This is a genomic window from Microbacterium sp. NPDC056569 (genome assembly GCF_042793475.1).
In the GTDB taxonomy this organism is placed as follows: Bacteria; Actinomycetota; Actinomycetes; order Actinomycetales; family Microbacteriaceae; genus Microbacterium.
On sequence record NZ_JBHTUV010000022.1, the window covers coordinates 1 to 54,810 of the forward strand.

Annotated in this window: 53 protein-coding genes (1 of these 53 only partly in view); 24 read left to right on the top strand and 29 right to left on the bottom strand. The window is 71.7% G+C overall.

The genetic code is table 11. The annotated features are described in order from the left end of the window. Positions 1 to 145 precede the first annotated feature (145 nt). The 3 genes from ACFQ7C_RS19105 to ACFQ7C_RS19115 are packed head-to-tail and all read left to right on the top strand — an operon-like array spanning position 146 to position 2,474. Entirely contained in the window at positions 146 to 1,273 is a 1,128-nt protein-coding gene (locus tag ACFQ7C_RS19105) for an alcohol dehydrogenase catalytic domain-containing protein (RefSeq protein WP_378905093.1), read from the top strand. Further along, positions 1,270 to 2,019 carry an SDR family oxidoreductase gene (locus ACFQ7C_RS19110; RefSeq protein ID WP_378905096.1) on the top strand — a complete coding sequence of 250 codons (750 nt, stop codon included), beginning with the start codon at positions 1,270 to 1,272 and terminating at the stop codon, positions 2,017 to 2,019. Before ACFQ7C_RS19105 ends, ACFQ7C_RS19110 begins: the two co-directional genes overlap by 4 nt. After that, the gene (locus ACFQ7C_RS19115; protein ID WP_378905099.1) at positions 2,016 to 2,474 is read left to right on the top strand and encodes a MaoC family dehydratase; all 459 of its coding nucleotides are present in this window, start codon (positions 2,016 to 2,018) and stop codon (positions 2,472 to 2,474) included. Before ACFQ7C_RS19110 ends, ACFQ7C_RS19115 begins: the two co-directional genes overlap by 4 nt. A 64-nt stretch (positions 2,475 to 2,538) precedes the next feature. On the opposite strand, the gene ACFQ7C_RS19120 is transcribed toward ACFQ7C_RS19115, so the two are convergent. The 4 genes from ACFQ7C_RS19120 to ACFQ7C_RS19135 are packed head-to-tail and all read right to left on the bottom strand — an operon-like array spanning position 2,539 to position 5,931. Next, positions 2,539 to 2,925 carry an MmcQ/YjbR family DNA-binding protein gene (locus ACFQ7C_RS19120; RefSeq protein ID WP_378905102.1) on the bottom strand — a complete coding sequence of 129 codons (387 nt, stop codon included), beginning with the start codon at positions 2,923 to 2,925 and terminating at the stop codon, positions 2,539 to 2,541. A gap of 40 nt (positions 2,926 to 2,965) precedes the next feature. Then, positions 2,966 to 3,388, bottom strand: a complete 423-nt coding sequence (locus ACFQ7C_RS19125; RefSeq protein WP_378905105.1) for a DUF1801 domain-containing protein — start codon at positions 3,386 to 3,388, stop codon at positions 2,966 to 2,968. Between the two features lie 49 nt (positions 3,389 to 3,437). Beyond that, the gene (locus ACFQ7C_RS19130; RefSeq protein WP_378905108.1) at positions 3,438 to 4,652 is read right to left on the bottom strand and encodes an acetyl-CoA C-acetyltransferase; all 1,215 of its coding nucleotides are present in this window, start codon (positions 4,650 to 4,652) and stop codon (positions 3,438 to 3,440) included. A gap of 10 nt (positions 4,653 to 4,662) precedes the next feature. Continuing rightward, a complete protein-coding gene (locus ACFQ7C_RS19135) occupies positions 4,663 to 5,931 on the bottom strand; it encodes an acyl-CoA dehydrogenase family protein (RefSeq protein WP_378905111.1) in 1,269 nt (422 codons plus the stop codon). 108 nt (positions 5,932 to 6,039) lie between these two features. Between ACFQ7C_RS19135 and ACFQ7C_RS19140 the strand changes: the two genes are divergently transcribed. After that, complete coding sequence (locus ACFQ7C_RS19140; protein ID WP_378905114.1) at positions 6,040 to 6,684, top strand: QsdR family transcriptional regulator; 645 nt, start codon at positions 6,040 to 6,042, stop codon at positions 6,682 to 6,684. After that, positions 6,681 to 7,100, top strand: a complete 420-nt coding sequence (locus ACFQ7C_RS19145; protein ID WP_378905117.1) for an acyl-CoA thioesterase — start codon at positions 6,681 to 6,683, stop codon at positions 7,098 to 7,100. The genes ACFQ7C_RS19140 and ACFQ7C_RS19145 overlap by 4 nt, the downstream gene beginning before the upstream one ends. Positions 7,101 to 7,106: 6 nt before the next feature. On the opposite strand, the gene ACFQ7C_RS19150 is transcribed toward ACFQ7C_RS19145, so the two are convergent. Both ACFQ7C_RS19150 and ACFQ7C_RS19155 read right to left on the bottom strand, forming a co-directional pair. Continuing rightward, positions 7,107 to 8,822: a Dyp-type peroxidase gene (locus tag ACFQ7C_RS19150; protein ID WP_378905120.1), complete on the bottom strand. Its 1,716-nt coding sequence runs from the start codon at positions 8,820 to 8,822 to the stop codon at positions 7,107 to 7,109. Beyond that, on the bottom strand, positions 8,819 to 9,757 hold the full coding sequence (locus tag ACFQ7C_RS19155) for a hypothetical protein (RefSeq protein WP_378905123.1): 939 nt from the start codon (positions 9,755 to 9,757) through the stop codon (positions 8,819 to 8,821). The genes ACFQ7C_RS19150 and ACFQ7C_RS19155 overlap by 4 nt, the downstream gene beginning before the upstream one ends. A gap of 110 nt (positions 9,758 to 9,867) precedes the next feature. Here ACFQ7C_RS19155 and ACFQ7C_RS19160 point away from each other — a divergent pair, with 110 nt between their 5' ends. The 3 genes from ACFQ7C_RS19160 (at position 9,868) to ACFQ7C_RS19170 (ending at position 13,831) form a co-directional block, all read left to right on the top strand. Then, a complete protein-coding gene (locus tag ACFQ7C_RS19160; RefSeq protein WP_378905126.1) occupies positions 9,868 to 10,926 on the top strand; it encodes a phosphotransferase family protein in 1,059 nt (352 codons plus the stop codon). Further along, entirely contained in the window at positions 10,926 to 12,131 is a 1,206-nt protein-coding gene (locus ACFQ7C_RS19165; protein ID WP_378905129.1) for an acyl-CoA dehydrogenase family protein, read from the top strand. The genes ACFQ7C_RS19160 and ACFQ7C_RS19165 overlap by 1 nt, the downstream gene beginning before the upstream one ends. A 119-nt stretch (positions 12,132 to 12,250) precedes the next feature. Then, entirely contained in the window at positions 12,251 to 13,831 is a 1,581-nt protein-coding gene (locus ACFQ7C_RS19170) for an AMP-binding protein (protein ID WP_378905132.1), read from the top strand. Positions 13,832 to 14,051: 220 nt separating this feature from the next. Here ACFQ7C_RS19170 and ACFQ7C_RS19175 read toward each other — a convergent pair whose 3' ends face one another. The 5 genes from ACFQ7C_RS19175 to ACFQ7C_RS19195 are packed head-to-tail and all read right to left on the bottom strand — an operon-like array spanning position 14,052 to position 18,957. Beyond that, positions 14,052 to 15,338 carry an ABC transporter substrate-binding protein gene (locus tag ACFQ7C_RS19175; RefSeq protein ID WP_378905135.1) on the bottom strand — a complete coding sequence of 429 codons (1,287 nt, stop codon included), beginning with the start codon at positions 15,336 to 15,338 and terminating at the stop codon, positions 14,052 to 14,054. Positions 15,339 to 15,375: 37 nt separating this feature from the next. Beyond that, positions 15,376 to 16,551 (bottom strand): branched-chain amino acid ABC transporter permease, encoded by a 1,176-nt coding sequence (locus ACFQ7C_RS19180; RefSeq protein WP_378905138.1) that lies wholly within the window; start codon positions 16,549 to 16,551, stop codon positions 15,376 to 15,378. Next, positions 16,548 to 17,426 carry a branched-chain amino acid ABC transporter permease gene (locus ACFQ7C_RS19185; RefSeq protein WP_378905141.1) on the bottom strand — a complete coding sequence of 293 codons (879 nt, stop codon included), beginning with the start codon at positions 17,424 to 17,426 and terminating at the stop codon, positions 16,548 to 16,550. Before ACFQ7C_RS19185 ends, ACFQ7C_RS19180 begins: the two co-directional genes overlap by 4 nt. After that, entirely contained in the window at positions 17,426 to 18,169 is a 744-nt protein-coding gene (locus ACFQ7C_RS19190) for an ABC transporter ATP-binding protein (protein ID WP_378905144.1), read from the bottom strand. Before ACFQ7C_RS19190 ends, ACFQ7C_RS19185 begins: the two co-directional genes overlap by 1 nt. Further along, positions 18,166 to 18,957, bottom strand: coding sequence for an ABC transporter ATP-binding protein (locus ACFQ7C_RS19195; protein WP_378905147.1), 792 nt, complete (start codon positions 18,955 to 18,957; stop codon positions 18,166 to 18,168). The genes ACFQ7C_RS19190 and ACFQ7C_RS19195 overlap by 4 nt, the downstream gene beginning before the upstream one ends. A gap of 190 nt (positions 18,958 to 19,147) precedes the next feature. Between ACFQ7C_RS19195 and ACFQ7C_RS19200 the strand changes: the two genes are divergently transcribed. Continuing rightward, positions 19,148 to 19,501, top strand: a complete 354-nt coding sequence (locus ACFQ7C_RS19200) for a hypothetical protein (RefSeq protein WP_378905150.1) — start codon at positions 19,148 to 19,150, stop codon at positions 19,499 to 19,501. A gap of 44 nt (positions 19,502 to 19,545) precedes the next feature. On the opposite strand, the gene ACFQ7C_RS19205 is transcribed toward ACFQ7C_RS19200, so the two are convergent. From ACFQ7C_RS19205 to ACFQ7C_RS19220, 4 genes are read right to left on the bottom strand one after another with little or no spacing between them, the layout of a single operon-like run. After that, on the bottom strand, positions 19,546 to 20,286 hold the full coding sequence (locus tag ACFQ7C_RS19205; protein WP_378905153.1) for a glucose 1-dehydrogenase: 741 nt from the start codon (positions 20,284 to 20,286) through the stop codon (positions 19,546 to 19,548). Beyond that, positions 20,283 to 21,335 (bottom strand): NADPH:quinone oxidoreductase family protein, encoded by a 1,053-nt coding sequence (locus tag ACFQ7C_RS19210; RefSeq protein ID WP_378905156.1) that lies wholly within the window; start codon positions 21,333 to 21,335, stop codon positions 20,283 to 20,285. The genes ACFQ7C_RS19205 and ACFQ7C_RS19210 overlap by 4 nt, the downstream gene beginning before the upstream one ends. Continuing rightward, positions 21,322 to 21,912, bottom strand: a complete 591-nt coding sequence (locus tag ACFQ7C_RS19215; RefSeq protein ID WP_378905159.1) for a TetR/AcrR family transcriptional regulator — start codon at positions 21,910 to 21,912, stop codon at positions 21,322 to 21,324. The genes ACFQ7C_RS19210 and ACFQ7C_RS19215 overlap by 14 nt, the downstream gene beginning before the upstream one ends. Positions 21,913 to 21,948: 36 nt before the next feature. Then, positions 21,949 to 22,701, bottom strand: a complete 753-nt coding sequence (locus tag ACFQ7C_RS19220) for an SDR family oxidoreductase (protein ID WP_378905162.1) — start codon at positions 22,699 to 22,701, stop codon at positions 21,949 to 21,951. A gap of 188 nt (positions 22,702 to 22,889) precedes the next feature. Here ACFQ7C_RS19220 and ACFQ7C_RS19225 point away from each other — a divergent pair, with 188 nt between their 5' ends. From ACFQ7C_RS19225 to ACFQ7C_RS19265, 9 genes are all read left to right on the top strand, one after another. Beyond that, entirely contained in the window at positions 22,890 to 24,128 is a 1,239-nt protein-coding gene (locus tag ACFQ7C_RS19225) for an acyl-CoA dehydrogenase family protein (protein ID WP_378905165.1), read from the top strand. Between the two features lie 64 nt (positions 24,129 to 24,192). Next, positions 24,193 to 25,344 carry an AI-2E family transporter gene (locus ACFQ7C_RS19230; protein WP_378905168.1) on the top strand — a complete coding sequence of 384 codons (1,152 nt, stop codon included), beginning with the start codon at positions 24,193 to 24,195 and terminating at the stop codon, positions 25,342 to 25,344. Positions 25,345 to 25,520: 176 nt separating this feature from the next. Next, positions 25,521 to 25,718, top strand: coding sequence for a hypothetical protein (locus tag ACFQ7C_RS19235; protein ID WP_378905171.1), 198 nt, complete (start codon positions 25,521 to 25,523; stop codon positions 25,716 to 25,718). Between the two features lie 159 nt (positions 25,719 to 25,877). Beyond that, on the top strand, positions 25,878 to 28,907 hold the full coding sequence (locus ACFQ7C_RS19240) for an AAA family ATPase (RefSeq protein ID WP_378905174.1): 3,030 nt from the start codon (positions 25,878 to 25,880) through the stop codon (positions 28,905 to 28,907). A 113-nt stretch (positions 28,908 to 29,020) separates the two neighbouring features. After that, on the top strand, positions 29,021 to 29,239 hold the full coding sequence (locus ACFQ7C_RS19245; RefSeq protein WP_378905177.1) for a hypothetical protein: 219 nt from the start codon (positions 29,021 to 29,023) through the stop codon (positions 29,237 to 29,239). Positions 29,240 to 29,276: 37 nt separating this feature from the next. Beyond that, the gene (locus tag ACFQ7C_RS19250; RefSeq protein WP_378905179.1) at positions 29,277 to 32,210 is read left to right on the top strand and encodes an AAA family ATPase; all 2,934 of its coding nucleotides are present in this window, start codon (positions 29,277 to 29,279) and stop codon (positions 32,208 to 32,210) included. 86 nt (positions 32,211 to 32,296) lie between these two features. Then, positions 32,297 to 33,343 carry an ATP-dependent DNA ligase gene (locus tag ACFQ7C_RS19255; RefSeq protein ID WP_378905182.1) on the top strand — a complete coding sequence of 349 codons (1,047 nt, stop codon included), beginning with the start codon at positions 32,297 to 32,299 and terminating at the stop codon, positions 33,341 to 33,343. 96 nt (positions 33,344 to 33,439) lie between these two features. Then, positions 33,440 to 34,612, top strand: a complete 1,173-nt coding sequence (locus ACFQ7C_RS19260) for a serine hydrolase domain-containing protein (RefSeq protein WP_378905185.1) — start codon at positions 33,440 to 33,442, stop codon at positions 34,610 to 34,612. A 9-nt stretch (positions 34,613 to 34,621) separates the two neighbouring features. Further along, positions 34,622 to 35,761, top strand: a complete 1,140-nt coding sequence (locus ACFQ7C_RS19265; RefSeq protein ID WP_378905188.1) for a serine hydrolase domain-containing protein — start codon at positions 34,622 to 34,624, stop codon at positions 35,759 to 35,761. Positions 35,762 to 35,770: 9 nt separating this feature from the next. Here ACFQ7C_RS19265 and ligD read toward each other — a convergent pair whose 3' ends face one another. From ligD to ACFQ7C_RS19295, 6 genes are all read right to left on the bottom strand, one after another. Continuing rightward, entirely contained in the window at positions 35,771 to 36,814 is a 1,044-nt protein-coding gene (ligD, locus tag ACFQ7C_RS19270) for a non-homologous end-joining DNA ligase (protein WP_378905191.1), read from the bottom strand. Between the two features lie 41 nt (positions 36,815 to 36,855). Beyond that, a complete protein-coding gene (locus ACFQ7C_RS19275) occupies positions 36,856 to 37,452 on the bottom strand; it encodes a dihydrofolate reductase family protein (protein WP_378905194.1) in 597 nt (198 codons plus the stop codon). A gap of 3 nt (positions 37,453 to 37,455) precedes the next feature. Continuing rightward, complete coding sequence (locus tag ACFQ7C_RS19280; RefSeq protein WP_378905197.1) at positions 37,456 to 37,932, bottom strand: SRPBCC family protein; 477 nt, start codon at positions 37,930 to 37,932, stop codon at positions 37,456 to 37,458. Further along, entirely contained in the window at positions 37,929 to 38,297 is a 369-nt protein-coding gene (locus tag ACFQ7C_RS19285; RefSeq protein ID WP_378905199.1) for an ArsR/SmtB family transcription factor, read from the bottom strand. The genes ACFQ7C_RS19280 and ACFQ7C_RS19285 overlap by 4 nt, the downstream gene beginning before the upstream one ends. 230 nt (positions 38,298 to 38,527) lie before the next feature. Continuing rightward, a complete protein-coding gene (locus tag ACFQ7C_RS19290; RefSeq protein ID WP_378905202.1) occupies positions 38,528 to 39,640 on the bottom strand; it encodes an SseB family protein in 1,113 nt (370 codons plus the stop codon). A 23-nt stretch (positions 39,641 to 39,663) separates the two neighbouring features. Further along, the gene (locus ACFQ7C_RS19295; protein WP_378905205.1) at positions 39,664 to 40,080 is read right to left on the bottom strand and encodes a hypothetical protein; all 417 of its coding nucleotides are present in this window, start codon (positions 40,078 to 40,080) and stop codon (positions 39,664 to 39,666) included. Between the two features lie 76 nt (positions 40,081 to 40,156). On the opposite strand from ACFQ7C_RS19295, the gene ACFQ7C_RS19300 reads away from it, so the two are divergent. Beyond that, positions 40,157 to 40,783, top strand: a complete 627-nt coding sequence (locus tag ACFQ7C_RS19300; RefSeq protein WP_378905208.1) for a MerR family transcriptional regulator — start codon at positions 40,157 to 40,159, stop codon at positions 40,781 to 40,783. Positions 40,784 to 40,845: 62 nt separating this feature from the next. Here ACFQ7C_RS19300 and ACFQ7C_RS19305 read toward each other — a convergent pair whose 3' ends face one another. Both ACFQ7C_RS19305 and ACFQ7C_RS19310 read right to left on the bottom strand, forming a co-directional pair. Then, entirely contained in the window at positions 40,846 to 43,308 is a 2,463-nt protein-coding gene (locus tag ACFQ7C_RS19305; protein WP_378905211.1) for an ATP-dependent helicase, read from the bottom strand. Positions 43,309 to 43,396: 88 nt separating this feature from the next. Then, the gene (locus tag ACFQ7C_RS19310) at positions 43,397 to 44,278 is read right to left on the bottom strand and encodes a CHAD domain-containing protein (RefSeq protein WP_378905214.1); all 882 of its coding nucleotides are present in this window, start codon (positions 44,276 to 44,278) and stop codon (positions 43,397 to 43,399) included. Between the two features lie 135 nt (positions 44,279 to 44,413). On the opposite strand from ACFQ7C_RS19310, the gene ACFQ7C_RS19315 reads away from it, so the two are divergent. Continuing rightward, on the top strand, positions 44,414 to 44,803 hold the full coding sequence (locus ACFQ7C_RS19315; RefSeq protein WP_378905217.1) for a YccF domain-containing protein: 390 nt from the start codon (positions 44,414 to 44,416) through the stop codon (positions 44,801 to 44,803). Positions 44,804 to 44,842: 39 nt separating this feature from the next. Here the strand turns inward: ACFQ7C_RS19315 and ACFQ7C_RS19320 are convergent, their stop codons facing one another. Both ACFQ7C_RS19320 and ACFQ7C_RS19325 read right to left on the bottom strand, forming a co-directional pair. Continuing rightward, positions 44,843 to 45,523, bottom strand: coding sequence for a LuxR C-terminal-related transcriptional regulator (locus ACFQ7C_RS19320; protein ID WP_378905220.1), 681 nt, complete (start codon positions 45,521 to 45,523; stop codon positions 44,843 to 44,845). Further along, on the bottom strand, positions 45,516 to 46,898 hold the full coding sequence (locus ACFQ7C_RS19325; RefSeq protein WP_378905223.1) for a PspC domain-containing protein: 1,383 nt from the start codon (positions 46,896 to 46,898) through the stop codon (positions 45,516 to 45,518). The genes ACFQ7C_RS19320 and ACFQ7C_RS19325 overlap by 8 nt, the downstream gene beginning before the upstream one ends. Before the next feature lie 116 nt (positions 46,899 to 47,014). On the opposite strand from ACFQ7C_RS19325, the gene ACFQ7C_RS19330 reads away from it, so the two are divergent. Both ACFQ7C_RS19330 and ACFQ7C_RS19335 read left to right on the top strand, forming a co-directional pair. Beyond that, positions 47,015 to 48,649, top strand: a complete 1,635-nt coding sequence (locus ACFQ7C_RS19330) for a PspC domain-containing protein (protein WP_378905226.1) — start codon at positions 47,015 to 47,017, stop codon at positions 48,647 to 48,649. Then, complete coding sequence (locus ACFQ7C_RS19335) at positions 48,646 to 49,008, top strand: hypothetical protein (protein ID WP_378905229.1); 363 nt, start codon at positions 48,646 to 48,648, stop codon at positions 49,006 to 49,008. Before ACFQ7C_RS19330 ends, ACFQ7C_RS19335 begins: the two co-directional genes overlap by 4 nt. 83 nt (positions 49,009 to 49,091) lie before the next feature. Here the strand turns inward: ACFQ7C_RS19335 and ACFQ7C_RS19340 are convergent, their stop codons facing one another. From ACFQ7C_RS19340 to ACFQ7C_RS19350, 3 genes are all read right to left on the bottom strand, one after another. After that, positions 49,092 to 49,610 carry a hypothetical protein gene (locus ACFQ7C_RS19340; RefSeq protein WP_378905232.1) on the bottom strand — a complete coding sequence of 173 codons (519 nt, stop codon included), beginning with the start codon at positions 49,608 to 49,610 and terminating at the stop codon, positions 49,092 to 49,094. A 91-nt stretch (positions 49,611 to 49,701) separates the two neighbouring features. Next, the gene (locus ACFQ7C_RS19345) at positions 49,702 to 52,734 is read right to left on the bottom strand and encodes a hypothetical protein (protein WP_378905235.1); all 3,033 of its coding nucleotides are present in this window, start codon (positions 52,732 to 52,734) and stop codon (positions 49,702 to 49,704) included. A gap of 15 nt (positions 52,735 to 52,749) precedes the next feature. Further along, positions 52,750 to 53,496, bottom strand: coding sequence for an EAL domain-containing protein (locus tag ACFQ7C_RS19350; RefSeq protein ID WP_378905238.1), 747 nt, complete (start codon positions 53,494 to 53,496; stop codon positions 52,750 to 52,752). A gap of 158 nt (positions 53,497 to 53,654) precedes the next feature. Between ACFQ7C_RS19350 and ACFQ7C_RS19355 the strand changes: the two genes are divergently transcribed. Further along, positions 53,655 to 53,999 carry a hypothetical protein gene (locus tag ACFQ7C_RS19355; RefSeq protein ID WP_378905241.1) on the top strand — a complete coding sequence of 115 codons (345 nt, stop codon included), beginning with the start codon at positions 53,655 to 53,657 and terminating at the stop codon, positions 53,997 to 53,999. Positions 54,000 to 54,007: 8 nt separating this feature from the next. Here the strand turns inward: ACFQ7C_RS19355 and ACFQ7C_RS19360 are convergent, their stop codons facing one another. Then, the gene (locus ACFQ7C_RS19360; RefSeq protein ID WP_378905243.1) at positions 54,008 to 54,448 is read right to left on the bottom strand and encodes a MarR family winged helix-turn-helix transcriptional regulator; all 441 of its coding nucleotides are present in this window, start codon (positions 54,446 to 54,448) and stop codon (positions 54,008 to 54,010) included. A 234-nt stretch (positions 54,449 to 54,682) separates the two neighbouring features. On the opposite strand from ACFQ7C_RS19360, the gene ACFQ7C_RS19365 reads away from it, so the two are divergent. Further along, on the top strand, positions 54,683 to 54,810 hold the beginning of the coding sequence (locus ACFQ7C_RS19365; RefSeq protein ID WP_378905246.1) for a diguanylate cyclase. 1,213 nt of this gene lie beyond the right edge of the window; only the first 128 of its 1,341 coding nucleotides appear in the window; the start codon lies at positions 54,683 to 54,685; its stop codon lies off the right edge, out of view.

Consider the following 54,810-nt stretch of genomic DNA (forward strand, 5'->3'; position numbering starts at 1 on the left):
CCGCCCGCTCACGGGCGGCGCGCGTTCTTCGTTCTCGCACATACCGCGCAGTCGGTATGATGTCCTTCACGGACGACAGCACGGAATCGCGAGAGGGTGGATGTCCGCACGCGGCGCAGCGCCGCCGTCACGACGAGGAGGTCGGATGAAGATCACCGGAGCAGTGCTCGAGGTCTCGGGCGCCCAGCCGCCGTTCGCGCAGACACACCCGTTCACGGTGGGCGAGCTCGAGCTCGACCCGCCCGGGGCCGGCGAGCTTCTCGTGCGGATCGAAGCCGCGGGCGTGTGCCACTCCGACCTCAGCGCCGTCGACGGCAACCGGGTGCGCCCGGTCCCCATGCTGCTGGGCCACGAGGCCGCAGGCATCGTCGAGCAGCTGGGGGACGGCGTCGACGACCTCGCGGTGGGCGACCGGGTGGTCATGACGTTCCTGCCGCGATGCGGCGAGTGCGACGGATGCCGCACCGACGGGCGGCTGCCGTGCGCACCGGGTTCGGCGGCCAATGGAGCGGGTACGCTGCTCGGCGGTGGCATCCGTCTCCATCGCGATCACGACGCCGCGACGCAGGACGTGCACCACCACCTCGGCGTCTCGGCGTTCGCCACGCACGCCGTGGTGAGCCGCGCCTCCGTCGTGCCGGTCGACGCCGACGTGCCGCCCGAGATCGCCGCGCTGCTCGGATGCGCGGTGCTCACCGGCGGCGGCGCGATCGTCAACGCCGGGCGTCCTGCGGCGGGCGACCGCGTCGTCGTGGTCGGACTCGGGGGCGTCGGCATGGCGGCGCTCCTCGTGGCCGTCGCGCTCGGGCATGAGGTGGTCGGGGTCGACACCGTGCCCGCCAAGCTCGCCGCCGCCCGCGAGTGCGGCGCGAGCGAGGCGCTGACTCCCGCGCAGGCCGTGGACCGCGGCATCCGTGCGCCCGTCGTCGTGGAGGCGGCCGGCGCCGCGCGTGCGTTCGAGACCGCGCTCGCCCTCACCGCGCCCGGCGGCACCACCGTCACGGTCGGGCTGCCGGCGCCCGACGCGCGCGCGAGCGTGTCTCCCCTGCTGCTCACCGCCGAGGCGCGGACCATCGTCGGCAGCTACCTCGGCTCGGCCGTGCCGAGCCGAGACATCCCCCGCTACGTCGAGCTGTGGCGCGCGGGACGCCTGCCGCTCGAGCGACTCGTCTCCTCCCGCATCGGCCTCGACGACCTCGACGCCGCCATGGACCGGCTCGCCGCGGGCGGCGAGCTGCGCCAGCTGATCACCTTCGAAAGGAACGACGCATGACCAGGACCGCCATCGTCACCGGGGCCGCGCGCGGCATCGGCGCCGCGACCGCCCGGCGCCTCGCCGCCGACGGGCTCGCGGTCGCCGTGCTCGACCTCGATGAGGACCAGTGCGCCGACACCGTGTCGGCGATCACGGATGCCGGGGGTCGTTCCCTCGCCGTCGGCGCCGATGTCGCCGACGCGGCCTCGGTGGAGCGGGCCGTCGCGCGCGTCGCCGACGAGCTCGGCGCGCCGACGGTGCTGGTGAACAACGCCGGGATCATCCGCGACAACCTGCTGTTCAAGATGACGGAGGACGACTGGGACGCCGTGCTCGCCGTCCATCTGCGCGGGGCGTTCCTGATGTCGCGCGCGGTGCAGGAGCACCAGGTGACGGCGGGCTGGGGGCGCGTGGTGAACCTGTCGAGCACCTCCGCGCTCGGCAACCGCGGGCAGGCCAACTACGCCGCGGCCAAGGCCGGCATGCAGGGCTTCACCAAGACGCTCGCGATCGAGCTGGGCCGCTTCGGCGTCACCGCCAACGCCGTCGCGCCCGGTTTCATCGTGACCGACATGACGCGCGCCACCGCCGAGCGCATCGGCGTCTCGTTCGAGGACTTCATCGCGCACAACGCCGCCGAGCTCCCGGTCGGCCGCGCCGGCACCCCCGACGACATCGCCGCCGCGGTGTCGTACTTCTGCTCCGAGGGCGCCGGCTTCGTGTCGGGTCAGGTGCTGTACGTCGCCGGGGGTCCGCGGGCATGAGCATCGTCGTCGACTCCCCCGCGGCGCTGGCCGACGCGATCGGCACCACGGCCGCCGGCGACTGGTTCGAGGTCGACCAGCAGCGCATCCAGGCGTTCGCGGACGCCACCGAGGACTGGCAGTGGATCCACCTCGACGCCGAGCGCGCGGCATCCGGGCCGTTCGGCACCACCATCGCGCACGGCTACCTCACGCTGTCGCTCCTCCCCCGCCTCACGCAGGGGCTGCTCGCGGTCGACGGTGCAGCCATGGTCGTGAACTACGGCCTCGACAAGGTGCGGTTCCTCCAGCCCGTGGCGGTGGACTCGCGCGTCCGCGCCGTGACCGAGGTGACGTCCGCCGAGCCCACGCCCCAGGGCTATCGGGTCGGGCTGCGCACGACGGTCGAGCTCGAGGGCTCGGCCCGCCCCGCCCTCGTCGCCGACACCGTGGCGCTGTTCGTCCCGGAGGAGTGAACGGCGACGGATGCTGCGACCCCCGGCCGCAGCATCCGTTCGGCGTCGTCGCGGAGCGTGACGCTCACGCGCGGGCGTCGAACTCGGCCCGCAGGTACTTGGGCGCCTGCACGCGCCAGGCCTCGGTGATCAGCTCGGCGAGGTGATCGCCGTCGATTCCTGCCATGCGGAACGCGACCTTCGGCTCGCCCCACGGCGTGGTGGTGCGCAGGAACACGTCGGGCTCCATCTCGACGAGGGCGAGCGCGTCGATCGGGTCCGAGACCTTCACGCCGACGACGAGCTCGGAGGCGATGATCGCGCGCACGTCGTCGGGGATGCTCGGCCAGGGGTGGCACTCCCACGCGTAGAGCTTCGACCGGACGAACCAGGCAGCGCCGCCGGTCGTCGCCCGCTCCTCGCTCCCGGGCAGTGCCGCAGCGGTGCGGCGCAGATCGTCGAGGGTGGCCACGCCGCGAGCCTAGGGCGTGTCTCCGACACCGGCCCGGGGGTCAGGGCACCGGGTCGTCGCCGCGCCCCCACGCGATCGCGATCAGCCGGCGCAGCACGTCGAGGTCGATGTCGTCGAGCTTCTTCACGTACACGCACCCGGCCCCCTCGGTGTAGGTGCCGAGCTCCGGCAGGAGCGCCGCACCGGCGGGGAGGTCCTTCAGGCCGTACAGGGAGAGCTGCGCCTTGCGCGGCGAGAACGCCGTCTTCGGCCATTGCCCCTGCCGCTTCGGGTCGGACGGCGACACGTACCGGTAGCTCCCGTAGCCGACCATCGACGCACCCCACATCACGGGGTCGGCCCCGGTCACCTCGTGGAAGATCGCCGCGAGCTCGATGCCGTCTTCCCGTCGCCGCTGCGGCGTCGCCGCCTCGAGGAAGGCGGACACGTCCGCGTCCGTCGCCTGAGTCTTGATCTCGGTCACGCGGCCATTATGGCCGCGGACGCCGACACCGGCCAGGGGTCGTCAGCGGTCAGACCCGCTCGAGCACCATCGCCATGCCCTGACCGCCGCCGACGCACATCGTCTCGAGCCCGTAGCGGCCGCCGGTCTCGGCCAGCCCGTTGATGAGGGTGGACGTGATGCGGGCGCCGGTCATGCCGAACGGATGCCCCACCGCGATGGCTCCGCCGTGCACGTTGAGCCTTTCGGGGTCGACGCCGAGCTCGCGCGCCGACGGGATCACCTGGGCGGCGAACGCCTCGTTGATCTCGACGAGGTCCATGTCTTCGATCGACAGTCCGGCGAGCGCGAGAGCGCGACGGGATGCCTCGACCGGGCCGAGCCCCATGACCTCGGGCGACAGGCCTGAGACACCGGTCGACACGATCCTCGCCAAGGGCTCGAGCCCGAGCTCGTCGACGACGCGGTCCGACACGACCACGACCGCCGCCGCACCGTCGTTCAGCGGGCAGCAGTTGCCCGCGGTGACGGTGCCGTCCGGCCGGAACACCGGGTCGAGACCGGCCAGCGCCTCGACCGTGACGCCCGCGCGAGGACCGTCGTCGGCGGCGACCACCGTCCCGTCGGCGAGGGCCACCGGCGTGATGTCGCGCCGCCAGAAGCCGGAGGCGATCGCGGCCTCCGCCCTCTGCTGCGAGCGGGCCGCGAAGGCATCCTGCTCCTCACGGCTCACCCCGCGCAGCCGCGCCACGTTCTCGGCCGTCTGCCCCATCGCGATGTACGGGTCGGGCAGCGCTCCGTCCTCGCGCGGATCCGTCCACGCCGCGGAATCCGCTCCCGCCCGGGCCGCCGTTCGCGCGAACGCCGCCGCGAACGCGGGGTTCGCAGCATCCGGGATGTCCGACGCCCCCGCGCCGTAACGTGAGACCGCCTCGACGCCCGCCGAGACGAACACGTCGCCCTCGCCGGCTCTGATCGCGTGGAACGCCATGCGCGTCGTCTGCAGCGACGACGAGCAGTAGCGGTTGACGGTCGCGCCCGGAACGGCGTCCCAGCCGAGCAGCACCGCGACGATCCGGGCGAGGTTGAAGCCCTGTTCGCCCGCGGGCTGACCCGTTCCCAGCAGCAGATCCTCGACCCTCGCCGGATCCAGGCCGGGCACCTTGTCGAGCGCGGCGCGCACCATGCGCGCGGCGAGGTCGTCGGGTCGGATGCCGGTGAGCGACCCCTTGCGCGCGCGCCCGATCGGCGAACGCGCCGTGGCCACGATGTAGGCCTCAGTCATTTCTTCTCCTTCAGACGAACGCGGGGATGCCGGTGATGGCGCGGCCGACGATGAGGGAGTTCATGTCATAGGTGCCCTCGAACGTGTAGACGGCCTCGGCGTCGGCGAAGTAGCGTGCGATGCCGTACCCGGCGGGGATGCCGAGCTGCTCCTGCCCGCCGAGCTGCACGCCGTTGCCGCCGCAGATCTCACGGCACAGGGCCACCGTCTCGCGCACCCGCGCACTGACGAAGGCCTTGGCCATCGCGGAGTGGTGGTCCTTCTGCCGGCCCTCGTCCTGCAGCTGCGACACCCGCACGCACATGCCGATGCACGCGGTGATGTTGGCGAGCGCGTCGGCGAGCTTCTGCTGCACGAGCTGGAACGACGCGATCGGCTTGCCGAACTGCACCCGGGCCTTCGCGTAGGCTACCGCGCACTCGTAGGCGCCGACGGCGACGCCGAGCGCCTGCCAGGCCACCTGCGCGCGGGTGATCCGCAGCACGGCCGCGAGGTCGCGGAACCCGTCGATCCGCTGCAGGCGGTCGCGCTCGGGCACCACGACGTCGGTCAGGACGATGTCGGCGTTCTCGACCGTGCGCAGCGACTGCTTGCGCTCGATCTTCGTCGCGGTGAAGCCGACCGAGGGCGTGCGCACGAGGAAGCCCTTCACCTGATCGTCCGCCACGTCGCGCGCCCAGATCACGACCAGGTCGGCGAAGGCGCCGTTGCCGATCCACCGCTTCGCGCCGTTGAGCACCCACTCGTCGGCGCCATCCGGACGGGTCCGTCGTTCGGCGGTGGTCTCGAGGCCCTTCGCCGTGTCCGAGCCGTGCCCCGGTTCGGTGAGGCCGAAGCATGCGATCTGCTCGCCGCGCGCCAGCACCGGCAGCCACTCGGCGCGCTGCTCCTCGGATCCGCCGACGGCGATCGAGGTCATCGCGAGTCCGCTGTGCACGCCGATGAACGTCGCGGTCGACGGGTCGGCGCGCGCGATCTCCATCGCCACCCAGCCTCGGAAGACGTTGCTGTTCTCGAACTGCCGGGTCTCGGGGAACGCGTTGCCGTAGAGGCCGAGCTCGGCGATCCGCGGCACCAGGTGGCGGGGGCTCTCGGCGCGATCCCAGTGGTCGTCGGCGAACGGCCGCACCTCGGTCTCGAGGAAGCCGCGGATCTCGCGCAGCGCGCGCTGCTCGGCATCCGTCAGCAGTTCCTGGAACGCGTAGAGGTCGGCGTCGAGCACATCCGCCGCTTGCGCCACGGCGTCGGCAGTGGCCTGCTCGGTCAAGGTGAACGTCATCGTGTCTCCTTCGGGGTCGTGCGTCGAGTATGCATCACTTCTCAGAATGTTGCACAACACTCTCAGAAACGTTGCACGCTCCCACCCCGAGACCGGTAGAGTTCCCGCATGACCTCGACGACGGCGACGACCACCATCGCGGCGGTGGGAACGGATGCTGCACCCTCGTGGCTGTCGGAGCGCCTGGCGAGCGGCGCGCACCCCGACGCGCAGCGCGCGTTCGACGCGGCCCGCTCGACCCTGATCGGCGGCCGCCGCATCGACATGACGGCGCTCGCCGGCACGCTGGGCGTGGACCGCACGTCGCTGTTCCGGTGGGTCGGCAACCGCGACGCCCTGCTCAGCGAAGTGCTGTGGTCGCTCGCCATTCCGACCCTCGTGCAGGCCGAGCACGCGAGCGAGACGCTGACCGGCGGCGAGCGGGTCGCGGGCATCCTCACGCACTTCGTCGACGACCTCATCACGGCCGAGTACTTCCGGTCGTTCCTGCGCCGCGAGCCGGCACGCGCCCTGCGGCTGCTCACCACGAAGGAGAGCCCGATCCAGCGGCGCTACGTCGCGACGGCGGAGTGGCTCGTCCGCCGGGATCTCGGCGAGGCGCCGCTGGGCGGCGCGATCGCGCCCGCCGACCTCGCGTACATCCTGGTGCGCCTGTCGGAGTCGTTCACGTACGCCGACCTCATCTCGGGCGACACCCCGAGCGCCGATCGCGCCCGCGTCGCGTTCCGCCTGACGCTGCGGGTCGACGGATGAGCGCGGTCTACCCGGTGCGGGAGCCGTTCGCGACCCGCTGGAACGACAACGACCAGTACGGGCACCTCAACAACACCGTCTACTACGCGGCGATGGACACGGCGGTGAACGCCTTCATGATCCGCGAGGGCGGCCTCGAGCCCGTCGGCGGCGCCGCGATCGCGCTGTGCGCGGCGTCGTCGTGCGAGTTCCTCGCGTCGGCCGGCTTCCCCGAGCCGCTCGAGGTCGGCATCGGCGTCGAACGGCTCGGCACCACGAGCATCACCTGGGCGCTCGGCATCCTCCGTTCCGGAGAGGACGACCCGATCGCGACGGGGCGATTCGTGCACGTGTTCGTGGATGCTGCGACCCGGCGCCCGACGCCGGTGCCGGCATCCGTCCGCACGGCGATCGAGACCTGCATCCTCGCGGGCTGAACCGCCTCAGTCGGCTGCGACGCCCGCCAGGTACCCGCCCACGGCGGAGATGGCGGGGGCGAAGAAGTAGCCACCGCCCGTCGTCGTGACCCACTCGCGGTCGAGGACGAAGGTCTTCGACGCGCCCGACGGCGTGCGCACGTCGAACGAGCGGTCGCGGTCGCCGTGCACGTCGGCCTGCCCGATCACCGGGTCCTGGCCGCCGGCGTTGGGCTGGAGCGCGGAGTTCGCCCATCGCCGGGTCACGAACTCGAACTGGTCCTCGATCGACGCCATGTGCGCGACGAACATGAGCCCCCGCTCGGCCGAGACGAGCTCGGGCGAAGGGTCGGCGACGCCGGCGAGCACGGGTCCGTACGGGATGCCGCGCCGCAGCATGAGCCGCAGCATCGTGTCGGCGGGGGCGCCGAAGTCGGTGCCGCTGTCGCGCGGGTTGACCTTGCGGATGTGGCCCGCCATCGGGCACGTGTCGCCGAACACGTCGGCGCGCGCCTTGGGGTGATCATCGCCGCGATAGCCGCCCTCGGCAAGGCTCCGCACCGGGGTCCACGCGCGGGTGTCGTCGTCGAACTGGAAGTGGTTGTTCGCGAACTCGTCGCCGGCGAGATCGAGGTCGTCTCTGTCGGGGGTCCGCGAGACGGGCGCGCCGCTGGGCCAGCGTCCGACCATCAGCGCGGCGAAGTGCACCGGATCGGTGCCGTACTCGGCGCCCGCGGCGGCGGCGAAGTCCCAGAACGCGGGGACGTCCTGGGCCAGGCGTCGGCACACGAGGTACGAGCCGTTGCGCGCCCAGTCGGGGAACGCGCCGTCGTCGGACGCGGGCACGCGCGGATCGGCGGGATCCTGCCGAGGCATCCCGAGCACGAACTGCCCGGGCCACACGAGCGGCTGGCCCGCCTTGCCGAACAGGCCCGCGTGCGGGTTGCGCGGATCGAGATAGCGCGGGGCGAGCAGCTCGCCGTCGGCGGTCGCACCCCGCACGCCGGGCTGCGAGACCCCGTCCTTGAACCCGAAGTGCTCGTGGCCGCCGAGCGACCCCGGCAGTTTCTCACCCGCCTGTGCGAAGAGCAGGGAGACGCCGTTGCGACCGGCCTCCTCCAGGATCACGGATGCCTCGGCCTCGGCATCCGCGGAGGAGTCGGCCGCGACCGTCACGAGGACGTCGGCCTCCGACCCGTCGCCTCCGACGCGCCAATGGGACCGGTGCCCGGGCCTAGCGGGATCGGCCGGGTCACCCAGGTATGTCGAGCGCGCGGCGAGACCCTGGCGGAACGCCTCGTCCCTCAGCTCCTCCAGCGCGTCGTCGCCCAGGAGCTTGGCGATCGCCGGCGCCGACAGCGCGAATGCGACCCACGTCGCCGGTGTCGTGGGCTCGGTCGCCCCGGTCCGCAGCCGCTCGCGACGGAACTCGCGGCGGAAGTCGAGCACCTCCTGCATGCTGCTGAGCCGCGGCGCCAGCCAGCGCAGCCACGTGCGGGCGCGCGCGACCTCGTCCATCCGCAGGAAGAGGAACCGCTGATGGTCCTTGTTGAACCCGGGGATGACGTTGCCCTGGACGTCGGCCGTCGTCTCCGCGTCGAAGCGCGGCTCGCCCTCGGGGAAGGCCGCGGCGTCGAGGGAGCGAGCGATCGGTCCGGGCTCCGCAGGCAGCTCGATGCCGGAGAGCCGCGGGACGCCCTCCGGCATCAGTCCCGCGAGCGCGGGTGCTCCTTCGCCGGTCATGCCATCCCCCCGCTCACGACGTGCGCCGACATGGTGATGTGCTCGGCGATCTGCCCGCCGAACTCGATGGGACGACCGCCGATGCGGATGTCGCCCACCAGGAACCCCTCGCTCGCCGGAACCTCGTACGTCACGCGCAGTGCCGCACCCGCGGTGCCGCGTTCGATGGTCCAGTAGTCGCCGACCGGCGTGCCGTCGGGTTTCGTCCAGCCGGAGTCGTCCCAGCCGATCATGTAGAGCCCCGGCGGATCCGCCGTCGCGACCGACAGCCCCTGCCGGGACATCGCCCACACGTCGACGTTGATCCGGGCGTCCGCGCCGGTCGCCCGCGAGTAGGGCAGCGCGTCGTACCCGTCGACGGCGTGCTGCGACGGCTCCAGCTCCTGCGAGACGCCCAGCAGGTCGCGCATCGAGTTGATGGGCATGACGTAGTGCACGATGCCGTCCGTCGTGTTCCACCGGTTGCGCGGTTCGTACGCGCCCCCGCCCGGGAAGAGGTCGTCGTGGGCGACGTCCGGCGAGACGTGACGCCGGTACAGCGCCAGCACGACGTCCGGGTGAACCGCGGCCAGCAGCATCCAGTACTCCGGCGTCTCGGTCGTGAAGGTGACACGCGAGATGGCGTCGCCCGCCCTGTCGACGTGCCACTCGAGGTACTCGATCTGCACGTCACGCGATTCGGCCGCCGCGTAGGCGGCACGGCGGTCGTCGCGATGCTCCATCAGCAGCGGCCGGGAGAGCCCCGTCCACGTGATCGCCCGCTCGCGATCGCGTCGCGCCGGACGCAGCATCGGGTTCACGTAGGCGCCCCGCCCGCTGACCTCGGTGGACGCGGCGATCAGCCCGCTCACCAGGTCGTGCCAGTGCCCCGGGAAGGCCGACCCGGGTCCTACGTCGTCGAGGTGCGCGGGAGCCGAGAACCGGGCCAGTGCCATGGTCGAGAAGCTAGCAGCGGAGGGATGCGGAGCCGGGATTTCGGCACAAACCGACCATCCGGTATGCTCGCTTGCAGCGCCTCGATGGTGGGGCGCGAAGGGGGTCGAGGATGACTGCAGTACCGGGATTGGATGCCGCGGGCCTGACCGCATGGCTGAATGAGACGCATCCGGAGCTCGCAGGCGAGGATCTCGGCGCGACGGTGATCGCCGGCGGTCGCAGCAACCTCACCTACGCCGTCGACGGGGCCCGGAGCCCGCTCATCCTGCGCAGGCCGCCGCTCGGGCACGTGCTGTCGAGCGCCCACGACATGCGCCGCGAGCACCGCGTCATCTCCGCCCTCGACGGCACCGCCGTACCGGTCCCCCGAGCGATCGACGTCGTCGACGACAGCGAGTCCGCGCGCGTGACCGGCACCGTCTTCTTCGTGATGGAGCGCGCGCCGGGCCGCGTCCTCGCCCAGCGCGCGCAGAACGCGGGATACACGGCCGCGGGCCTGCGCCGGCTGAGCCTCGACCTCGCGCGGCACCTCGCCGACCTCCACGCGGTCGATCCCGAAGCCGTCGGTCTCGCCGGCTTCGGGCGTCCGGACGGCTACCTCGAGCGCCAGCTCGCCACCTGGCGGCGGCAGCTCGACGCCTCGCGCTCCCGGGCCACGCCCGCCCTTGATGCCCTGCAGGCGAGTCTGGCCGACGGCATCCCGATGTCCTCCCGTGCCGGGATCGTGCACGGCGACTACCGACTCGACAACGCGCTCGTCGTCGGCGAGCCGGAGGAGCCGCACATCTCGGCGATCCTCGACTGGGAGATGGCGACCCTCGGCGATCCGCTCGTCGACCTCGGCATGTTCGGGCTGTACTGGGACATCGCCGACCTGCCCGGCGGGGCGGGTGTCGTGCCCAGCGCCGTAGACCCCGGCGCCGGCTACCCGGAGTTCGACGAACTCGTCGACGCGTACGCCGAGCACGCGGGGATCGCCGTGCCCGACCTGCGCTGGTACCGCGCCTTCGCCGCGTACAAGCTCGCGGTGATCCTCGAGGGCATCCACTTCCGGTATCAGGCCGGCGACACCGTCGGAGACGGATTCGACCGCATGGGCGGGCTCGTCGAGCCGCTCGCCCGGAAGGGTCTCGGCACGGTCGAGACCCACGCACAGGAGGTGCGCTGATGGACTTCGCCCCCGACGCCACGACCCGCGACCGCACCGAGCGGGCGCGTGCATTCCTCGAGGAGCATGTACTGCCCGCCGAGCCCGTGCTCGATGCGCAGCTCGCCGCGACGCCCGGCGATTGGACGGTGCGTCCGATCGTGCGAGAGCTCCAGGCCGAGGCGCGCGGGCAGGGACTCTGGAACCTCTTCCTCCCCGGCGACCACGGCGGCGCCGGCCTCACCAACCTGCAGTACGCACCGGTCGCCGAGGTCACCGGCTGGAGCCCGCGCCTCGCCCCGGCCGCGTTCAACTGCGCCGCCCCCGACACCGGCAACATGGAGGTGCTGAACGACTTCGGCACGCCCGCGCAGAAGGAGCGCTGGCTCGAGCCGCTGCTCGACGCGCGCATCCGCTCGGCGTTCTGCATGACCGAGCCCGATGTCGCCTCGTCCGACGCGACGAACATCGGCACGCGCATCCGCCGCGACGGCGACCACTACGTGATCAGCGGGCGCAAGTGGTGGTCGACCGGCGCGATGAACCCCGATGCGGCGGTCTTCATCGTGATGGGCAAGACGGATCCGGATGCTGCGCGCCACCGTCAGCAGTCGATGATCCTGGTCCCCCGCGACACCGCGGGAGTGCGCATCGTGCGCCCGCTGACGGTCTTCGGCTACGACGACCGCGATCACGGCGGTCATGCGGAGATCGCGTTCGACGACGTACGAGTGCCTGCCGAGAACCTCATCGCCGGCGAGGGCGACGGCTTCGCGATCGCGCAGGCGCGGCTCGGACCCGGGCGCATCCACCACTGCATGCGCGCGCTCGGCATGGGCGAGCGCGCGCTCGCCCTCATGATCGAGCGGGCATCGGCGCGGCACGCCTTCGGACGCACGCTCGCCGAGCAGGGTGTCGTGCGCGAGTGGATCGCCGAGGCGCGCATCCAGCTCGAGGCGCTCCGGCTGCTCGTGCTCAAGACCGCCTGGCTCATGGACACCGTGGGCAACCGCCACGCCATGACCGAGATCCAGGCGATCAAGATCGCCGTGCCCCGCGCCGTGCAGCAGATCGTCGACCGGGCGATCCAGCTCCACGGCGGCGCGGGCGTCGCGTCCGACACCCCGCTGGCCGAGCTCTACGCCGGCGTGCGCAGCCTCCGCATCGCCGACGGCCCCGACGAGGTGCACCTCGCCGGTCTCGGCCGCGCGCAGCTGCAACCCTGAGGACCCGGCCCCCGCAGCATCCGTCCCCCATCCCTGTGTTCCTGGAATCGCGAAAGGGTGGAGTTCCGCACCCTTCGCGCTTCCGCATCACCCCCGGTTCGAGCGTCGAAGGAGACGACATGACCCACACCCCCGACCCCGCGATCGACGGCGCGGGCTTCGCGACGCTGTCGGTGGCGAGCATCCTCGCCGAATCGGCCGTACGGCACGCAGAGCGCACGGCGTTCCACTTCGCCGGCACGACCCTCACCTACCGCGAGCTGTGGGAGCAGACGCGCGCGTATGCGGGTGCGCTGCGGGCCCGTGGCATCGGCCGCGGCGACCGCGTCGCGATGCTCGTGCCGAACGTGCCCGACTTCGCCCGCGTGTACTACGCGGCGCTGTCGCTCGGCGCGGTCGTCGTGCCGGTGCACCTGCTGTTCAAGGCCGAGGAGATCGCGTACGTGCTGCGCGATGCCGAGGCGGACCTGCTCATCGTGGCCGCTCCGCTGCTGGGCGAGGCGGTGCCGGCGGCAGCGGCGTCCGGCGTGCCGCTCGTCACGGTGCTGCTGCCCGCCGACGCAGGCGTCGAGCTCGCACGGCTCGAGGTCGAGGCCGCGTCCGCCACGCCGATCGCGCGCCACGAATCGGTCGGACCGTTGGATGCCGCCACCATCCTCTATACGAGCGGCACGACCGGCACGCCCAAGGGCGCGGTCGGCTCGCACCTGTCGATCGTCGAGCAGGTGCACACCACGCTCATCGACGCGTTCGACCTGCGCGCCGACGACGTCGTGTTCGGCGGACTGCCGCTGTTCCACACTTTCGGGCAGACCGCCGTGATGAACATCGCGCTGCGGGTCGGGGCATCCGTGATCCTCCTCCCGCGGTTCGACGCCGACGAGGCGCTCGCTCTCACGACGAAGCTCGGTGCGACGGTGTTCACGGCCGTGCCCACGATGTACGTCGGGATGCTCGAGGCCGCGCGCCGCGCGCCGGCGCGGCCGCCGCTGCGGTACGCGGTGTCGGGCGGGGCGGCGCTGCCGGTCGCGGTGCTCGAGGCGTTCCGCGAAGCGTTCGGGGCCGACGTGCATGAGGGATACGGGCTCACCGAGACCGCGCCGACGGTGTCGTCGAACCCGCTGCGCGAGGCGATCCGCCCCGGCACCGTCGGGCGCGCGCTGTGGGGCGTCGACGTCGCGATCGCCGACCCCGAGATCGAGGACACCCTCGTGCTGCGCGCTGGTCCCGACGCCCTCGGCGAGGTCGTCGTGCGCGGTCACAACCTCTTCAAGGGCTATCTCGGGAGGCCGGAGGCCTCGGCCGCCGCCGTCGTCGACGGCTGGTTCCGCACCGGCGACCTGGGCACCTACGCCGACGGTGTGCTCACGATCGTCGACCGCAAGAAGGACATGATCGTGCGCTCCGGGTACAACGTGTACCCGACCGAGGTGGAGGCCGTGCTCGCCCGCCACCCCGGTATCGCCGTCGCGGCGGTGTTCGGTGTGGCCGACGACGTGCGCGGGCAGGAGGTGCACGCCGCCGTCGTGGCGCACGACGGGGTGTCGCTGGATCCCGACGACGTCGTGGCTTTCGTGCGCGACCGCATCGCGGCGTACAAGTATCCGCGGGTGGTGCACGTGGTGGCGTCGCTGCCGCTGGGCTCGAGCGGCAAGGTGCTCAAGCGGGAGCTCGTCGCCCGGTTCACGCCGGTGCCCTGACCCCCGCCCTCCTCGGATGCCTCGTGCCCACCCGGGTGCGGGGCATCCGTCGTTGGTCTGGCGCGCGGGGTGACAACTCCTCCGACCCGGTGCGGGAACGGCCGAACCGGCTCGAAGCGACGAGGCCGGTTCGTCTTCTTGAGGAGTCCGGACACCCGATGCAGGGGGCATGTGTGAAGGCCCGGATCCCGCGCGGGGATCCGGGCCTTCGGCGGGGGGATCAGGAGCCCGGCACGCCCTTGCCCGACAGGGCCACGGGCGCCGGGTCGACGGCGGTCACCGATCCGCCGTCGACGGCGTAGGTGGCGCCCACGTAGTCCTGGACGCCCTGGTCGACGGTGGTGATGCCGACGCCGAGATACGCGGCGTGGCAGTCCTCCGCGAACGAGAGCGGAAGGATGCCGTTGCCCCCGAGATCGCCCGACTGCACGACGTCGATGAGCGACTGGCGAGTCGGGTTCTCCCCCGCGGCCTCGAGGGCCTCGGCGAACAGGTAGGCGACGCTCATGCCGTAGACCGTGTTGCCGTCGAAGACCGCGCCGTCGTTGTACTCGTCGTTGATCTCGCGGAACAGGGTCACCCACTCCGAGTCGCCGCCCGAGGCGGGCAGGTAGTTGGTGCCGACGAGGCCCTGCAGGAGCTTGGGGCCGACGTCCTCGCCGAGGTAGCCGACGAGCGTCTCGTAGTTGGCGCCCGACGACGACGAGAACCACTTCGGGAACCAGCCCAGCTGCGCCGCGGTCCCGACCGCCAGCGCGGTGAACCCGTTGATCGTGCCGAGGATGTTGACCTCGCACCCGGCCGCCTTCAGCGCGCCGATCTGCGCCGAGACGTCCTGGTTCGACACCGAGTACCGCTCGACGGCGGCCAAGCCGTCGGCGCCGAGGGCCAGTTCGGCGCCCTCGATCATCTCGTCGCCGAAGTCGTCGTCCTGCCCGAGCAGGCACACGACGGCATCCGGATACTCGTCGGCCGCGTACTGCGCGAGCGCCGCGCCCTCGACCACGTAGTCCGCGTTGAACCCGAACGTGAACGGGTACTTCTCAGGCTGGTTCCAGCTCGTCGACCCCGAGGCGACGAACAGGTCGGGCACCTCGTTCTGGTTCAGGTAGTCGAGCACGGCGGTGTGCGTGGGCGTGCCGAGGCCGTTCAGGATCGCGAACACCTCGTCCTCCTGCACGAGCTCGCGCACCACGGTCTGCGTGTTGGCGGGGTTGTAGCCGTCGTCCTTCACGATGTAGTCGATCGACCGCCCGTGCACGCCGCCGGTGTCGTTGAGGTAGGCGAAGTACGCCGTGGCGGCGGCCGAGATCGACGAGTATCCCGCCGCAGCCGGCCCGGTCAGCGGGGTGTGCGTGCCGATCGTGACGGTGTCGTCGGTGATGCCGGGGACGTCTTCGTCCGTGGCGGCGGGTGCTGACGGCGTGCTGCACCCCGCGAGCGCGACGAGGACGGCGGATGCGCCGGCCAGCGCCGCGACGCGGCGCGCGAGGGAGTGCTGTGACATGGTCACCTCTTTCTGTGTGGTGTGGGTGGTGCAGGATTCACGGATGCTGCGCCCCGGCGCCCGCGGGCTCCGCGGGGGCGTCCTCGCCCCGGCGCTCGCCCGCGAGACTTCTTCCGAGCGCCGAGACTCCATCCGCGGGCTGCTGTCTCGGCGCCCCGTTGATGTCTCGCGGAGTTCGCGGGGCGGTGCCCGAGCGACGGCGACGGCGGCGGAGGCTCGCGAGGCAGCCGGGCCAGGCGAGCATGACGACGATGAGCAGCACGCCGAAGACGAGGATCGAGAGGTTGCCCGACAGGCGCTGCGACACCTCCGCAGACAGGGGCAGCGCAGCGGTCGCGGTGGAGAGCAGCCATGGCAGCAGCACGATGAGCGCCGAGCCGATGGCCGCCCCGCCGATGCTGCCCAGACCTCCCAGCACGACCGCGACGACCAGCAGCAGCGAGAAGGCGAGCGTGTACGCGCCGGGGCTCACGGACTGCGTCACGAAACAGAGCACCGCGCCGCCCGCACCCGCCGCCATCGAGCTCACGGTGAACGCGGTCACCTTCACGCGGCCGGAGCGCACGCCGTTCAGGCGCGCGGCGGTCTCGTCGTCGCGCACGGCGCGCATCCGCAGGCCGAGGCGGCCGCGCGCGAACGCGGCGAGCCCGGTCACGACGACGCCGGCCACGAGGATCGCGACCCACGCCTGCCACTGCTCGGCCGCGATGAGCCGCTCGAGCAGCGGCGGCACGGCGTCGTACGCGATCTGCACGCCCTGGTCGCCGCGCAGCACCCCCGAGAACACCGCCGCGACAGCGGGCACGGCGATCACGAGGGTCAGGGTCACGCCCGCGAGGTACGGTCCGCGCAGGCGTGCCGCGGCGAGCCCGAGCAGCCAGCCGAGGGCGGCGGACACGGCGACAGCGACCAGCATGCCGCCCAGGAATCGGGGCATGCCGGTGACCCCGGCACCCGTCATCGCATTCGCCGTCAGGGCGTAGCCGTAGCCGCCGGCGGCCATGAGCGCCGCCTGCCCGAGCGAGAGTTGCCCGCTCTGCCCGATGAGCACGGTCAGCCCCGCCGCGGCGCAGAAGTACGCGGCGATCGTCGCGAGCTGGAAGTTGCGGTACGGATCGAGCAGGAACGTGCCGCCGATCGCGAGCACCGTGAGCACGGCGCCGAAGACGAGGGTGCGCGGGATGCCGCGCAGCGAGGGGAGCAGCCGGGTCATGCGCTCCTCGCCTCCCGCAGCGAGAAGATCCCGCCGGGCCGCACGAGCAGCACTCCGACCAGGAGCACGAGCACTCCGAGGGGCGCGACCGTCGCGCCGAGATAGCCCGTGACGAGCGTCATCGCGATGCCGACGACCAGCCCGCCGAGGAGCGCCCCGACGGGCGAGTCCAGCCCGCCGACGACGGCCACCGCGAACGCGTAGACGAAGAGCATGTCGGTCGCGTGGGGGTTGAGCCCGAGCTCCGTGGGCACGAGAAGCATTGCAGCCAGCGCGGCGACGGCGGCCGACAGCATCCATCCGATCGTCACCATGCGGCTGACGCGCACGCCCAGCACGCGGGACACCTCCGGCGCGAACGCCGAGGCGCGCAGCTGCAGTCCGAGCGACGTGCGCGTGAAGAGGACCGCCAGCACAGCCATCACCACCAGCGCGACCGCGAGCACGAACAGGTCGTACGGCGAGAGCAGCGGCACTCCCCCGACCATGATCGGACTGTCGTCGAACGGCGCGCGCATCGGAAGGTACTGCGCGCCGAACAGGATGCCGAGCAGCGACTGCAGCACCATCACGAGCCCGATCGCCACGATCACGCCCGACAGCGGGCTCGAGAGCGGGGCGAAGCGCATGAGCCCGCGCTCGACGCCGAGCCCGAGGGTCGCGCCGGCGATGAGGCCTGCCGCGAGCCCCGCCCAGTACGAGCCGGTGAGGCCGGTGACGGCGAACGCGGCGTACGTCGCGACGAGGGCCATCGCGCCCTGCGCGAAGTTCACGATGCGCGCGGCGCGCCAGATGAGCACGAGCGACAGCGCGAACAGGGCGAAGATCGCGCCGCGCGCTAGGCCGGTGGCGAGGAGGAAGAGCAGTCGGTCCATCAGAATCCCAGGTAGGCGTGTCGGAGGGTCTCGTCGGCGGCGAGCGCGGCGGCCGGGGCATCGGCGACGACGCGACCGAGGTCGAGCACGACCCCGCGGTCGGCGATCGACAGGGCGCTCGTGACGTTCTGCTCGGCGAGCAGCACGGTCATCCCGCGGCCGGCCGCCGCATCGCGAAGGGTGCCCATGAGCTGGGCCACGACGAGCGGCGCGAGCCCGAGCGACGGCTCGTCGAGGGCGAGCAGCACGGGGTCGGCGATGAGCGCCCGGCCGAGAGCGAGCATCTGCCTTTCGCCGCCCGAGAGCTGGTGCCCGGCGCTCGTGCGCCGGCGGGCGAGCGGCTCGAACAGCGCGTAGACCTCGGCGATCGCGCGCTCGCGCGCCGCGCCGCGGTGGCGCCAGAGCGCGCCGAGCCGCAGGTTCTCGTCGACGGTGAGCTCGGCGACGACGCTCTGCCCGTCGGGCACGAGCGCGAATCCGCGGCGGGCGCGGTCCTCGGTGCGGAGTCCCGCGAGGTCGTCGCCGTCGAGGAGGATGGTTCCGGATGCTGCGGCCACGAGTCCTGCGAGGGTGCGCAGGAGCGTGGTCTTGCCGGCGCCGTTCGCGCCCAGCAGGGCCACGACCTCTCCGGGCTCGAGGGCGAACCCGACGTCGTGGAGTGCCGGGGCGCCGCCGTACCCGACGGTCAGGTCGCGGATCTCGAGCGACCCTCGGCGCGTCGGCGCGTGCGTGAAGGTGCTCATGCCGTCGCCTTCACGCCGAGGTAGGCCTCTTCGACCCGCGGGTCGTTGCGCACCTCGTCGGGGGTGCCGCGCGCGATCACGCGGCCGAAGTCGAGCACGACGATGCGGTCGGCGAGGCCCATGACGAAGTCGACGTGGTGCTCGACGAGGAGCACGGCGCACCCTGCGTCCGCGACGCGGCGCACGATGCCGCCGAGGCCCGAGATGTCGTCGGCGCCCAGCCCGCCGGCCGGCTCGTCGAGCAGCAGGAGTCGCGGCTCGGCCACGAGCGCCCGGGCGAGCGCGACGCGCTTGCGGTCGGGATACGCGAGCGCGGCGGCCGGTCGGTCTGCCACCGCCTCGAGGCCGAGGCCTTGCAGCTGCGCGGCGACGCGGGCGTCGGCGTCGCGGCGCCCCGCGACCGGCAGCAGCACGTTCTCGCGCACGGTCAGCCCGTGGAACAGCCCCAGACCCTGGAGGGTGCGCGAGACGCCCCGCGCAGTGAGCCCCGACGTGCGCCGCGGCGCCGGCGCCCCGTCGATGCGCACCTCGCCCTGACGACGCACGAGCCCGCACACGGCGTTGAACACGGTGGTCTTGCCGGCGCCGTTCGGCCCGATGAGGGCGACGACCTCGCCCGGGCGCACGTCGAACGACACGTCGTCGAGGGCGGTCAGCCCGCCGAACGCGACACGGAGGTCGACGACCTCGAGTCGTGGGATCGCGGATGCCGCAGCATCCGTCGTATCGGGATGAGCAGCGTTCGCAGGCGTCGGCTCTGGCGTTCGCCCGGTGGATCGGGGGTTCATCGGCACCTCTTCGTGTCGGGTGCGCCCACTGTATCGCAGAAACCGACCGGGCGGTATGTTGTTGTTGCACGATCGTAATCGCATCTGTGTCGTCCCGCGCCGCCACCGGTGATCTACGCGTCGGTGGCACTCTCGTCCCGATTCGTCAACCCCCGAGCCCGGCGATCCCAGGCGACATAGCGTCCTCGGCATGACTGACCGCTATCAGCACGACACCGTGAGCGTGCCGGACGAGAACGCCGATGCCGACACTGCCTCGAGCGGTGCATCCGGGGCGCCGCTCACCACCCACGACGACGACAGGCCCGTCGACAACCCCCTCTGGAGGATGACCATGCCGAAGCCCTACATCTGGACCGCTCTGCTCGGGGTGGCGGCCGCCGCCGCCGCGTTCGTGATCGGCACGAAAGCCGGTGGGAGCCGATTCCGTGAACTCAGCGGCATCGCGAAGGACGTCTGGAACGACCCCGCGGTGGCGAAGGTTCGTGATCGCGCCTTCCACAGGATCGAGTCGACGGCGACGCGTGTGGCCAGCAGGAGCTGATCCGCGCGAAGTCCCGCCCGTACGCCCAAGAAGGCGACTGTCGGCTACTTGTGCGGGATGCCGGCGATCATGCCGCCGTCGACGACGAACTCGGCGCCGCTCGTGAACGACGACGCGTCGGACGCGAGGAACACGATCGTGCCGGCGAGATCCGAGGGCTCCCCCGGTCGACCGAGAGGGATGTCGAGATGCGCGGGGTCGATGCGCGTGGTCATCTGCGTGGTGATGAACCCCGGATGCACGGAGTTCACCCGGATGCCGAACGCGCCGAGCTCGACCGCGAGGGACTGCGACAGCCCGCGGACGCCGAACTTCGCCGCCGTGTAGCCGTGCAGGCCGGGGCTGCCGCGCATGCCCTCGACCGACGAGATGTTGACGATCGACCCGCGGCTCTGCGCCTTCATCACGGGCACGACCGCGCGGCAGCCGAAGAAGACGCCGGTGAGGTTGACGGCGATGACGGCGTTCCACTTCTCGGTGGTCAGATGCTCGATCGGCGCGGCGTTCGCGATGCCGGCATTGTTCACGAGCACGTCGACGGACCCGAAGGCTTCGACGGATGCTGCCACCGCAGCATCCCATTGCCCCTCGTCCGTCACATCGAGGTGCACGAATCGCGCCCCGTCGCCGAGTTCGGCAGCGAGCGCCGCACCGGCCTCGTCGAGGATGTCGGCGATCACGACGCGCGCGCCGGCCTCGTGCAGCGCGCGGACGTAGGCCTCGCCGATGCCGCGGGCACCGCCCGTGACGAGCGCGACCCGCCCGCCGAGGTCGAACCGGCTCACGAGGTCACCTCGATCACGACGCGGCCCACCGTCGCCCCCGAGGCGAGGGCGGTCAGCGCCTCGGGCGCGCGGTCGAAGGGCACGACGTGGTCGACCACCGGACGCAGGGCTCCGGAATCGGCGAGCCGCGTCAGCGCGGTGCGCGCCTGCTCGATGAGATCGGGCCGCACGGCGGGGTACAGCCCCCAGTGGAGGCCCACGACGGAGTAGTTCTTGACGAGCACATGCCCCGCGGGCACCGACGGGATCGTGCCGCCGGCGAACCCCACGACGAGGAGGCGCCCCTCGAACGCGATGCACTTCGTCGACGCCTCGAACGCCGCGCCGCCGACGGGATCGAACACGACATCGGCGCCGTGCCCGCCGGTCGCCGCCTTGACGCCCGCGACGACGTCGTCGACATCGCGCACCAGCACAACTTCGGCCCCGGCATCGCGGGCGACCGCCGCCTTGGCCTCCGAGCCGACGACGCCGATCACGCGGGCGCCGGCGGCGACGCCGAGCTGCACGGCAGCCAGCCCGACCCCGCCCGCGGCGGCGTGCACGAGCAGCCACTCTCCCGGCTGCAGCGCCGCCCGGCGGTGCAGCCCGAACCACGCCGTCTGGTACGCCACGGTGAGCCCCGCCGCCTCGGCGTCGGAGAGTGACGACGGCGCCGCCCACACGTCGGCCGCCGGCAGCGCCGCGTACTCGGAGAGCACGCCGATCTTCGACCCGACGACCCGGTGCCCGACGGCGACCTGCGACACGCCGGCGCCCACCGCGGCGACCGTGCCCACGAGCTCGATCCCGGGCACGAAGGGGAGTTCGGGCTTCACCTGGTACTCGCCCCGGCACAGGAGCACGTCGGGGAAGTTCGCCGGGACGGCCGCGACCTTCACCAGCACCTCCCCCGCTCCCGGCTCGGGCACCGGCACGGTGTCGAGCGACAGCGCGTCCGCCGGCTCGCCGAGCCGGGTCACGCGCCACGCGCGCATCGACTCGGGCACGGCCACGTCGGCCTCGGTCGCAGCGACGTCGGCGTCGACGGTCGCGTCAGGTTGCAGCATCCGTTCTCCTCAGGCTGGTCAGGAACAGGTCGGTCAGCTGCTCGGCGACGAGCGTCTTGTCTTCGGGACCCTCGGGCGAGTACCAGTGCGACAGGTAGTGCACGTCGCTGAAGAAGTGGGCGACGAGCATCGCGAGGGGGATGTCGCTGCGGTAGACGCCCTCGGCCTGGCCGCGCGAGATCAGCTCGGCGAACTCGTCGTGATAGGCGCGGCGGCGGCGCGTGACCTCCTGCTGTCGCGGCGCCGACAGCATGTTGAGGCTGCGGAAGAACACCGCCCCCTCCTCCATCGAGTCGATCGAGGTCTCGAGCACATCGATGCACACCGCGCGCAGCACCTCGTCGGTCGTGCCGCCGCGCGCGATGATCTCGTCGAGGTGCGCCTTCTGCAGCGTGAGGAGCCGCTCGTAGATGCCGAAGAGCAGGTCGTCCTTCGACTCGAAGTAGTGGTACATCGCGCCCTTGGTGACGCCGGCGGCCGCGACGATCTGCTGCACGCTCGTGTTGGCGTACCCCTGGCGGGCGAACAGCTCGACGGCGGCACGGGTGACATCGTCGGCGACGTGGGAATCCTTCATGCCTTCATCCTTCACCCGAACCGCTCGCCACCCCTGTCACACGAGCGGACGGATGCCGGCACCGCCGTCGATCGCGAGGGCCTGGCCCGTGATCCAGGCGGCGTCGTCTGACAGCAGGAAGGCCACGGGGCCTGCGACATCGGCCGGCTCGCCGAGGCGGGCGAGCGGATACGCCGCGGATGCCTCGGCCTCATGTCCCTCGTAGAGCGCCCGCGCGAACGCCGTCTTGATGACGGCGGGAGCGACCGCGTTCACGCGGACGCCGGGTGCCAGCTCGTACGCGAGCTGCGCCGTGAGGTTGATCAGCGCCGCCTTCGAAATGCCGTAGAACGCGATGTTCGGGCTCGCGCCGAGGCCGGCGACCGAGGCGATGTTGACCACAGAGCGTGTCAGGCCCGCGCCGAGCGCGGCGCGCGTCCAGTCGAGCGCGGAGACCACGTTGACCTCGAGGATCTTGCGCGCGGCCTCGGCGTCGATGTCGACGATCGGCCCGTACACCGGGTTGATCCCGGTGTTGTTGACGAGGTGGTCGAGCCGGCCGTGCCGCTCGGCGATGTGCGCGAAGACCGCGGCGCGATGGTCGGGGTCGTCGGCGCGGCCCGCGACGGCGCTCGCTGCGACGCCGAGCTCTGCGAGCGCGGCGTCGAGCGAGTCCTGCTTGCGCCCCGTGATCACGACCGAGCCGCCCTCGTCCACGATGCGCCGCGCGATCGCGAAGCCGATCCCCCGGCTCGCCCCGGTGATGAGCGACACCGTGCCCTCGAAACGACGGGAGTGATCCTGGGCCATGGCGCCTCCTTGCGCATCCACCGACATACCGGCTGGTCGGTTTTCCCAGCGTATCACCTTCCCACGCTGATCCCGCCTGATCGGGAGGGGCAGCACACCGGCATGAGACTGAGTACTATATGTTGTGGGATTCAGTTCCATTCCGGGACAGAAGCCTCACCACCGCACCCACCGCCAGGAGTCCGATCGTGACCGACTTCCAGCCCCGCCCCGGCCAGCGCGTCGAGGGCTACGACGTCACCCGCCGCCGCGGCACCGACTACTACGCCGTGTTCGCCGACATCCCCGCCGCCGACCGCGAGGTGTGGGAGCGGGCGCAGGCGTACGTCGACGAGGTCGGCACGCGCATGCAGGACGCATGGGACACCGGCGAATACCCCCTCGACATCGCGATGCGCGGCGGCGAGCTCGACCTCTTCAACGACGGCATCGTCCACCCGGCGCTCACACGTTTCTCGCCTCTCGCGGCGGGCCTCGTGAACATGGAGATCTCGCGCGGCGACGGCTCGCTCGGCACGGTGCTCGCGGTGCAGGGCGGTCTCGCCCTCCGCACTCTCGCGCTGTTCGGCAGCGACGAGCAGCAGGCGCGCTGGCTGGTGCCGGTCGCGCGAGGCGAGGTCGCTGCATCCTTCGCCCTCACCGAACCCGACCACGGATCGGACTCGGTGTCCCTCGAGACCGTGGCCCGCTGGGACTCCTCCACCGAGGAGTGGGTGATCGACGGTGCGAAGAAGTGGATCGGCAACGGCGCCTCGGGCGGCATCACGTTCGTCTGGGCGCGCGTCGAGGCCGACGACGACGAGTTCCACGGTGCGGTGCGCTGCTTCCTCGTCGAGCAGGACACCCCGGGCTACACGGGCACCGTGATCCAGGGGAAGGCGTCGCTGCGCGGCATCCATCAGGCTCATATCGTGCTCGACGACGTGCGTGTGGCGTCCGATGCCGTCCTGCCCGGCACGAGGAGCTTCAAGGATGCCTCGACCGTGCTGTACTCGACCCGCTCGGGTGTGGCCTGGTCGGCGCTCGGCCACGCGACGGCCTGCTACGAAGCCGCACTCGCGTACTCGCAGCAGCGCATCCAGTTCGGCAAGCCCCTCGCGAAGTTCCAGATGGTGCAGGAGCGCCTCGCGAACATGCTCGAGGAGCTCACGGCGATGCAGCTCTACTGCCGCTGGATGGCCGACCTCGAGGAGCGCGGCGAGCTGCGTCCGACGCAGGCGTCGCTCGCGAAGTACCACAACACCCGCGCCGCCCGCCGGATCGCGTCGACCGCCCGCGACATGCTCGGCGGCAACGGGATCCTGCTCGAGAACGGCGTCATGCAGCACCTGGCCGACATCGAGGCCATCCACACGTACGAGGGCACCGAGAGCGTGCAGGCCCTCCTCATCGGTCGCGACATCACCGGGATGAGCGCGTTCGCGTAGCCGCATTCCCCGGTTCGGCGCAAGCCACCCGGCTCGAGCACCCCGCGCCGCATATCCTCGGCGCATGGGACTGTTCCGCAACGACCCTCAGCACGTCGTCCTCGAATCGCACGATGTCGAACAGCGCGCGACGCGTGCGCCGTGGAGCCTGTGGGCCGACGGATTCGGCAGGCTCGGCATCCGGGCGATCCAGATCATCGTCGTGGTCGCGGTCGTCGGCGGCATCGTGTTCGCACTGCAGTTCCTGACCCTGGTCACCATCCCGCTCACGATCGCGCTGATCCTCGCGTGCGCGTTCGCGCCGGTGATGGGGTGGATGCGGCGCCGCGGCGTTCCCGCCGTGCTCGCGACCGTGATCACGCTTCTCGGGATCACGCTCATCCTCGCGGGAGTCGGCTGGCTCATCGTGTGGGCCGTGCGCGACCAGTGGGATGAGCTCTCCGCGCAGGCGCTCGACGGGATCGACGCGGTGATCGCGTGGGTGCAGACGCTGCCGTTCGCGCCGACGCAGGACCAGCTCGACGGGTGGCTGGACGGCATCCTCGACTTCATCACGAGCGCGCAGTTCGGCTCGGGCGCCCTCGCCGGCGTCAGCGCCGTGGCGAACTTCGTGACGGGACTCGTGCTGATGGTCACGATCCTGTTCTTCTTCCTCAAGGACGGCCCGCAGATGTGGGACTTCGTGCTGCGCCCGTTCCGCGGCGAGAACTACCTGCGCGCACGCCGCATCGGCGACAAGACGGTCGGCGTGCTCGGCTCGTACATGCGCGGCACGGCGACGGTCGCGCTCGTCGACGCCGTCGGCATCCTGATCGGCCTGCTGATCCTGGACGTGCCCCTCGCCATCCCACTGGCGGTGCTGACGTTCCTGCTGGCCTTCATCCCGATCGTCGGCGCGACCGTCGCCGGCATCGTCGCCGCCCTCGTGGCTCTCGTCGCCAACGGATGGGTGAACGCGCTGCTCGTCGTCGGCGTGGTGGTGCTGGTGAACCAGCTCGAGGGCAACTTCCTGCAGCCGGTGCTCATGGGCCGGTCGATGAAGCTCCACGCGTTCGTGATCCTCGTCGCCCTGACCGTGGGCACGGTGCTCGGCGGCATCGTCGGCGCGGTGCTGGCGGTGCCGATCGCCGCCGCCGCGTGGGGAGCGGTGCAGGTGTGGGACGGCGCGGATCTCCCCGCGCGCTGGGCGCGACCGAAACGGCCGATCGCCCACTGAGGTCGCACCTCAGACCGGGCTCCGCGCCTAGGGCACTCCCTGCGCGGCACTAAGGTACCTGCGGCCGCGAAGACAAGGCGATCGCCCGATGAGGGGCACCCGCCTTAGCGAGGAGAGTCGAACCTGTCAGCACAACCGGAACCGATCCGAGGTTCCGCCGCAGACAGGAGAGACCCATGAACGACACGACGTACACCGGCTACATCCTCGACCAGCACCGCGCCGCCGACCTCGTCCGCCAGAACGAGATGATGCAGGCCCACCGCGAGCGCGGCCAGTCGCCGGCCCGGCCCGACGGTCAGCCGCTGTCGGCCTGGTTCCGCGAGGTGCTGCACCACGGCCCGCGCAGCGCCGCGGTCGCGTCGAGCCACTGATCCGCTTCCAGACGGGGGCGCGCACACCCCGGACCTGTCCACGCGAGTGCGCACGAAGAGGGCGAAGCCGGTACCGGGCTTCGCCCTCTTCGTCACCCGTTCGCCGTCCGCACGGGCGTGGCGAACCATGAGCTGGGCCTGAGTGGCACCATGGTGGCCATGGCACGGCCGTCGCAGCCCGCGCGCATGGTCGGACGGGAGTCCGAGCTGGCGGTGCTGCGCGCCGCGTTCGATGACGGCGCGCGGGGGCAGCCCAGGGTCGTCATGGTCCGCGGTGAGGCGGGGATCGGCAAGTCCCGGCTCGTCGAGGAATTCCTCGCGGAGGTCGCCGGCGAGCCTCCGGCAGGTTCCGCGGAGGCGGCACCGCCCGTGGCGTCGCACCGCGACAGCACGGGCGGTGCCGAGCGTGGCATCCCGATCCACATCGCCATCGGCCAGTGCGTCGACGCGGGAACGATCGGCGCGCCCTTCCTCTCGGTGCGGCGCCTGTTGCGCGCCCTGCATCGCAGCGTCGGCGACGACGCGTTCCGTGAGGCGGCGGGATCGCCAGGGGTGATCTCGGTACTCGGCGCACTCGTGCCCACGCTGTCGTCGGAGCCGGTCGGGCCCACCGCGAGCGCGCCGGGTGTGCTGGCCGACGCCATCGAGCAGGTCATCGTCCGGCTCTCGCTCGAGCGCCACCTGATCCTCATCGTGGAAGACCTTCACTGGGCGGATGCCTCGACCATCGACCTCCTCAAGACGCTGGCGATCACCGAGACCGGCGCCCACGTGAGCATCGTCGGGACATTCCGCACCGACGACCTGCCGCGAGGCCACGCCCTTCATGGACTGCTGGCCGGGCTGGAGCGAAACCCCTCCGTGCACACCGTCGAGCTCGCACGACTCCGCCCCGACCACACGGCGGAGATCGTCGATCAGCTCTCACCTCACCTGCCGCCCGAGGCGACGGCAGACATCGTGGCTCGGAGCCAGGGCGTGCCGTTCTTCGTCGAGGAACTCGTCGGGCTTCCCGACCACCGGATGCCCGACACCCTTCGCGGCGTGATCCTGGCCCGCCTCGACCAGTTGCCGACCGACGCGCGCGGTGTCATCGGGACCCTTGCCGTGGGAGGTGCGCGCGTCGACCACGACCTCCTCGCGGATGTCACCACCGTCGACCACGCAGCGCTGACCGCAGCGCTGCGCTCCGGCGTCGATCTCAACGTGCTGCTCACCGACGACCGCGGTTACGCGTTCCGTCACGCGCTCATCCAGGAGGCCGCACACGACGACCTGCTCCCCGGCGACCGCACCGACCTCCATCGCCGCTACGCGGTGGCTCTCCAGCGCCGCGTCGACGCGGGCGAGGAGTCGCTCGCTGCCGAGACCGCGGAGCACTGGCTGGGCGCGCGCGATCTCGGCTGCGCGTTCGATGCGACACTGACCGCGTACCGGCACGCCCGCGCGAGCCTCGCCGCCATCGGTGCTGTCCAGCAGGGTGAGCGGCTGCTGGACCTGTGGCCGGACGTGCCGGATGCCGCACATCGAGCCGGGAGAGGACTCGCGGACCTCGCGTGCGAGGTGTTGACCGCCCTCAACGACATCGCCGACGACGCGGATCACGCGCGCCGCTACGCAGGGGCCGTCTTCGCGAACCTCGGCGAGCGCGATGCGGTGGGCCGCGGCGCGCTCCACCGGCTCGTCGCCGTCGCCCTGTCGAACGCCGGGCGCTTGGACGAGGCATCCGTCGAACTCGCCGCCGCCCGCGCACTCCTCGAGCCGCGGGAGGGTGCTCTGCGCGATGCCGCGCTCGCGATGGTCGAATCCATGGATCTCATCAGCGACGAGACGGCACCCCGCTCCGAGACCCCGCGCCGCGCGGAGGAGTGCGTGCGCCTCGCGATGAGATCCGGGTCGCAGCACGCCGTCGAGGTGGTCAGCACGCACTCCGCATGGGCACTGGCCGATCGCGGGTACTACGCCCTCGCCGACACCGTCGTCGCCCACGCCGGCCCGCCCTCGGTCGCGGTCCTCGGCCTCCCCGCTCAGACCGTCGCCACCCACGTGATGCTGTGGCTCGGCCGCTACGACGACGTCGGTGCGCGTGCCCGCGAGACCGTGGAGGCGAGCGAGCGGCTGGGGCTGGGCTCGACGGCGGGCCTGGCGGTCGTCCGGCTCACCGACGCCGCCGCGCTCGCGGCGGCCGGCAGGCCGGATGCGGCGTACGCCGAGATCGCCGCTGCGCTTTCCGGCGGCCGCCACGGAAGGGAGCGGCTGGAGGCGTGGGCGTCGAGCATGCGGACGATGCTGGCGCTCTGGGCGGATGCCGACGTCAGCGCCGCAGCACCGGCCTCCGTCGATCTGCAGTACGCACAGGAGGCGGCCGAGAGCGCCGCCGACAACGCCGAGCTGTACCTGGCTCGCGCGCACGACGCGCGCAGCACCGGCGGGGCCCGCACCGCCGTGAACGCCGCCATCGAGGCTCTTCGACCGCTCGGCGACGCGCCGTTCCTCATTCTCGCGGGTCTCCAGAGACATGCGGTCACCGTGCTCTCCCGCACGATCAGGGCCGGCGCCGAGCTCGGCATCGAGCCCGAGTCGCTGGCGCCGCTGCGAATCGCGCTCGACTGCGCCCTCGAGACGCTGGGCGACGACGACCTGGCTCGGGCACTCCGCGCCTTCGCGGCGGCCGAGCTCGCCCGCTCGCCGGGAGCATCGCCCGAGGAGGTCGTCGAGGCATGCGCCGGCGCCGTCTCCGTCGCCGACGAGGGGTTCCTCAACGTGCGCCACCGGCACTTCCTGCGCCTCCGACTCGCCGAGGCGCTGATCCACGCGGGGGACACCGATGCCGCCGCCGAGCGCATCGCCGAGATCCGCTCCACCGCCCCCGGTGAGGGCGTCGCACTGGTCGCCCGCTGGGCGACGGAGCTCGCTCGGCGCGCCGGCATCCGACTCCTGTCAACGGATGCCGCGCGTGCGGCTTCCGCCCCGCCGCCGGCCCCCGCGCTCGAACGGCTGACCGCGCGCGAGCGCGAGGTGCTGGCGCTCGTGGCTGAGGGCCTGAGCAACGGAGAGATCGGGCGCCGTCTGTTCATCTCGCCGAAGACCGCGTCGGTGCACGTGTCCGCGGTGCTGGCCAAGCTCGGAGTCTCCAACCGGGCCGAGGCCGCCGCGCGGTATGTCGAGGCGCAGCACGCCGGGATCTGAGCGGTCCGATGCCCCAGATAGGGCATCCACCCGATGAGCGCTCCACCCCTTAGAGAGCACAGTCGTATCTGCACGAAGCCCCGCTCCCGCGGGTTCCGCGACAGGAGACGCACATGAACGACACGACGTTCCTCGCCTCGGCGCTCGACGCGCACCGCGCGGCGGACCTGCGCCGGGAGGTCGAGCTGCTCGCGCAGCACGCCGAGTACGAGGCCGAGACGCTTCCGGCCCCGGCCGCGCGGCACGCGTCGGCGGCAGCATCCGCTCGCTCTCACCGCTCCTGGTGGCCGCATCGCTCCGCCCGCCGCTCGACGTTCGTCGCCACACGGTGAGGGTCCCCACGCGCCCGGAAGGTGCCACGATATGACCATGCCCGCTCTCTCTTCGAGCCCGCGCATGGTCGGCCGGCACACCGAGCTCGCCGCCCTGCTCGAGGCGTACGACGACGGCGTGGGCGGGGTCCCGCGCACCGTCGTCGTGCGCGGCGAGGCCGGGGTCGGCAAGACCCGGCTGGTCCAGGAGTTCCTCGCCCTCGTCACTGCCGACCCGCTCGGCGCGCGATCGGTCCCCGAGGACGCGCCCGTCGTCGCTTTCGGGCAGTGCGTCGACCTCGGGCCCATCGGCGCGGCGTTCGGCCCGGTCCGCCGCGTGCTGCGCGACCTGCACGCGGCCGTCGGCACCGACGCGCTGCGCGACGCCGCCGGCTCCGCCGCCGCGATCGCGAGCCTGGCCGCGCTCGTGCCCGGCATCGCAGACGAGACGCCCGACAACGACGAGCCGGCCGGCGAGTTCGCCGAGGCGATCGAGGTGCTGCTCGAGCGGCTGTCGCAGCGCCGTCACGTCGTCGTCGTGCTCGAAGACCTGCAGTGGGCGGATGCTGCCACCATGGCCCTGCTCAAGACCCTGGCCAGCACCCTCCGGGGTCGTCGGCTCACCATCGTCGCGACGTACCGCTCCGACGACATCGACCGCTTCCACCCTTTGCGCCCGGTGCTCGCCGAGCTCGACCGCACGCGCTCCGTCGTGCGCGTCGAGGTCACGCCGCTCACGCCCGACGAGGTCGCCGAGCAGGTCGCACAGCTGGCGAGCGGCCTCGACCCGCGCGTCGTCGAGGCGCTCGCGGAGCGCAGCGGAGGCATCCCGTTCCTCGTCGAGGAGCTCGTCGACCTCGGCGACCGGGCCCTGCCCGACACCCTGCGCGAGCTGGTGCTGGCACGCTACGCCCGGCTCGGCGACGACGCGCAGCAGACGATGCGCACGATGGCGGCCGGCGGCATGCACGTGGACGACGACGTGCTCACGGCCGTGACAGCGCTCGACGTTCGTGCGCACGACCACGCGCTGCGGGAGGCGGTCGACAGCCGTGTCGTCCTCGCCGACGGCGACGGCTACCGATTCCGCCACGCCCTCACCCGGGAGGCGGTCGAAGGCGAGATGCTGCCGAGCGAACGCGTGCGCGTGCACCGCCGCTACGCGGAGCACCTGAGCGAGCATCGGGGCGAATCGCCGGACGACGCGTCGGCGGTCGCCGAGCACTGGCTGGCCGCGCGCGACCTTCCCGCGGCGTTCGATGCGACCGTCGCGGCGCTGCGCCGATCGCGGTCCCGGTTCTCACCCGCGACGCGGGCGAAGCTGGCCGAGCGGCTGACGGAGCTCTGGGATCAGGTTCCGGATGCCGCTACCCGAGCCGGCATGACGCTCCCCGAACTGCACCTCGACGCCGCCCAGGCCTGGCATGACCTGGGTGACGCGGAGCGGTCGCTCCGCTCCGCCACCGAGGGGCTCTGCGTCTGCCCCGATGACCCGGTCACGCGCGCCGCGCTCCTGCGTCAGCGGTTCGTGCAGACGTACAACCTCGAGCACCGCGGGCGCGGTGAGGACCTGGAGGAGGCGGTCGCGCTCCTCGAACACGTGGACGACCCTCGCGCGCGCATCCTGCTGTCGCGCGTGCTCACCAACATCGCGCTCGATGAGCACGGCGATGCGGCGGCCGCTCACGCCGCACGCGCGATCGCGCTGGCTGAAGAAGCCGGCGACGACGCCGCGCTCGCCGTCGCCCTGACAGTGGAGGCCTGGCGCATCGCGGGCGATGAGGACGACGAGCCCCGCGCACTGGCGCCGCTCGAGCGGGCGGTGGCGTTGCGGCTCGACCCGCCGATGCGGGCCTACGTGGCCAACGCCCTCACCGACATGCTGCTGCGTGTGGGGCGGTTCGACGAGGCGGTCGTCGTCGGCACACAGCACTACGAAGACATCACCCGGGCGGGCATCGAACGGGGATCGGGGTCGAGCCTCGCCTACGCGCTGGCGCTCGCCCTGTTCGCCGCCGGACGGCCCGAGAGCGCGCGACGGTACGCGCAGCGCGCTCGACGGCTGTTGAATCCGCTGCACGGCGCGTCCATCGTGCGGCTTCTGGCTTCGCACCTGACCTGGGACGACCGCGACGCCGAGCGGGAGGAGCTCCTCGTGGCCGAACGTGCGACGATCGAGGACTCGCGCCGGCGCTACCCCGACAAGCACGGATGGTGGGCGGTCGAGCGCGCAGAGGCGGTGCTCACCCTGCGCGGAGCGAGCACCGTCGGCGAGGCGCTCGCCTCGGTGCTCGCCGACGTGTTCGACATCGCGAACGGCGACACCGGCACACCCGCTGTGCGCCGCTACGCCGTCGTCACCGCGGCGCTGCTCACCCTCGCCCCCGGTCGGCCGGTCGACCTCGAGCTGCGAAGCCGACTGACGGGAACGATCGAGTCGTGGCCCGATCACGAACCGGCGAAGGCCCACGCCGAGTTCATCCGCGCGCTCCTCGCCGATGCCGAGAGCGCGTCTGCGGAGCACCGGGCCGACGCGTGGCGCTCGCTCATCGAGGCGCCTGCCGGCCGCCTGCTGACCGTCTGGCACCGGCAGGTCGCCCGCTGCCGACTCGCCCTCGCACTGCTCGACGGCGGCCACCGCGATGCGGCGGCCGGGCTTCTCGCGGACATCGTGGCAACGGCACCCGGCGAGGGTGTCGCCCGCATCGGCCGGTGGGCCGCGGAACTGGCCGCGCGCGCCCGCCTCGCCCCAGGACCCTCCGATGCCGACACCTCGCACGGCGTGGTCGCGACCTTGACGCCGCGCGAGCTGCAAGTGCTCGAGCTCATCGCCGAGGGTCTCACCAACCCCCAGATCGGCCAGCGCCTGTTCATCAGCCCGAAGACAGCGTCGGTGCATGTGTCCGCGATCCTCGCGAAGATCGGCGCCGCCAACCGCGCCGAGGCCGCGGCCCTGTACGCCGCGTCGGCGTCGAGTTCGGCACCGGCCTGACGCGGCGCGGCGGCCGCGGCATCCGTCCATGCCAGAACACGGATCCGGGGTGTCGGGTGTCGGCGGGGAGCGGCAGGATGAGACGCATGCCGTACGAGATCCCTGCGCCGATGCTCGCGAAGTCCGTGCCCGACGTCCCCGATCCGGCGAAGGTCTCCGGCGGCCTGAGCTACGAGCCGAAGTGGGACGGGTTCCGCGCGCTGATCTCGTGGGACGGCGAGAAGGTCGAGATCGGGTCGCGGGGCGCGAAGCCGCTGACGCGGTACTTCCCCGAGCTCGTCGACGCGTTCAGCCGGCTCCTTCCCGAGCCGTGTCTGCTCGACGGTGAGATCGTCGTGCCGATCGACCGCGACGGCCGGCGCCGGCTCGACTGGGAGTCGCTGTCGCAGCGCATCCACCCCGCGGCATCCCGGGTGAACATGCTCGCCGAGCAGACGCCCGCGATGTTCATCGCGTTCGACCTGCTCGCCGTCGGCGACCGCGACCTGCAGAACGAGCCGTTCGAGACGCGCCGGAGGGCTCTCGTCGATCTGCTGCGGGACGTGCCCGACCCCGTGCATGTCACGCGGACCACCGACGATCCCGCACTCGCGCGCCGATGGCTCGCCGAGTTCGAGGGCGCGGGTCTCGACGGCGTTGTCGCGAAGCCGCTCGACCAGCCGTACGCACCGGGCAAGCGCACCATGTTCAAGATCAAGCACGCGCGCACCGCCGACGTCGTGGCGCTGGGCTACCGCATCCACAAGTCGGGCGAGGGCGTCGGCTCGCTGCTCGTCGGGCTGTACTCCGAGGACGCCACCCTCTACCCCGTCGGCGGCGTGGCCGCCTGGAGCAACGCCCGCCGGCTCGAGCTCATCGACGAGCTCGCCCCGCTCGTCGAGCGCGACGCCGACGGCGAGGCGCTGCGCGGCGAGGGCGAGAAGTCGCGCTTCCAAGCCGGCCGGGCGGACTCCTCGTTCGTCCGCCTGCGCCCCGAGCGCGTGCTCGAGGTGCGCTACGACCAGCTCGAGGGCTGGCGCTTCCGTCACACCGTGCAGTTCGAGCGCTGGCGCCCCGACCGCGACCCGCGCTCGTGCACCTACGAGCAGCTCGAGGTGGTCGCCGCGTACGACTTGGCCGACGTGCTCGTCTGACGCGTCCGGCTGCGGACGGATGCCGCAGCGGTGGTCTGTTCGCGCGGTCGGCGCAGGTGTACCGTGCGGTCAGGGTCACTGCTGACGGAGGCATCCATGGCCCGCATAGACCACCGAAGTCAACGCGGTCGCACCGGCACGCGGGTCGCGCTGATGTGCGCCGCGATCGGAGCTCTCCTGGTCTCCGGATGCTCGTCCGCCGCCTCACTCCCCGAGCAGCCGCACCCGGCCGAGGAGATCCGCGAAGACATCGAGACGATCTTCGGCACGCTGTACGGCGAGGATGCCGTCCGGGCGATGCTCGTGCAGCAGCACGGCGAACTCGTCTACGAGCAGTATCTGGAGGCGACCGCTGAAGACACCTGGGATGTGCGCGGCGTCACCCGTGCGGTCACCTCGACCCTCATCGGCATCGCCATGGATCGCGGACTCATCTCCGGTGTCGATGCCACCCTCGGTCAGTTGCTGCCCAGCTATGCGGCCGTGCTGACACCCGAGACCGCAGCCATCCAGCTGAAGGCCGTGCTCACTCATACGGCGAACTTCGCGTCCACCTCCGAGGAGCGCGACATCCGGGGAATCGCCGCCGATCTGTACGCGCAGCCCGATTGGGTGGCGGCGATCCTCGCGGATCGGGCAGTCCGAGGGCCCGGCGACGGCCGGTTCCTGTTCTCCGACATGGGCACGCACATTCTCGCCGCCGTCGTCGCCGAGGCGACCGGGATGTCGCCGTTCCGCTTCGCCGACGAGGTGCTGTTCGATCCGCTCGACATCGACACCGCCCCCGTGTGGGAGGAGCGCTTCGCGCCCGGCGGCGACCCCCAGGAGCTTCTTCGGGAGTACCAGGAGGCGGAAGTGGCGTGGCCCGCTGATCCGCAGGGCGTGAATCTCGGCTACACGCACCTCCGGCTTCGCGCGACAGACCTCCTGCGCTTCGGCCAGCTCATGCTCGACGAGGGCGTCTGGGACGAAGAGCAGGTGGTGTCGGCCACCTGGGCTGTCCAGGCGACCAGTCCCGTCGTCGCCACGGTCGGATACGGAACGATCAGCTACGGCTACCAGTGGTGGGTCGACCCGCAACGCGGCGTGTTCTACGCCCAGGGCGAGGGCGGAACGGCGGTCGTCGTCGATCCGGTCAGGGATGCCGTCGCCGTGATCGCCTCCGAGGTCACGGTGGACGACGTGCGCGGGAACCACGGCTTCGCGAGTGCGACGGCAGTGGGGCTCGCCGCCCTGCTCCTGGCCGATCTGCCCGCTAACGCCGAGTGAGGTCGCCCGATGCTCGCCCCTCGCCGAGCCTCGGTCCGAATCATCGAGACATTCGCCACCGCGGTCTTCCTGCTCGCGGGAGCCGCCGCGTGCACGGCTGCCCCGTCTCCCGCTCCGGTTCCGTCGCCCGAGGTCGCGATCGCGAACCATCTGCACGCCGTGCTGGACGCGGTGACCGGGTCGGAGGAGGTCCGGGCGGTGCTCGTACACCAGGACGCCGAGCCCGTGTACGAGGAGTACATGTCATCGACTCCGGACGACACGTGGAACGTGTACTCGGTGACCAAGAGCGTGACGTCGACGCTGGTGGGCATCGCCATCGACCGGGGGCTGATCTCCGGCGTGGACGCGACGCTCGGCGACCTGCTACCGGAGTACGCCGCTGTGCTGACGGCGGAGACGTCCGACATCCCGCTCCAGGCGGTCCTCACGCATACCGCGAACTTCGCGCCCGACGGCGATGTCCGCGACCTGGAAGGCAGCGCGGACTGGATCGCGACGATCCTCCAGGACCGTGCTGACCGCGGACCCGGCGACGGCTCGTTCGTGTATTCGACCTACGGGTCACACGTGCTCGCCGCCGTCGTCGCCGAAGCCACGGGGATGTCGCCGTTCGCGTTCGCCCGGGAGGTGCTCTTCGCACCGCTCGGCATCGAGGTCGACGAGCCCTGGGAGGAGCGGCTTCTCCCCGGCACAGATCCGGACGCGTACAACCGTGCGTACGAGAATGCCGAGGTCGCGTGGATCGCGGATCCGCAGGCCCTCAACATGGGAGGCGCCTGGCTGCGGCTGCGACCCGGCGACCTCGCACGCTTCGCACAGCTCTTCCTCGACGAGGGCGAGCGGATGGGCGACGAGATCGTGTCGTCGACCTGGGTCGCCCTCGCCACCTCCCCGATGGTCGCGACCCCGGTCCTCGGAGCCCTGTCCTACGGATTCCAGTGGTGGGTCGACGAGGAGCGCGACGAGTTCGCGGGCGTCGGCTTCGGCGGCACGGTGGTTCTCGTCGACCGGCGCAAGGACGCGATGGTCGTGATCGCGTGCGATGTCGCGCGCGACGCCCCGCCGACCGAGCTGGGGCTCACTGCGGACTCCGCGCTCGCCCTGGCCCAGGCGCTGATCGACGATCTCCCGGACTCCGACGGCTGAACGACGGGATCAGGTCTCGTCCTTCGGCCAGTTCGCCTCGTTCTTGCGGCTCGGCTGCACACGCGGCGGCTCGCCGGGCATCTTCGGGAAGTCGGGCGGGAACGGCAGCTCGCCGAGTCCGTCGTCGAGGTCGCGCTGCCACCACTCGAGCAGCGTGTCGATCCGGCCCGGCTTCGCGAGCAGCCCGGCCCACGGGTCGCCGACGTCGGCCAGGCGCTGTGGGACGGTCCGCACGGTGAACGCCGCCGGGTCGACCCCCGCCTCGAGCTCGTCCCAGGTGAGCGGCGTCGACACCGTAGCCGACGGCAGCGCCCGCGGGCTGTAGGCGCCGGCCATCGTGCGGTCGCGGTTGGCCTGGTTGAAGTCGATGAAGATGCGCTCTCCGCGCTCCTCCTTCCACCAGTTCATGGTCACCTTGTCGGGCAGGCGCCGCTCGAGCTCGCGACCCGCGGCGATCACGGCATGCCGCACGTCGAGGAACTCCCATTCCGGCTCGATGGGACAGAACACGTGGATGCCGCGGTTGCCGCTTGTCTTCAGAAACGCCGTCAGCCCCGCCTCGGCGAGAACATCGCGCATCGCGGGGGCGACGGCGGCAGCATCCGCGAAATCCGTCCCCGGCTGCGGGTCGAGGTCGATGCGCAGCTCGACGGGATTGTCGGTGTCGGCCGTGAGCGACGCCCACGGGTGGAACACGATCGTGTTCATCTGCACGGCCCACACGGCGGCGGCGATCTCGGTGAGGATGATCTGCGGATGCCGCCGCCCGCTGTTGTACGTCACGGTCTGGGCCTCGACGAAGGCCGGCGCCCCCTTCGGCGGGTTCTTCGAATAGAACCGCTCGCCGTCGACGCCCTCGGGGAAGCGCTCGAGCGATACCGGCCGGTCGCCGTTGGCCGCGAGGAACGGCCCGGAGACCGCGATGAGGTACTCGGCGAGCTCGCGCTTGGTGATGCCGACCTCCGGCCAGATCACGCGGTCGGGGTTCGAGATCCCCACCTCGCGATCGCCATCGGGGTCGGGCATGGTCAGGGTGATGCGCGGGGACGCCATGGTCAGACGCTAGCGGGGAGCCGCGACATCCGTCACCCCGCTCACCGCTCGACCGGGAACACCATGTGCGTCACGCGGGTGCTCGGGATCACCACGGTGGGGTCTCCCAGTCGCACCGCGGCGGGGTCGACCTCGGAGAAGTACCGGTGCCCCGACCCGAGAACGACGGGTACCAGGTCGATCGCGACCTCGTCGACGAGTCCAGCGGCGAGCGCCTGACCGGCGACCGTGCCGGCGGCGACGGCGACCGCGCGATCGCCCGCGAGTTCCTGGGCCTTCGCCACCGCCGCTTCGATCCCGTCCGTGACGAAGTGCGCGTTCCCGGTGTGGGCATGGGCCCAGTCGATGGGTGCCTCGTGCGTGAGCACGACGAACGGCACGCCCAGCGGGTGCACGCCGCTCCAGCCGTCGGTGATGTCGAACAGCAGGCGGCCGACCACGAGGCATCCGAGTTCCCCGATGAAGCTGCGCCAGTAGTCCGCGCTCGTCGGCGTGAGATGGAACGATGCCGGCTCGCTGGCGGTGACGACCTCGACCTGACCCGCCTCGTACCAGTCGAACAGGCGCCCGGGGTCGTTGTCCTCGTGTGCCACGAAGCCGTCCAGCGACATCGACGCCGACGCCACGACCTTCCCCACGGCTCAGCCTTCCGCCGCGAGCAGTTCGTCGAGCTTGTCGTAGCCCTCGCGCATGCCGCGTTCCATGCCCTCGGACTGCATGCTCTCGAGCACCTCGACGGTCGAGAACACGCTGTGGTCGACGATCCGCGACCGGCCGCCCTCGAGCGCCTCGAAGCGGATGCAGTCGACGCTGACCTCGTCGGGCCAGCCCTCGAACTCGAACGTCTGGATGATGAGCTCGTTCTCGCGCACCGTGTGGAACACGCCGCGGAACGCGTACTCGCCGTCCTTGTCGCGCTGCACGAAGCGATAGCCGCCGCCGGTGCGGAAGTCCCAGTGGGTGATCTCGGTGCGCTCCCCGCCCGGTCCGATCCACTGCCGGAACAGCTCCGGATCCGCATGTGCCCGGAACAGCGCCTCGACGGGAGCGTCGAACTCCCTCGTGATGTCGGCATACGACGTCCCCGGAACGGCTTCGATGATGAGCGGGTTGCTCATGATTCCTTCTCCTTCGTGTCGGTCCTGCAAGGATCTTTCGAAACGGATGCTGCGGCCGCGAGCACGGCGTCCAGCCGCCGGTAGGCGCGCTCGGCGTCGAGCCGGTAACGGTCGATCCACGCGGTGAGCTGCTCGAGCGCCGCCGCGTCGAGGTGGACGGGTCGCCGCTGCGCATCGCGCGACCGCGTCACGAGCCCGGCGTCTTCGAGCACCTTGATGTGGCGGGAGACGGCCTGCATCGTGATCGGGAACGGCTCAGCGAGCTCCCCCACTGTCGCCGGCCCGCGGCTCAGGCGCGCGATGATCGCCCGCCGCACGGGGTCGCCCAGTGCGACGAACGCTCGATCGAGCCGGTCATCGTCCATTGCTCAACGCATCCCTTTATCAACGTTTATGTTGAATAGGGTACGCGCGATCGAGTCGGTGTCAACCCTGCGCCAGCTCTTCGACAGGTCAACCGCGCTTCCACAGGATCGAATCCGCCGATCGGTCCGGCAGAAGCCCGGTTGACCTGTTGAAGCCGACGCGGAGTGCGCGGAGCCGCGAGCCTCAGGGCCGCCGCGCGAAACGCGGCTTCACCCAGCGGTGGCGAGGCTCAGTCCGCGAGGGCGAGCACCGGCGCGAGGTCGTCGCGGCCGAGGCGGATCCACGGACCCGCGGGGTCCACCACGAGACCCCTGATCCCCTCGTCGGTGCGCAGGGCCCGCGCGAGCTGCGCGCCGGTGATCGGCGCCGCGTTGTCGCCGCGGCCCATCACCGCCACCTCGAGCGGGTGAGAGTACACCTCGAGGTAGCGAGCGCCCTCGGCGTCACGCCCCTCGGCGAGGCCCGGCGCGCCGCTCTCCGTCTTGCCCACGGCCACCCAGAGCGGCACGCGGGCGAGCGCCTCGGCAACCTTGGCGTCGATCTCGGGCGTGCGCTCCGCCGCGAGGAGCGTCTTCACGGTGAGCTGCGGGTCCGCCTGGTCGACGGCGCGCTGCAGGAGCTCCGTGGGCATCACCGCACGCGACGGCGACGATGCGGGGTCGATGATGATCCCGTCGTACGAGTTGGCGAACACATGCCGCAACACGGTCAGTACAGGCTGGCCCATCGCTGACGTGTCGGTGTCGCCGTCGGCCTTGACGCTCGCCTGCAGCGCGGCGCCGCCCGAATAGACCAGCGCGAACGTCTTCTCGCCCGCGTTCACGATCGCCAGCGGCAGCCCCTTGCCCTCCGCGAGAAGCGTGCGCGCGTCGCCCTTGACCCGCAGGAACACATGACCTTGCAGCAGCTGTCGCGCGACGTCGAGCAGCGCCTGCGACGGCGGGGCGTCGCCGATGCGGCCGAGCGCCGCGCGCAGGAGCACGTTGTCGCGGAGCCCCGGCACGGTCTCGGTCTGCTCGGGCGCGGTGCGCGTCCACTCGCGTACGCCGACGCGGGGCTTCGGCCCCGGCGGCACGGCCTCCCCGGCCTTCGGCTCGCGCGGAACCGCCGGCTGAGACGGCGGTGAGACACCGAGCCCACCGAACGAAGACACGGAGATGGACACGCCGGCTGCATCCGCCGCGGCTTCCTCAGCGGGTGCATCGGGCGCCGGATCTGACGACGCGGTCGCGGCGGCAGCATCCGTCTCCACACTCGCCGCGACCTCGTCGGCCTGCGAGGATTCGGGGGAGGTCGGCGGCTGCTCGGCGGGCTTCTTCGGACGGCGCGAGAACAAGGCCATTGCCCGAGCCTAACCCGCCGACGTCAGCCGAGCGCGGCGACCCCGGCGACGATCACCCCGACGCCGACGGCGAGGAGGGATGCTGCGAGCACGACGACTCCGGTCCACAACAGGGCGATCGCGCGACCTGGGCGCTGCGGGTCGTGCCCCAGCACCGACAGGAAGAACCCGCCGGGGATGAGGATCGCGCTCGCGAGCACGCCGACCGCCGCCCATTGCCACGGAACGGGCACGCCGACCGCCGCCACCAGCAGCAGGCTCACGAGCCCGAGCATCACGAGCACGCCCGCGTGGGCATGCCCGGCGCGGAAGAACGTCTTCTGCAGCGCGTTGAACGGCGAGCCGTGCGTCGCGATGCGCAGCAGGAATGTACCGCCCGACATGATGCCGATGACGGTGAGGATCGTCGCGCCGGCGACGATCGTGAGGATCGGGTCCATCGTGACCTCCGTTGGATAGTGCCGCTCTCCAATATTGGATAGCTATAGTATCCAACGTCAAGGGCAAGGGGGCAGGATGAAGATCTCGGAGCTGTCGGAACGCAGCGGAGTCCCCGTGGCGAGCGTGAAGTTCTATATCCGCGAGGGCATGCTCCCCCGCGGCGAGTCGATCTCCACCACCCGGGCGGAGTACGGCGACGAGCATCTCGCGCGGCTCACGCTCATCGCCGCGCTGGCCGATGTGCGCGGGCTCCCCCTGGCGCGCGTGCGCGACATCCTCGCGCTCGTCGACGCCCCCGACGACGACCCGATCGCCACCCTCGGCCGAGCGGTGGGCGCCCTTCCGCCCTACGTCGAGTCGGACCGGGACGACTACCCGCGAGCCCGTGAGGCCATCGCGGAGCTCGGCCTGACGTACGACCCCGACTTCACCGCGGTCGCCCAGCTCGACGAGGCGCTGCGCGCCCTGGACGCGGCGGGATTGGATGCTGCGCCCGCCGCGCTGCGCCGCTACAGCGACGCGATGCGACAGGTCGCGGCGGAAGAGATCGCGCCGATGGCCGCAATGTCGCGGACCGAGGCCGTGCCGTACGCGGTGCTCGGCACCGCGCTCTACGAGCCGGTGATGCTGGCGCTGCGGCGCCTGGCGCACCACCACCTGCTCGTGGCGGGCGCCGACGCCTCTGAAGCCCCCGGTCGTTGAGCGATCGGGGAACGAGCGAGATGAAACGCGCGAACCCGGCGCACACGCCGCGCCGACGAAGGTCAGAGCTTCGAGATCGGCGCGATCTTGATCAGGAGCTTCTTCGGGCCCGCGGAGTCGAAGCGGACGTGCGCGACGCGCTTCGCGCCCTCGCCGGTGACGGCGTCGACGCGGCCTTCGCCGAAGTCGTCGTGACGGATGCGGTCGCCCGGCGCCAGCTCCAGGTCGCCGTTGTCGCGCACCTTGGCGGGGATCTTGTTCGCGAAGCGCTCGAGGTTGCCTGACGGCTCGCGCCGCGCGAGCGGCACGAGGTCGTCGCCGTAGCGCCGGCCCCCGCCGGAACCGCCGAACCCGGAGCCCGATCCCGAACCGCGCCGCGCGTTCAGGGCCCGCGACTGCGTGCCGCCGCGCGAGTTCACGTCCCCCGGCGACTGGCGCCAGTGCAGCAGCTCGTGCGGGATCTCCTGCAGGAACCGGCTCGGCATGGCCACCGTCACCTCGCCGAACTGCGCGCGGGTCATCGCGAGCGACAGGTACAGCCGCTTGCGGGCACGCGTGATGCCGACGTAGAACAGCCGCCGCTCCTCCTGCGGGCCGCCCGGCTCGCCCGCGGAGATGCGGTGCGGGATGAGGTCCTCCTCGACACCCGTGACGAACACGGCGTCGTACTCGAGGCCCTTGGCCGTGTGCAGGGTCATGAGCGACACGGAGCCCGATGCGTCCTCGAGGTCGTCGGCATCCGACACCAGGGCGACCTCGGTGAGGAAGTCCAGCAGCGTCCCCTCGGGGTTGTTGCGCGCGAACTCGCGGGCGACGGCTACCATCTCGTCGAGGTTCTCGATGCGCGCCTCGTCCTGCGCGTCCTTGCTGGCGCGCAGCGCGTCGTAGTAGCCGCTCTTGTTGAGCAGCAGCGTGAGACCCTCGGCGACCGCGGTGGGCGGGGCGAGCTCGCCCGTCTCCGGGAGCATGAGGGCGGATGCCTCGGCCAGCACCGCGTCGAGATGCGCGATGGCCGCCTGGATCTTGGGTCCGACGCCCAGCGCCGACGAGTTCGCGAGCGCGTCGCGGAACGTGATCTGCTGGTCGGCCGCGTAGCGCGAGATGGTCTCGATCGTCACATCGCCGATGCCGCGGCGCGGCCGGTTGATGATGCGCCGCATCGCCATCTCGTCGGCCGGGTTCGCGACGGCGACGAGGTACGCGAGGGCGTCCTTGATCTCGGCGCGCTCGTAGAACTTGGTGCCGCCCATGATCTTGTAGGGCAGCGCCGAGCGGATGAAGATCTCTTCCAGCGCACGCGACTGAGAGTTGGTGCGGTAGAAGACGGCCATCTGCGAGTAGTCGACGCCGGCGCGGCGCAGCACCTCGATCTCGTCGGCGACGAACTGGGCCTCGTCGTGCTGTGAGTAGCCGGTGAAGCCGACGATCTGCTCGCCCGCGCCGACGTCGGTCCACAGCTTCTTGTCTTTGCGGTCGAAGTTGTTGCTGATGACCGCGTTCGCGGCCGACAGGATGTTCTGCGTCGATCGGTAGTTCTGCTCGAGCAGCACGACCTTGGCGCCCGGGTAGTCCTTCTCGAACTCGCTGATGTTGCGGATGTCGGCGCCGCGGAACGCGTAGATCGACTGGTCGGAGTCGCCGACGACCGTCAGCGACGCGCCGTCCTCGGCGGCAGGCTCCGGTTCGAAGATCATCATGCCGCCCGACGCGGCGAGGGGTGCGGCATCCGATCCGGGGGGCCTGGTCAGCTCGTGGATCAGCGCGTACTGCGCGTGATTGGTGTCTTGGTACTCGTCCACCAGCACGTGCCGGAACCGCCGCCGGTAGACGTCGGCGACCTGCGGGAACGCGCGGAACAGGAACACCGTCTGCGCGATGAGGTCGTCGAAGTCGAACGCGTTCGCCTTCTGCAGCTCACGCTGGTACGCGGCGAACAGCTCGACGAACACACGCTCGGCGGGATCGCTCATGTTGGCCGAGCGGGCGTAGGACTCAGCATCCGCCAGCTCGTTCTTGAGCCGGGAGATCTTCGACTGCGTCGCCGCCGGCGTGAGCCCGAACGCATCGGCCTCGTGCTCTTTGACCAGGCGTTTGATGAGCGCCCGCGAGTCGCCCGAGTCGTAGATCGTGAAGGACTTGGTGAAGCCGAACTGCTCGGCCTCGCGCCGCAGGATCCGCACGCACGCCGAGTGGAACGTCGATATCCACATGCCGCGCGACGAGTCGCCCACGAGGTGCTCGACGCGCTCGCGCATCTCGCCGGCGGCCTTGTTGGTGAACGTGATCGCGAGGATCTGGCTCGGCCACGCCTCACGATTGCGCAGCAGCGACGCGATCCGTCGCGTCAGCACGCTGGTCTTGCCCGAACCGGCGCCGGCCACGATGAGCAGCGCCTGCCCACGATACGTGACGGCCTCCCGCTGCTGCGGGTTGAGCCCTTCGAGCAGGTCGTCGTCGGGGCGTGCGCCGGCGGCCCGAGGGCCGATGTCTCTGCCGACGATGAGGGGGGTGCTGGCGTCCGTCATTGCCCGTCAAGTCTAGGCGCGCGCGCCGACACCCACGCCGCCGGCGCCGCGGCCTCGAGGGGGACGGATGCTGCGCCCCTCCGCCCGCTCACGGCAGCCGCGAGGCAGCCGCCTCCAGTCGCCGCAGCGCCGGCCGCACCTCTCCGAGCCGTTCCTCCGCCTCGTCGCGCAGCAGAGCGGCGATCGTCTCGTAGGCGTCGGACAGCTCCCCCGCGCGTCCCGCGAGCGCGCCTTCGTGCGTCACCCGGTGCGCGAGAAGCATCGCGTCGCGGTGCGCGCCGAGCGCGTCGTGCAGGTCATCGCCGGCGTCCGCGATGGCCTCCACCTGCTTCGGGAACAGCTCCGGGGCGACGTCGGCGATCGCCTCCGCGACGTACCGCGTACGGCGGGCTGCCTTGCGCAGCTCGTGGAGGGCCTCGTCGGAGCCGTCGAGTCGGCCCTCGGCCTTCTCGACGCGGCGAGCCTGCGCGGCCAGCACATCGGCGAGAACATCGGCCGCGGGCCGATCGGGCTCGACGACGACGGGGGTATCGACGAACTCGCGCAGCAGCCGCGCCCGCTCCTCCGACCGCGGCGAGCGCGCGAGCTCCACGAGTCGCGCGTGTGCGTCGGGGTACGCCTCGCGCTCGCTCTCGATGAGCCGGTGCACGATGGCGGGATCGTCGATCCCGGCGCGCTCCAGCATCTCCGCCGCGACGTCGGCCCGCACCTCGATGTCTCGCACGACGCCGAGTTCGCGCCCCCACTCGGCGTATGCGACCCGCAGGCGCTCGGCCGCGCGGGTGTCGAGCGCATCGCGAAACCCGCCCAGCACGCTGCGCAGCCGCCGCACCCGTACGCGGTGCTGGTGCACGCCGTCCGGCTCGTCCGCGAGGGCGCCGGGACCGGTGTCTTCGACCTCCGCCGCCGCGCGGCGAAGGATCTCTCCGAGCACGTTCCCGACGGTGGGGTCCTTCGGCGACGTACCCATCCCTCGAGCCTAGGCAGGCGCCGCGCCGAGAGCCAGGGCCCGGGGCTTCGGTTCGCGACGGGCCGCAGCATCCGTCCGTGAATCCGGGGGCTGGCCGGAGCGCGCTCTCAGCCGGAAGTGGGCAGGATGGACCTCATGCGCACCCTCCTCAACATCATCTGGCTCGTGCTGTCGGGCTTCTGGATGTTCCTCGGCTACATGCTGGCGGGGGTGGTGCTCTGCATCCTGATCCTCACGATCCCGTGGGGCATCGCCTCGTTCCGCATCGGCCTCTACGCCCTGTGGCCGTTCGGCCGCACCATCGTCGACAAGCCCACCTCGGGCGTCGGCTCGTTCCTCGGCAACGTCGTGTGGGTGATCCTCGCCGGCTGGTGGCTGGCGATCGGCCACATCGTCACCGGCATCGCCCTGTGCATCACGATCATCGGCATCCCGCTCGGCATCGCGAGCTTCAAGCTCGTGCCGATCTCGCTCATGCCCCTCGGCAAAGACATCGTCGACAGCCGCACCCTCCAGCCCGTCTGATCGGGATCACGGATGCTGCGGCCCGCAGCATCCGTTGCATCACAGAAGTCGGCGCGCCGACGCCCACGCGGTGAGCTCGTAGCGAGACGACAGCTGCAGCTTGCGCAGCACCGCCGAGACGTGCGATTCCACGGTCTTCATCGAGATGAACAGCTCGGCGGCGACCTCCTTGTACGCGTAGCCGCGGGCGATGAGCCGCATCACCTCCTGCTCGCGCGACGACAGGCGGTCGAGCTCGTCGGTGGTGGTGGCCGTCTCACCGACGGCGGCTCCGAAGGCGTCGAGGACGAAGCCCGCCAGTCGCGGCGAGAACACCGCGTCGCCGTCGGCGACCGCATGGACCGCCCTGCTGACCTCCGCGCCCGACGAGCCCTTCGTGATGTAGCCGCGGGCGCCGGCGCGGATCACCCGCACCACGTCTTCGGCGGCATCCGACACGCTCAGCGCCAGGAAGCGGGTCGTCGGCGCCAGAGGAGCCGCCCCGCGGATCACCGCCTCGCCTCCGGCTGCGTCGGGACCGGATGCCGCGACCGCCCCCGCCGGCAGGTGCACGTCGAGGAGCACCACGTCGGGGCTCGTCGCCTCGATGACAGCGATGGCCGAGGCCGCGTCGGCTGCCTCGCCGACCACCTCGATCGACGCGTCGAGGTCGGCGCGCAGGCCCGAGCGGAAGATCGAGTGGTCGTCGACGATCACCACGCGCACGGTCGTGTCAGCCACGGCGCGCCTCCTTGTCGTTCTCGGGGGTCGAGACCGGTCGCGGCGCGCCGGCGGCCGACGGCGCCGCTGCGGTGACGAACCGAAGGTGCACCTCGGTGCCGCCGCTCGTTCCCCGCCTGATCGTGGCCGAGCCGCCCGCGCGCCGCATGCGGCCGATGATCGACTGACGGATGCCGAGCCTGTCGTCCGGGACGTCGTCGAGGTCGAATCCTCGGCCGCGGTCGCGCACGTAGACGTCGACGGCGTCGGCGTTGCCCTCGATGTACACCGAGACGTCCCCGCCGGCGTGACGGGCCGCGTTCAGCATGGCCTCGCGCGAGGCAGCCGCGACCTCTCCGCTCGCCCGCTCGGCGGGAAGCCCGGCCGAGACCACGTCGATGCGCACCGGGTAGTCGAGTTCGAGCGCGGCGGCGTAGTCGCGCAGGTCGGTGGGCAGGTCGCTGTCCGCAGCAGCGTCGCCGTCGTAGAGCCACGCGCGCAGCTCGCGCTCCTGGGCACGTGCGAGGCGGGCGACTTCGCTCGAGGCGCCGGCACGGTTCTGGATGAGCGCGAGCGTCTGCAGCACGGAGTCGTGGAGGTGGGCGGCCATCTCGGCGCGCTGCTCCTCGCGGATGCGTCGCACCCGTTCGCCCGAGAGCTCGCGCCAGCGGTCCACGAGGATCGACGAGTACACCAGCAGGATCCCGGCGATCGGCACGAGCGCGATCGCGAACCCCGCGACCCCGGTCTGACGCAGCGCCGCGAGCTGCGCGAGCAGCAGCACCACCAGTGCCGCGGTCAGGACGATCCGCACGACGTTCTCGTGGCGCGGGCCGCGCGCCGGATCGTGCCGGTCGACGAGCGCCACCCACGCGCCGGCCGCGACGGCGAGCACAGTCGCGAGGACCACGCCTCCGAACCAGCCGGGCGTCGAGGCCCACCCGACTCCGCCGGCCCCGGTCAGGGCGATCGCGACGATCGTCAGCAGCACGACTGCGGTCGCGGAGCCGGTGAGGAGCCAGGCCACCGGCACGCGACGTGTCGGGACGCCGCGCACGCCCTGGGCGGCAGCATCCGTCTTCGCGGCGTCGCTCGCGTCGCTTTCCGCGGCATCAGCACCAGATGCGGGTCCTGGCGAGTGCGGGTCGTCCCACGGCACGAACACCCAGAGCCACGCGTACAGGAGCGCGCCCGCGCCCCACACCAGAGTCAGCGCGGCGAATGCGGTGCGCACCAGCCACAGCGGCCAGCCGAGGTGACGGGCGAGTCCGGCCGAGACCCCCGAGACGGCACAGTCCCGCGGCCGGCGCAGCGGCGGCCGATCCGGCCGCTCCGGCCTCGAGGCATGCCGCTCCGCACCCGCGACCGCGCCGGCCGGAGTCGTCGAGGAGGGCATGCCGACCATCCAACCATCGCGCGCCGACCCCGGACCACGATCCGGAGCGCAGATCAGGGACGCGTCAGGGGATCACCCCATAGCGGACCCCTCGCGGCGGCCACCAGGGTGGAACCATGACCGACACGACCACTGCTCCTCCCGCCGATCCAGGCCCACCGCCGACCGCCCCACCAGGGCTGCCGACGGGGTCAGACCGGTTCTTCTCCTGGGTGGAGGGTCTCGGCGTCGTGCGGGCCGACGGCTGGCTGGGCGGTGTCTGCGGCGGCCTCGCTGCGCGCCTGCGCATCGACCCGATCATCGTGCGCGGCATCTTCGTCGTGGTGGCGCTCTTCGGGTTCCCGGCGCTCCTCGTCTACGCGATCGCGTGGGCGCTGCTGCCCGACGCGACCGGCCGCATCCACCTGCGCGAGCTCTTCCACGGCCGCTACGACGCCGCCATGACCGGCGTCTTCATCCTCGCGGCCGTGGGCTTCGTCCCGGTCGTGCCGTGGCTGCGCAACATCCTGCTGTGGCCGCTGTGGGCGCTCACCGGCTTCGCGCCGTGGGCGTGGGACGGCTCCTCGGCGATCTGGGACCTCGGCGCTCCCCTCGGTGGCGTCGGCGTGCTCCTCGTCCTCGCGCTCATCGGCACGGCCGTGTACTTCATCGTCCGGGCGGCTCAGGCCGGCCGGCCCTCCCGGACGGGCGCGCCGATGGCTTCCGCGCAGCCCGTCCCGGCCGCGTCCGATTCGGGCGACGCGGTCTCTCCCCTCGCGGCCGAGGCCGCGGGCTTCGCGGATCCGGCAGGTCGGGCGCCGGCCGGATCCGCGACAGGAGCAGACACGGATGCTGCGCCCCCGGGCGCTGCGCCGGCTCCCGACACCGGCGATGCCCCGGTCGCCGACTGGCGCGCCGATTGGCGCGCGCGCCAGGAGGAGTGGCGCGTGCAGAACGACGCGTGGCGCCGCAGCCAGCAGGACGAGGCCCGCGCCGCCCGCGAGCAGGCCCGCCGCGAACGGCACGCGCACGGCGCCGCGTTCGCCCTCGAGGCCGAGGAGCGCCGCCGAGTGCGGCGCGCGACCCGCCCCCGCACGAGCTTCGTGTTCGTGCTCACAGCCCTCGGCGGCGCGGTCGTCGCCGGCGCACTGGCGGTGCTGATCGCCCTCGGCGACCCGGCGCTGACCGGATTCGCGGCCGCGATCGGCATCCTGTCCGCCGCGATGGTGGTGAGCCTCGCGATGGTGGTGGCCGGCATCGCGCGTCGCCGCAGCGGCTTCCTCACCGCGGTCGCGATCGTTCTGGTGACCGTCGGCATCGTGACGGCCATCGCCTCGGGCCCGCGCAGTTTCGTGCTCGGCAACGTGGGTCTCGGCACGAGCACCGTTCCCACCACGATCGTGCAGCCGTTCGGCAGCACCGACATCAGCGTGCTGCCCCTCTCGGACGAGGAGAACGTCGACGCCGGCACGATCACGATCCGCAAGAGCACGGGTGTCACCTACATCACGGTGAACCCGGGCACCGCGGTGGAGATCGAGGCGCGGCTGGGCGCCGGCCGAGTGGAGGTGCAGCGCGTCGGCCCGCAGTCGAACGCGGTCGAGGACGAACCCGTCGCCCTGCGTCCCGGCGAGGACGGAACGTCGGAGTGGACGTGGTTCACCCGCAACACCGCCGCGGCCGGGGACCCCGCCACCCGCCAGAAGATCGTGCTGGAGCAGGGACTCGGCTCCGTGTACGTGACCGTCTCCGAGCCGGAGGAAGCGCGATGACCGACACGAACCCCACCCTCGACCTCACGCCGCCGCCGGTGGCGCCCTCGCTCATCGGGACGCCGGCCGAACAGCCCATCCCCGGCTCCGCGGCTGACGCGTCGCCGCGCACACGCTGGGCGGCGATCATCTGGGGCTTGGTGTTCGCGGGGATCTCCGCAACGGCGCTGTGGGTCACGCTCGACGCGGGCCGTCGCGACGCCGTGGCGGACTGGGTCGTCTCCCTCTCGCCGGCTGCGGTCGTCGCGTACCTCCTGCTCGTCGCCGGCGCGATCGCGCTCGTGGGCGGCCTGGCCGGCCTCGCCCGCCGCCTGCAGCGGGGCCCGCGGGCCGCAGCATCCACTCCCCCCGCAGCCTGAACGCGAACGCGCCGCGTGCCCGAAGGCACGCGGCGCGCACGCACAACCTCAGGCGCCGTCCGTGGGGCGGACGGCGCCGGGGATCACTCGGCGACGAGGCTGCTGCAGCCCTCGTCGCCCTCGCCCACGCAGAGCACGAGCGTGGACGCGTCGACGAGGTCCTCGGGCACCTCGAAGCTCCACACGAAGGTGTAGGACTTCTCGGGTGTCATCGGCACCTCGACGGCGCGCTGCGAGACGGCCTCGGCCGAGAAGGACTCGTCGTCGCTCGAACGCAGCACGGGGGCGACGTCGACGTCGGACTGGCCCTCGTCGGTCACCCACTGGGCGACGTTGACGGTGACCCACTGGTTGCCCTCGGCGGGCTCGTCGAGCGTGGCGGCAGCGCTCTCGTCGGGGACGATGCTGCTCCACACCTCGAGCTCGGTGCCGTCGGCGCCGACGCGCTCACCGGCGGCGGCGGGTTCGGTCACGGACGACTCGACGACCGAGTCGGCGGCCGACGTGGACGACGGCTCGGAGTCGGCGGTCGACGCGCAACCGGCCAGCAGAAGGCCGGAGACGGCGGCGATGGACAGGAGTGCTGTGCTTCGTGAGCGCATGGTGAATACCTCTTCGAATTGTTTCGGGGATGTTTCCACGCTACTCCTCCGAAACGTGTGGTCCGACCACGGTCGCCGCGCGACCCCTCCTTCAGGAGGGAACGGATGCCGGCCCCCGCCGTCGTCGCCACGGCACAGCGAGCAGCAGGCCGACGACGAGCAGCGCCGCACCGGAAGCGGCCGCGGCCCAAGGAGTCACCGAGGGGATCTCGAGATACGTGGTGATGCCGAGGATGCGCGCGAGGCCCCAGGGCAGAAGGCCCATCTCGTCGTTCCAGACCGTGAGCGCGGTCTCGAGGCCGACCGCCCCGACCACGACCGAGGGCACGAGCAGCCCCGCGCCCATCGCAGCGAGCACATACCCGGTCGCGCGCCGCGCGCGCACCTGCGCTGCGAGCGCCCAGCCGGCAGCGACGAACACCCACACGAACAGCGCGAAGGCGACGGTGATGTACGCCGTGCGCAGCACGGTATCGGTCCAGAACGCGAACCAGTAGCCGCCCGGGCCCGTGAACGACAGGGCGAGCAGCGTCAGGATGCAGCGCAGCATCACGACCCCGCCGACGGCGGCGATGACCGGCCACGGCGAGCGCTCCCAGACGAACACCCGCAGCATGAGCGCGAACACCACCCACGCGCCGATGATGACGGCGAGGTGCGTCCACGACAGGAACGACGTCTGCACCGCCCGCGTCGCGATGAGCAGCCCCGCGGGCACGATCAGCAGCAGCCAGCGGTCGAGCTCGAGCATGCCGAGCGTCGACTCGCGCGCCCGCCAAGGACGGGTGGAGGCGATCCACGTCGCGCGGGCCGCGGCAGCACCGGGCTTCGCGACCAGGCGCGTGCGCGCGGCGAGCATGCCGATCACGACCCAGGCGAGGGCGAGCGCGAGCAGCACGCGCGCGATCCAGGCCATGGCCGCGTCGCGCTCCGCGCGCTCGACGCCCAGCTGCGCGGCGGTGAGGTTGAACGCGGGGTAGTCGATGTTCCCCTCGTACCTCTCGAGGTGCCCGGCCGCGCGCTCCTCGTAGACGACGCGGTCCGCGTCCCATTGCGCGTGCGCCTCGGCCGAGAGCGTGTCGTGCCACTGGCCCTGGTGCAGGATCATCGCGCGGTACGCCTCGAGCAGCCGGAGCGTGTCGAGCTCGTAGTCGAGCGTGTCGAGGAACGCGGCTCGGATCTCGGGCGAACGCCAGGTCGCAGCATCCGTCTGCGAAACCAGCTCGCGCATCTGCTCGACGGAAGCCACCGCGTCGGCACCGGAGGCGATCGCCGCCTCGACGCCGTCGGCGCCGCTGTCGCGGACGATCGAGTAGAGCACGTCGAGCACCGCGGAGTCGCCGGTGAGGATGTCCCACTCGAAGATCCACATCATCGGCGGCGGCTCGAGCCCGATCGCGAAGACACGCTGCTCTGCGAACTGCGGCACGTACATGCCCTCCGCGATCGCGTCGCGCGAGTGCGTCATCGCCGCGACGATCGCCTCGACGGTGGCGGGGTCGTCGGAGAAGTACTCGCGGGCCCACGCCGCGGTGATGCCGGCGACGTCCGCCTCGGGATCCTGGGCGAGGGATGCCGCGAGCTGCGTATTGAGCTCGTACAGCTGCCAGAACCCCGACTTCAGGTAGAGCGACATGGGTCCGGCGCGCCACGGCCCGCCGTCCTGGGTCCACACCCAGACGCCCTCGACCTGGTCGTTCGCGGCGAGCAGCTGCTGCAGCGCCCACTGGTACTGCGGGCCGAGGTCATTGGGGAACGCGCCGAAGTTCTCGAACTCCCGCCGGCTCTGGAACTCGACGAGGCGCCGCTGCGCGCCTTGCTCGAGCGTGTCGTTGAGGGGCAGCCACGTGTAGAAGTCGCCGAGCGTGTACTTCGTCGACACGATCAGTGCGGGCGAGTCGATGCCGCCGAGCACCGCGTCGTACGACGCGGAGTTGGTGTGCATGTCGCCGACGGCGCCGACCCCCACCGACCACGTGCGGAAGATCACTTCGCGATCGGATGCCTCGGCCTGCGCCGTGAACGCCTCGAGCATCGTGCGCACGGCGTCCACCGACGTCACCGCGAGCGCGGAGTAGTAGTCCCAGCCGCCCACGTCGTACACCGGACCGGCCTCGCCGATGCGGATCAGCACCCCGGCGAGGGCGGGGACGGCCTCGTAGAGCTCGTCGAGGCCGGCGGTGTAGACGCTCCACAGCCCGGGGTTCTCGGTGTCGAGCGAGCCGAACTCGTCGGTGAGGTGCTGCTCGAGAGGCCCCGTCAGCGCGAGCATGTCGGTGCGCAGGAACACCTTCATGCCGAGCTCGTCGGCCCGCTCCCAGAACGGCGCGTACGCGTCGCGCAGCGCGAGCGCCTTGTCGCGGTGGTCGTCGCCGTCGGCGTAGACCGGGCCGCCGGGCGCGTCGTCGAACGTGACGTACTCGACGAAACCGGGGAACGCGACGGCGTTGAAGCCGTTGGCGAGGGAGTGCCGGAGGAACCCGTCGAAGTCCTCGAACGCCGCGGCGAGCGCGGTCTCGTCGACGTACCGCGGTTCGGGCTGCATGACCGCGGCGAACGCCTTCGACGCGTGCGAATAGTCGTCGCCGGACTCCCACTCCGCCGGGTCGGGGATCACGCCGACCGCGCCGAGGTCGGTCATGCGCAGGGGCAGGCGCGAGGCTTCGTGCTCGCCCAGCAGATCCGTGAGCGGGGCCGCCGCGCGGACCTGGTTCGCGAGGTCGTAGATGCCCCGCGTGGCTCCGGTCTCGTTCCCGGCGCGGATGAGCCATGACGTGGCATCGCCCTCGAGCGCATAGGCGTCGTCGGTCGCGATCAGGGTGGGCACGATCTGCACCGTGAGCACGGCTTCGCCGGAGGTTCCGGATGCTGCGGTCACAGCATCCGTCAACTCCTCCAGTGCGACCGACACGCGCTCGGTGTCGGGGGCGTCGAAGGTGAAGGCCGGGGGCAGGACGGGCTCGGCGACCTGGGGCACGACGGGCGCGGCCGGCTCCATCTGGGCAGAGGGCTCGGTGCGGATGCCGAGCGCGTCGCCGACGGCGAACGCGACCCCGGCGCCGAGCGCCAGCAGCACGATCCCGGTGACGACAGCGAGGATGCCTCGCCGTCGCGCCGTCGTCATCCTCTGATCCTAGAACTAGGGGAACACGATCTCTGAGTGCGGCTGCCGGATGAGGAAGCCCTGCGCGCGATCGCAGCCGAGCTCCACCGCGATGTCGAGATGGGTGAGCGTCTCGATCCCCTCGGCCACCACGCGCAGACCGTGGGCATGCGCGACCTCGACCTGCTCGCGCAAGGACGCCGTCGCGGGTCGCTCCGCGGCGCGCACCAGCTCGCCGGGCAGCTTCACTTCGGCGACCGGCAGGCCACGGAGGAGCTCGGGCGACGGGGATTCCTCGCCGGCGCCGGCCAGCGAGAACTCCACACCGATCTCGCGAAGCATGTGCAGCTGCGGCAGCACCGCGCCGTTGCCGACCGGCGGCAGATCACGGGGGAGCTCGAAGACGAGTGAGCCGGGAGCGAGCTGACGTCGAGAGAACTCGCCGGCGACGTGAGCCGCGAAGGACTCGTCCGCGAACTGCAGCGGCGAGACGTTGACGGCGACCGCCCAGTCGCGACCGGTCTCGCGCCATCCGTCGAGCGTTTCGAGGCACTCGTCGAGCATGCGACGCCCCAGCGCGTGGATCGCGCCGCTGCGCTCGGCCACGCCGATCATCGTCACGGGGTCGATGTCGCCGAGCCGCGGGTGCCGCCACCGGCACAGCGCCTCGGCGGCCACGATCGACCCGCTCTCCAACGACACCTGCGGCTGGTAGACGGCGAAGATCTCGGAACCGCGGACAGCGGCCGTCAGATCGTCCGCGAGGTCTCCAGTGGTGGGCATCCCTCAAGTCAGCCCTGCCGGGCACCTCGATCGCAAGCGACAGCACGAGGAGCGACGATCGACTACAGTCCGCCCCGTCACGCTCGTGGGCGTTCTTCGAAGACGGATCCGCCGGTCCATATACTTTTCTCGTCGCAGAGGTACCAGGAGGGGTCGCGATGGCGTTTCGGAATCTGGAGACGTTGGAGTCTTGGCTCGCCGAATATCGGGCGCTGGGCAAGCCCCTGGCCGATTCGGCACGCGTGATGGTGCAGGACGGCGACGGCGGCGCGAATACGGGCCTCGTGGTCTTCCGCCTCGGCCACGCTCCGACCGGCGTGTTCATACAGCCGGTCACGCAGGACGCCCCCAGCTGGGTCGCGACGATGGAGCCCCGCGAAGACGACCTCGTCCTGGACGCGCCGGGATTGCTCGAACTGTCTGCCGAGCTGGCCGCGGTCTCCGATCTGTGCGCGTTCCTCGAGGCGAAGTCGCAGGCGTATCAGGGCATCGACGTCGCCTGAACCGCGGGTCAGTGCCGCGTGCTCACCGTCGCCGCGGTCAAGGCCTCGAGCAGCGCGGCCGAGTCGCCGACCCGGGTCTGATCGGCAGCGCCGATGGCGACGTCGAAGTCGTCGTCGAACCGGTTGAGGGCGGACCATGGATCTTCGGCGATGTCGATCGTGGCGGTGATGCGGTTGACCCGCCTGTCCGCCGGGTCGACATCGCGTCGCACGAGAGAGCGCCCGACGAGCCGATCGATCAGGGTCGTCACCCCGGCCGAGGTGATGCCGAGATACTCACGCAGTGCCGTCGGCCGCGTTCCGGGATTGCCCACCACGAACAGCAGGGCACGGGCATCGGTGTCGGTGATGCCGAGGCTGGCGCGCGCCGTCACCAGCGCGGCATTGCGCGCGTCGAGGTATTGGCGCAGCGCCTGCCCGAGGGTCAGCGCCGGGGTGTCGTTCGCCATGCCGCCATTCTCCCTCAGCCGCCTCGCGAGCAGAATAGCTCGATGGCAGATATTTAAGAAAACTAACTAAGTTTGCGAAACATCGGCTAGGGTGGAGGAACCCGCCGACGTGACGTCGCACGCCGTCTCGCCACCCCCCACCGCCTCGTGCAGAAGCTAGGAGGCCATCGTGACCAACGGCAGTGCTCCGATCGTAGGCCGCACCCCGTCCACCATGCACCCCATGGACATCCCGTGCTAGGCCTCGCGGCCTGCGGGCTGATCGCCGTCGATCGCGCGTCGACGATTCTCGACGCGGACGCGCAGGTGCTGGACTGGATGAGCTGCGACCGCGAGGACGTGGTCGGAAGGCCGCTCGAGAC

Coding starts and splice junctions, on each gene's coding strand:
- ACFQ7C_RS19105 (WP_378905093.1), top strand. CDS start 146: ATGAAGATCACCGGAGCAGTGCTCGAGGTCTCGGGCGCCCAGCCGCCG.
- ACFQ7C_RS19110 (WP_378905096.1), top strand. CDS start 1,270: ATGACCAGGACCGCCATCGTCACCGGGGCCGCGCGCGGCATCGGCGCC.
- ACFQ7C_RS19115 (WP_378905099.1), top strand. CDS start 2,016: ATGAGCATCGTCGTCGACTCCCCCGCGGCGCTGGCCGACGCGATCGGC.
- ACFQ7C_RS19130 (WP_378905108.1), bottom strand. CDS start 4,652: ATGACTGAGGCCTACATCGTGGCCACGGCGCGTTCGCCGATCGGGCGC.
- ACFQ7C_RS19135 (WP_378905111.1), bottom strand. CDS start 5,931: ATGACGTTCACCTTGACCGAGCAGGCCACTGCCGACGCCGTGGCGCAA.
- ACFQ7C_RS19140 (WP_378905114.1), top strand. CDS start 6,040: ATGACCTCGACGACGGCGACGACCACCATCGCGGCGGTGGGAACGGAT.
- ACFQ7C_RS19145 (WP_378905117.1), top strand. CDS start 6,681: ATGAGCGCGGTCTACCCGGTGCGGGAGCCGTTCGCGACCCGCTGGAAC.
- ACFQ7C_RS19150 (WP_378905120.1), bottom strand. CDS start 8,822: ATGACCGGCGAAGGAGCACCCGCGCTCGCGGGACTGATGCCGGAGGGC.
- ACFQ7C_RS19155 (WP_378905123.1), bottom strand. CDS start 9,757: ATGGCACTGGCCCGGTTCTCGGCTCCCGCGCACCTCGACGACGTAGGA.
- ACFQ7C_RS19160 (WP_378905126.1), top strand. CDS start 9,868: ATGACTGCAGTACCGGGATTGGATGCCGCGGGCCTGACCGCATGGCTG.
- ACFQ7C_RS19165 (WP_378905129.1), top strand. CDS start 10,926: ATGGACTTCGCCCCCGACGCCACGACCCGCGACCGCACCGAGCGGGCG.
- ACFQ7C_RS19170 (WP_378905132.1), top strand. CDS start 12,251: ATGACCCACACCCCCGACCCCGCGATCGACGGCGCGGGCTTCGCGACG.
- ACFQ7C_RS19175 (WP_378905135.1), bottom strand. CDS start 15,338: ATGTCACAGCACTCCCTCGCGCGCCGCGTCGCGGCGCTGGCCGGCGCA.
- ACFQ7C_RS19180 (WP_378905138.1), bottom strand. CDS start 16,551: ATGACCCGGCTGCTCCCCTCGCTGCGCGGCATCCCGCGCACCCTCGTC.
- ACFQ7C_RS19185 (WP_378905141.1), bottom strand. CDS start 17,426: ATGGACCGACTGCTCTTCCTCCTCGCCACCGGCCTAGCGCGCGGCGCG.
- ACFQ7C_RS19190 (WP_378905144.1), bottom strand. CDS start 18,169: ATGAGCACCTTCACGCACGCGCCGACGCGCCGAGGGTCGCTCGAGATC.
- ACFQ7C_RS19195 (WP_378905147.1), bottom strand. CDS start 18,957: ATGAACCCCCGATCCACCGGGCGAACGCCAGAGCCGACGCCTGCGAAC.
- ACFQ7C_RS19200 (WP_378905150.1), top strand. CDS start 19,148: ATGACTGACCGCTATCAGCACGACACCGTGAGCGTGCCGGACGAGAAC.
- ACFQ7C_RS19210 (WP_378905156.1), bottom strand. CDS start 21,335: ATGCTGCAACCTGACGCGACCGTCGACGCCGACGTCGCTGCGACCGAG.
- ACFQ7C_RS19215 (WP_378905159.1), bottom strand. CDS start 21,912: ATGAAGGATTCCCACGTCGCCGACGATGTCACCCGTGCCGCCGTCGAG.
- ACFQ7C_RS19220 (WP_378905162.1), bottom strand. CDS start 22,701: ATGGCCCAGGATCACTCCCGTCGTTTCGAGGGCACGGTGTCGCTCATC.
- ACFQ7C_RS19230 (WP_378905168.1), top strand. CDS start 24,193: ATGGGACTGTTCCGCAACGACCCTCAGCACGTCGTCCTCGAATCGCAC.
- ACFQ7C_RS19235 (WP_378905171.1), top strand. CDS start 25,521: ATGAACGACACGACGTACACCGGCTACATCCTCGACCAGCACCGCGCC.
- ACFQ7C_RS19240 (WP_378905174.1), top strand. CDS start 25,878: ATGGCACGGCCGTCGCAGCCCGCGCGCATGGTCGGACGGGAGTCCGAG.
- ACFQ7C_RS19245 (WP_378905177.1), top strand. CDS start 29,021: ATGAACGACACGACGTTCCTCGCCTCGGCGCTCGACGCGCACCGCGCG.
- ACFQ7C_RS19250 (WP_378905179.1), top strand. CDS start 29,277: ATGCCCGCTCTCTCTTCGAGCCCGCGCATGGTCGGCCGGCACACCGAG.
- ACFQ7C_RS19255 (WP_378905182.1), top strand. CDS start 32,297: ATGCCGTACGAGATCCCTGCGCCGATGCTCGCGAAGTCCGTGCCCGAC.
- ACFQ7C_RS19260 (WP_378905185.1), top strand. CDS start 33,440: ATGGCCCGCATAGACCACCGAAGTCAACGCGGTCGCACCGGCACGCGG.
- ACFQ7C_RS19265 (WP_378905188.1), top strand. CDS start 34,622: ATGCTCGCCCCTCGCCGAGCCTCGGTCCGAATCATCGAGACATTCGCC.
- ligD (WP_378905191.1), bottom strand. CDS start 36,814: ATGGCGTCCCCGCGCATCACCCTGACCATGCCCGACCCCGATGGCGAT.
- ACFQ7C_RS19280 (WP_378905197.1), bottom strand. CDS start 37,932: ATGAGCAACCCGCTCATCATCGAAGCCGTTCCGGGGACGTCGTATGCC.
- ACFQ7C_RS19285 (WP_378905199.1), bottom strand. CDS start 38,297: ATGGACGATGACCGGCTCGATCGAGCGTTCGTCGCACTGGGCGACCCC.
- ACFQ7C_RS19290 (WP_378905202.1), bottom strand. CDS start 39,640: ATGGCCTTGTTCTCGCGCCGTCCGAAGAAGCCCGCCGAGCAGCCGCCG.
- ACFQ7C_RS19295 (WP_378905205.1), bottom strand. CDS start 40,080: ATGGACCCGATCCTCACGATCGTCGCCGGCGCGACGATCCTCACCGTC.
- ACFQ7C_RS19300 (WP_378905208.1), top strand. CDS start 40,157: ATGAAGATCTCGGAGCTGTCGGAACGCAGCGGAGTCCCCGTGGCGAGC.
- ACFQ7C_RS19305 (WP_378905211.1), bottom strand. CDS start 43,308: ATGACGGACGCCAGCACCCCCCTCATCGTCGGCAGAGACATCGGCCCT.
- ACFQ7C_RS19310 (WP_378905214.1), bottom strand. CDS start 44,278: ATGGGTACGTCGCCGAAGGACCCCACCGTCGGGAACGTGCTCGGAGAG.
- ACFQ7C_RS19315 (WP_378905217.1), top strand. CDS start 44,414: ATGCGCACCCTCCTCAACATCATCTGGCTCGTGCTGTCGGGCTTCTGG.
- ACFQ7C_RS19325 (WP_378905223.1), bottom strand. CDS start 46,898: ATGCCCTCCTCGACGACTCCGGCCGGCGCGGTCGCGGGTGCGGAGCGG.
- ACFQ7C_RS19330 (WP_378905226.1), top strand. CDS start 47,015: ATGACCGACACGACCACTGCTCCTCCCGCCGATCCAGGCCCACCGCCG.
- ACFQ7C_RS19335 (WP_378905229.1), top strand. CDS start 48,646: ATGACCGACACGAACCCCACCCTCGACCTCACGCCGCCGCCGGTGGCG.
- ACFQ7C_RS19340 (WP_378905232.1), bottom strand. CDS start 49,610: ATGCGCTCACGAAGCACAGCACTCCTGTCCATCGCCGCCGTCTCCGGC.
- ACFQ7C_RS19345 (WP_378905235.1), bottom strand. CDS start 52,734: ATGACGACGGCGCGACGGCGAGGCATCCTCGCTGTCGTCACCGGGATC.
- ACFQ7C_RS19350 (WP_378905238.1), bottom strand. CDS start 53,496: ATGCCCACCACTGGAGACCTCGCGGACGATCTGACGGCCGCTGTCCGC.
- ACFQ7C_RS19355 (WP_378905241.1), top strand. CDS start 53,655: ATGGCGTTTCGGAATCTGGAGACGTTGGAGTCTTGGCTCGCCGAATAT.
- ACFQ7C_RS19360 (WP_378905243.1), bottom strand. CDS start 54,448: ATGGCGAACGACACCCCGGCGCTGACCCTCGGGCAGGCGCTGCGCCAA.